Source organism: Bordetella avium (assembly GCF_034424645.1).
In the GTDB taxonomy this organism is placed as follows: domain Bacteria; phylum Pseudomonadota; class Gammaproteobacteria; order Burkholderiales; family Burkholderiaceae_B; genus Bordetella; species Bordetella avium.
Genome location: NZ_CP139969.1, coordinates 968,414 through 1,025,718, shown reverse-complemented (window position 1 = coordinate 1,025,718; position 57,305 = coordinate 968,414). Strand labels below are relative to the sequence as shown.

48 protein-coding genes, 4 tRNA genes and 6 pseudogenes (1 of these 58 cut by a window edge) are annotated in these 57,305 nt (G+C 61.7%); 19 read left to right on the top strand and 39 right to left on the bottom strand.

The genetic code is table 11. The features are described from left to right. Positions 1-81 precede the first annotated feature (81 nt). From U0029_RS04885 to U0029_RS04870, 4 genes are all read left to right on the top strand, one after another. The gene (locus tag U0029_RS04885; protein WP_012418172.1) at positions 82-1,275 is read left to right on the top strand and encodes a DUF2863 family protein; all 1,194 of its coding nucleotides are present in this window, start codon (positions 82-84) and stop codon (positions 1,273-1,275) included. A gap of 7 nt (positions 1,276-1,282) precedes the next feature. Then, positions 1,283-2,359 carry an elongation factor P maturation arginine rhamnosyltransferase EarP gene (gene earP, locus U0029_RS04880; protein ID WP_114852346.1) on the top strand — a complete coding sequence of 359 codons (1,077 nt, stop codon included), beginning with the start codon at positions 1,283-1,285 and terminating at the stop codon, positions 2,357-2,359. Between the two features lie 142 nt (positions 2,360-2,501). Beyond that, positions 2,502-3,059: an elongation factor P gene (gene efp, locus U0029_RS04875; protein ID WP_012418174.1), complete on the top strand. Its 558-nt coding sequence runs from the start codon at positions 2,502-2,504 to the stop codon at positions 3,057-3,059. A gap of 267 nt (positions 3,060-3,326) precedes the next feature. Next, positions 3,327-4,061, top strand: coding sequence for an SDR family oxidoreductase (locus U0029_RS04870; RefSeq protein WP_211308645.1), 735 nt, complete (start codon positions 3,327-3,329; stop codon positions 4,059-4,061). A gap of 84 nt (positions 4,062-4,145) precedes the next feature. Here the strand turns inward: U0029_RS04870 and U0029_RS04865 are convergent. Next, positions 4,146-5,141, bottom strand: a pseudogene (locus U0029_RS04865) (porin). Positions 5,142-5,304: 163 nt separating this feature from the next. After that, positions 5,305-6,471 carry an MFS transporter gene (locus tag U0029_RS04860; RefSeq protein ID WP_114852343.1) on the bottom strand — a complete coding sequence of 389 codons (1,167 nt, stop codon included), beginning with the start codon at positions 6,469-6,471 and terminating at the stop codon, positions 5,305-5,307. A 189-nt stretch (positions 6,472-6,660) separates the two neighbouring features. Between U0029_RS04860 and U0029_RS04855 the strand changes: the two genes are divergently transcribed. Further along, positions 6,661-7,545, top strand: coding sequence for a LysR family transcriptional regulator (locus U0029_RS04855; RefSeq protein WP_114852342.1), 885 nt, complete (start codon positions 6,661-6,663; stop codon positions 7,543-7,545). Between the two features lie 13 nt (positions 7,546-7,558). Here U0029_RS04855 and U0029_RS04850 read toward each other — a convergent pair whose 3' ends face one another. The 13 genes and pseudogenes from U0029_RS04850 to U0029_RS04790 all read right to left on the bottom strand — a co-directional run bounded on the left by U0029_RS04850 (position 7,559) and on the right by U0029_RS04790 (position 16,565). Next, entirely contained in the window at positions 7,559-7,987 is a 429-nt protein-coding gene (locus U0029_RS04850) for a DUF1178 family protein (RefSeq protein WP_114852341.1), read from the bottom strand. 99 nt (positions 7,988-8,086) lie between these two features. Next, on the bottom strand, positions 8,087-8,779 hold the full coding sequence (locus U0029_RS04845; RefSeq protein WP_012418179.1) for a DUF2968 domain-containing protein: 693 nt from the start codon (positions 8,777-8,779) through the stop codon (positions 8,087-8,089). 107 nt (positions 8,780-8,886) lie between these two features. Next, positions 8,887-9,199, bottom strand: a pseudogene (locus U0029_RS04840) (sigma 54-interacting transcriptional regulator); the annotation flags it as partial. 95 nt (positions 9,200-9,294) lie between these two features. Then, a pseudogene (locus U0029_RS04835) lies at positions 9,295-9,603 on the bottom strand (TadG family pilus assembly protein); the annotation flags it as partial. Between the two features lie 80 nt (positions 9,604-9,683). Continuing rightward, entirely contained in the window at positions 9,684-9,986 is a 303-nt protein-coding gene (locus U0029_RS04830; RefSeq protein WP_162790368.1) for a DUF3613 domain-containing protein, read from the bottom strand. Between the two features lie 108 nt (positions 9,987-10,094). Next, a complete protein-coding gene (locus U0029_RS04825; RefSeq protein ID WP_049794161.1) occupies positions 10,095-10,607 on the bottom strand; it encodes a tetratricopeptide repeat protein in 513 nt (170 codons plus the stop codon). A 228-nt stretch (positions 10,608-10,835) separates the two neighbouring features. Next, positions 10,836-11,753 (bottom strand): type II secretion system F family protein, encoded by a 918-nt coding sequence (locus U0029_RS04820; protein WP_012418184.1) that lies wholly within the window; start codon positions 11,751-11,753, stop codon positions 10,836-10,838. Beyond that, positions 11,750-13,117, bottom strand: a pseudogene (locus tag U0029_RS04815) (CpaF family protein). The gene U0029_RS04820 and the pseudogene U0029_RS04815 overlap by 4 nt, the downstream one beginning before the upstream one ends. Positions 13,118-13,130: 13 nt before the next feature. Beyond that, the gene (locus U0029_RS04810) at positions 13,131-14,462 is read right to left on the bottom strand and encodes a pilus assembly protein CpaE (RefSeq protein ID WP_039051718.1); all 1,332 of its coding nucleotides are present in this window, start codon (positions 14,460-14,462) and stop codon (positions 13,131-13,133) included. Continuing rightward, positions 14,459-14,821 (bottom strand): annotated as a pseudogene (locus U0029_RS04805) (type II and III secretion system protein family protein); the annotation flags it as partial. The pseudogene U0029_RS04805 and the gene U0029_RS04810, both read right to left, overlap by 4 nt. Continuing rightward, positions 14,809-15,285: an A24 family peptidase gene (locus U0029_RS04800; protein ID WP_236824163.1), complete on the bottom strand. Its 477-nt coding sequence runs from the start codon at positions 15,283-15,285 to the stop codon at positions 14,809-14,811. The gene U0029_RS04800 and the pseudogene U0029_RS04805, both read right to left, overlap by 13 nt. A 128-nt stretch (positions 15,286-15,413) precedes the next feature. Next, positions 15,414-15,629 carry a Flp family type IVb pilin gene (locus U0029_RS04795; protein ID WP_012418188.1) on the bottom strand — a complete coding sequence of 72 codons (216 nt, stop codon included), beginning with the start codon at positions 15,627-15,629 and terminating at the stop codon, positions 15,414-15,416. A 132-nt stretch (positions 15,630-15,761) separates the two neighbouring features. Next, complete coding sequence (locus U0029_RS04790) at positions 15,762-16,565, bottom strand: MHYT domain-containing protein (RefSeq protein ID WP_114852338.1); 804 nt, start codon at positions 16,563-16,565, stop codon at positions 15,762-15,764. A 449-nt stretch (positions 16,566-17,014) separates the two neighbouring features. On the opposite strand from U0029_RS04790, the pseudogene U0029_RS04785 reads away from it, so the two are divergent. The 3 genes and pseudogenes from U0029_RS04785 to U0029_RS04775 form a co-directional block, all read left to right on the top strand. After that, positions 17,015-17,971: pseudogene (locus U0029_RS04785) on the top strand (ShlB/FhaC/HecB family hemolysin secretion/activation protein); the annotation flags it as partial. 269 nt (positions 17,972-18,240) lie between these two features. Beyond that, positions 18,241-19,461 carry a collagen-like triple helix repeat-containing protein gene (locus tag U0029_RS04780; protein WP_114852337.1) on the top strand — a complete coding sequence of 407 codons (1,221 nt, stop codon included), beginning with the start codon at positions 18,241-18,243 and terminating at the stop codon, positions 19,459-19,461. 42 nt (positions 19,462-19,503) lie between these two features. After that, positions 19,504-20,040, top strand: coding sequence for a MarR family winged helix-turn-helix transcriptional regulator (locus U0029_RS04775; RefSeq protein ID WP_012418191.1), 537 nt, complete (start codon positions 19,504-19,506; stop codon positions 20,038-20,040). 48 nt (positions 20,041-20,088) lie between these two features. Here the strand turns inward: U0029_RS04775 and U0029_RS04770 are convergent, their stop codons facing one another. From U0029_RS04770 to U0029_RS04740, 7 genes are all read right to left on the bottom strand, one after another. Next, on the bottom strand, positions 20,089-21,732 hold the full coding sequence (locus tag U0029_RS04770; protein ID WP_114852336.1) for an ABC transporter ATP-binding protein: 1,644 nt from the start codon (positions 21,730-21,732) through the stop codon (positions 20,089-20,091). Beyond that, entirely contained in the window at positions 21,729-23,168 is a 1,440-nt protein-coding gene (locus U0029_RS04765) for an ABC transporter permease (protein WP_012418193.1), read from the bottom strand. The genes U0029_RS04770 and U0029_RS04765 overlap by 4 nt, the downstream gene beginning before the upstream one ends. Before the next feature lie 5 nt (positions 23,169-23,173). After that, positions 23,174-24,151, bottom strand: coding sequence for an ABC transporter permease (locus U0029_RS04760; protein ID WP_012418194.1), 978 nt, complete (start codon positions 24,149-24,151; stop codon positions 23,174-23,176). After that, complete coding sequence (locus tag U0029_RS04755) at positions 24,144-26,381, bottom strand: ABC transporter substrate-binding protein (RefSeq protein ID WP_114852335.1); 2,238 nt, start codon at positions 26,379-26,381, stop codon at positions 24,144-24,146. The genes U0029_RS04760 and U0029_RS04755 overlap by 8 nt, the downstream gene beginning before the upstream one ends. Positions 26,382-26,457: 76 nt before the next feature. Next, a complete protein-coding gene (locus U0029_RS04750; RefSeq protein WP_012418196.1) occupies positions 26,458-27,006 on the bottom strand; it encodes a thermonuclease family protein in 549 nt (182 codons plus the stop codon). Positions 27,007-27,036: 30 nt separating this feature from the next. Then, positions 27,037-28,035, bottom strand: coding sequence for a magnesium and cobalt transport protein CorA (locus U0029_RS04745; protein WP_012418197.1), 999 nt, complete (start codon positions 28,033-28,035; stop codon positions 27,037-27,039). 55 nt (positions 28,036-28,090) lie between these two features. Continuing rightward, the gene (locus U0029_RS04740) at positions 28,091-30,148 is read right to left on the bottom strand and encodes an ATP-dependent helicase (RefSeq protein ID WP_012418198.1); all 2,058 of its coding nucleotides are present in this window, start codon (positions 30,146-30,148) and stop codon (positions 28,091-28,093) included. A 44-nt stretch (positions 30,149-30,192) separates the two neighbouring features. On the opposite strand from U0029_RS04740, the gene U0029_RS04735 reads away from it, so the two are divergent. Further along, complete coding sequence (locus U0029_RS04735) at positions 30,193-31,101, top strand: DUF72 domain-containing protein (protein ID WP_114852334.1); 909 nt, start codon at positions 30,193-30,195, stop codon at positions 31,099-31,101. On the opposite strand, the gene pdxR is transcribed toward U0029_RS04735, so the two are convergent. Beyond that, complete coding sequence (gene pdxR, locus U0029_RS04730; RefSeq protein WP_367158505.1) at positions 31,076-32,566, bottom strand: MocR-like pyridoxine biosynthesis transcription factor PdxR; 1,491 nt, start codon at positions 32,564-32,566, stop codon at positions 31,076-31,078. The two genes, U0029_RS04735 and pdxR, sit on opposite strands and share 26 nt — an antisense overlap. 138 nt (positions 32,567-32,704) lie before the next feature. Between pdxR and U0029_RS04725 the strand changes: the two genes are divergently transcribed. The 3 genes from U0029_RS04725 (at position 32,705) to U0029_RS04715 (ending at position 36,486) form a co-directional block, all read left to right on the top strand. After that, positions 32,705-33,970 (top strand): 4-aminobutyrate--2-oxoglutarate transaminase, encoded by a 1,266-nt coding sequence (locus tag U0029_RS04725; protein ID WP_012418201.1) that lies wholly within the window; start codon positions 32,705-32,707, stop codon positions 33,968-33,970. A gap of 69 nt (positions 33,971-34,039) precedes the next feature. Beyond that, entirely contained in the window at positions 34,040-35,503 is a 1,464-nt protein-coding gene (locus U0029_RS04720) for an NAD-dependent succinate-semialdehyde dehydrogenase (protein ID WP_114852333.1), read from the top strand. Between the two features lie 116 nt (positions 35,504-35,619). After that, entirely contained in the window at positions 35,620-36,486 is an 867-nt protein-coding gene (locus tag U0029_RS04715) for an inositol monophosphatase family protein (protein ID WP_012418203.1), read from the top strand. On the opposite strand, the gene U0029_RS04710 is transcribed toward U0029_RS04715, so the two are convergent. Next, a complete protein-coding gene (locus U0029_RS04710; RefSeq protein ID WP_114852332.1) occupies positions 36,483-37,301 on the bottom strand; it encodes an NAD-dependent protein deacetylase in 819 nt (272 codons plus the stop codon). The two genes, U0029_RS04715 and U0029_RS04710, sit on opposite strands and share 4 nt — an antisense overlap. Positions 37,302-37,316: 15 nt before the next feature. Next, positions 37,317-38,261, bottom strand: a complete 945-nt coding sequence (epsC, locus tag U0029_RS04705; protein ID WP_012418205.1) for a serine O-acetyltransferase EpsC — start codon at positions 38,259-38,261, stop codon at positions 37,317-37,319. A gap of 449 nt (positions 38,262-38,710) precedes the next feature. Here epsC and U0029_RS04700 point away from each other — a divergent pair, with 449 nt between their 5' ends. The 3 genes from U0029_RS04700 to U0029_RS04690 all read left to right on the top strand — a co-directional run bounded on the left by U0029_RS04700 (position 38,711) and on the right by U0029_RS04690 (position 42,952). Beyond that, on the top strand, positions 38,711-41,095 hold the full coding sequence (locus U0029_RS04700; protein ID WP_114852331.1) for a 3-hydroxyacyl-CoA dehydrogenase/enoyl-CoA hydratase family protein: 2,385 nt from the start codon (positions 38,711-38,713) through the stop codon (positions 41,093-41,095). 9 nt (positions 41,096-41,104) lie between these two features. Continuing rightward, a complete protein-coding gene (locus tag U0029_RS04695; RefSeq protein ID WP_114852330.1) occupies positions 41,105-42,298 on the top strand; it encodes an acetyl-CoA C-acyltransferase in 1,194 nt (397 codons plus the stop codon). A 63-nt stretch (positions 42,299-42,361) separates the two neighbouring features. Further along, positions 42,362-42,952 (top strand): chalcone isomerase family protein, encoded by a 591-nt coding sequence (locus U0029_RS04690; RefSeq protein ID WP_049794163.1) that lies wholly within the window; start codon positions 42,362-42,364, stop codon positions 42,950-42,952. Between the two features lie 100 nt (positions 42,953-43,052). Here U0029_RS04690 and U0029_RS04685 read toward each other — a convergent pair. The 11 genes from U0029_RS04685 to cysS form a co-directional block, all read right to left on the bottom strand. Next, positions 43,053-43,129 (bottom strand) — tRNA-Arg (locus U0029_RS04685). A gap of 45 nt (positions 43,130-43,174) precedes the next feature. Continuing rightward, on the bottom strand, positions 43,175-44,293 hold the full coding sequence (locus U0029_RS04680; RefSeq protein ID WP_114852329.1) for an alkene reductase: 1,119 nt from the start codon (positions 44,291-44,293) through the stop codon (positions 43,175-43,177). A 24-nt stretch (positions 44,294-44,317) separates the two neighbouring features. Continuing rightward, entirely contained in the window at positions 44,318-44,626 is a 309-nt protein-coding gene (locus U0029_RS04675; RefSeq protein WP_012418210.1) for an ArsR/SmtB family transcription factor, read from the bottom strand. A 245-nt stretch (positions 44,627-44,871) separates the two neighbouring features. Next, positions 44,872-44,948 (bottom strand) — tRNA-Arg (locus U0029_RS04670). A 134-nt stretch (positions 44,949-45,082) separates the two neighbouring features. Further along, a tRNA-Arg gene (locus tag U0029_RS04665) sits at positions 45,083-45,159 on the bottom strand. A gap of 250 nt (positions 45,160-45,409) precedes the next feature. Then, positions 45,410-45,502, bottom strand: a tRNA-Ser gene (locus U0029_RS04660). 76 nt (positions 45,503-45,578) lie between these two features. Further along, positions 45,579-46,838 carry an aspartate kinase gene (locus U0029_RS04655; RefSeq protein WP_012418211.1) on the bottom strand — a complete coding sequence of 420 codons (1,260 nt, stop codon included), beginning with the start codon at positions 46,836-46,838 and terminating at the stop codon, positions 45,579-45,581. A 92-nt stretch (positions 46,839-46,930) separates the two neighbouring features. Further along, positions 46,931-47,956, bottom strand: a complete 1,026-nt coding sequence (gene tilS, locus U0029_RS04650) for a tRNA lysidine(34) synthetase TilS (RefSeq protein WP_114852328.1) — start codon at positions 47,954-47,956, stop codon at positions 46,931-46,933. Positions 47,957-47,974: 18 nt separating this feature from the next. Continuing rightward, positions 47,975-48,940, bottom strand: a complete 966-nt coding sequence (locus tag U0029_RS04645; protein ID WP_012418213.1) for an acetyl-CoA carboxylase carboxyltransferase subunit alpha — start codon at positions 48,938-48,940, stop codon at positions 47,975-47,977. 36 nt (positions 48,941-48,976) lie between these two features. Next, positions 48,977-49,621 (bottom strand): DNA-3-methyladenine glycosylase family protein, encoded by a 645-nt coding sequence (locus tag U0029_RS04640; RefSeq protein ID WP_012418214.1) that lies wholly within the window; start codon positions 49,619-49,621, stop codon positions 48,977-48,979. A gap of 13 nt (positions 49,622-49,634) precedes the next feature. Continuing rightward, positions 49,635-51,086 (bottom strand): cysteine--tRNA ligase, encoded by a 1,452-nt coding sequence (cysS, locus tag U0029_RS04635; RefSeq protein ID WP_114852327.1) that lies wholly within the window; start codon positions 51,084-51,086, stop codon positions 49,635-49,637. A 220-nt stretch (positions 51,087-51,306) separates the two neighbouring features. On the opposite strand from cysS, the gene U0029_RS04630 reads away from it, so the two are divergent. Genes U0029_RS04630 through U0029_RS04620 form a run of 3 tightly spaced genes read left to right on the top strand, consistent with a single transcriptional unit; the run spans position 51,307 to position 53,376 of the window. Beyond that, positions 51,307-51,975 (top strand): tetratricopeptide repeat protein, encoded by a 669-nt coding sequence (locus U0029_RS04630; protein ID WP_169507438.1) that lies wholly within the window; start codon positions 51,307-51,309, stop codon positions 51,973-51,975. Further along, complete coding sequence (locus U0029_RS04625; RefSeq protein ID WP_169507439.1) at positions 51,972-52,613, top strand: peptidylprolyl isomerase; 642 nt, start codon at positions 51,972-51,974, stop codon at positions 52,611-52,613. The genes U0029_RS04630 and U0029_RS04625 overlap by 4 nt, the downstream gene beginning before the upstream one ends. Further along, complete coding sequence (locus tag U0029_RS04620; RefSeq protein ID WP_012418218.1) at positions 52,606-53,376, top strand: UDP-2,3-diacylglucosamine diphosphatase; 771 nt, start codon at positions 52,606-52,608, stop codon at positions 53,374-53,376. The genes U0029_RS04625 and U0029_RS04620 overlap by 8 nt, the downstream gene beginning before the upstream one ends. Before the next feature lie 106 nt (positions 53,377-53,482). Here the strand turns inward: U0029_RS04620 and U0029_RS04615 are convergent, their stop codons facing one another. The 3 genes from U0029_RS04615 to U0029_RS04605 form a co-directional block, all read right to left on the bottom strand. Continuing rightward, entirely contained in the window at positions 53,483-54,331 is an 849-nt protein-coding gene (locus U0029_RS04615; protein ID WP_039051714.1) for an undecaprenyl-diphosphate phosphatase, read from the bottom strand. A 27-nt stretch (positions 54,332-54,358) separates the two neighbouring features. Then, complete coding sequence (locus U0029_RS04610; protein ID WP_114852325.1) at positions 54,359-55,945, bottom strand: TerC family protein; 1,587 nt, start codon at positions 55,943-55,945, stop codon at positions 54,359-54,361. 160 nt (positions 55,946-56,105) lie between these two features. Further along, the gene (locus U0029_RS04605; protein WP_012418221.1) at positions 56,106-56,885 is read right to left on the bottom strand and encodes an inositol monophosphatase family protein; all 780 of its coding nucleotides are present in this window, start codon (positions 56,883-56,885) and stop codon (positions 56,106-56,108) included. 145 nt (positions 56,886-57,030) lie between these two features. Between U0029_RS04605 and U0029_RS04600 the strand changes: the two genes are divergently transcribed. Beyond that, positions 57,031-57,305 carry the start of an RNA methyltransferase gene (locus U0029_RS04600; RefSeq protein WP_114852324.1) on the top strand. Its footprint extends 529 nt past the window's final position, so 275 of the gene's 804 nt are visible here — the first part of the coding sequence; it begins with the start codon at positions 57,031-57,033; the stop codon falls past the right edge of the window.

Here is a 57,305-nt window from a genome sequence, read left to right as displayed (position 1 = left end):
CTAAACCGACAACAATTCCACGCTGCATACGCCGAGGGGAGGTAAACTACGCGGTTACGCATCTTTTGACCCTTCAACGTCATGGCCCGTACACGCAGCACCACCGCTTCTCGTTTGCCCCGCGATGCGACCCGCTTGATCAGTCTTGCCCAGGCCCTGCACCGCTCGGGCAGCCGGGTCGAAGATCTGTATTGGGAAGCCCTGCTCGCCGAAGCGATCGGCAAGCTGCTGCGTCCTGGCAGCGATGGTCCGCTCGAGGCGGCACTGGACCATCTGGCCCAGCAAGATATCGGCGCCTACGAAGTGCTCATAGAGCAAGCAGAAACCCTCTCGGAGTCGATGAAGGTCGAGAAAAACGGCCTACGCTACGACGTGCTGCTACTCGTCGCACCGATTGTGGCGTGGACGCGCTATGCCATCCCGACAGGCCCGATTCCCGCCGCTGCGCAAGAAGCGCTGCTGGCGCAATTGCACGGCCATATCCTGGCCGCAGACGCCCGTGTCGCCCTGCTGCCGCATCTGGTCAGCATCGATCAGATGCCGCGCACCTTTGCCGAGACAGCACAATGGATGCAGCGCCTGGCCAACCAGGCTTTGGGAGCCGCGCCGGCCCGCCCTATCATCAACGCCGAAGCCGAGACAGCCAATATGTTGGCCGACACGCGCTATCTGGTTGCTGCCGTGGCCGTGCCCGAACAGAGCGCCCTCTTTCGCTGGCAGGAATCCCCAGAGGACGCCAATCGCGACGCCTGCCTGGCCCGCTGGTCGGAGCAGGCCCTGCCCACACTGGCTGGGCTGCTACCTGGCTGCGGTCTGGAATGCCTGCTGCCGGACGCCTATTACGTTAGCAATCGCGAGGCAGACCGGCGTGTCCGTCCCCTGTCCTTGCGCGCCGCCCTTTCGTGGCTGGAAGGCGCCATCAATATGCCCGCCAGTCAGTTGCGAGCCGTCATCGCGGCCTGCGGTGAAAGCCACACCGAGGAATACCGCATCGGTTTCACGCCCCGCCATAGCAACGACGTGTATTACGGCTGCGTCTGGCCTATTTATGGCCGCGAAGAAGAACAGACTGCCGACGAAGACAATGCTGCGGAATCCGTGATCGCTGCGCTGCTAAAGGAGCTCGGCGTGGCCGAAGTCCGCCGTATTCCCGGCCGCCTGCAGGTGGAGTTCTGCGAAGACTGCGGCGCGCCGTATTTCCCCGATCCGCTGGGCGTGCTGGTCCACGCCGAACTGCCGGAAAACGCCGAGGCCGCTCCGGCCCAATTCCACTGATACGCGCATGCGAGCCGATATTTTCTGCCGTGTCGTCGATAACTTCGGCGATATCGGCGTGTGCTGGCGTCTGGCTCGCCGCCTGAGCCAAGGGCATGGCTGGCAGGTTCGCCTCTGGGTGGACGATCTCCATGCGTTCGCGCGCCTACAGGCCGAGGTTGATCCCGCCCTGGCGCGGCAGCGCGTTCAGCAAATCGACATCGTCGATTGGAACGATCTCACGGAACTGGAGCCAGGCGATGTAGTGATCGAAGCCTTTGCCTGTGATCCGCCCGCCCTTTTTCTGGCCGCGATGCGCAAGCGTCCGCCCGTGTGGATCAACCTGGAATACCTGAGCGCCGAAGCCTGGGTGGAGACCTGTCACGGCCTGCCTTCGCAACGCGCGGATGGCCTGGTGAAGCATTTTTTCTTTCCGGGCTTCACGCCCGCGACAGGCGGTCTGATACGAGAGCCTGGCCTGAGTCAGGAGCGCGATGCCTTACAGGCCAGCCGCCCCGCTCAGGATGCCTTCCTGCGCCGCCTGGGCGTGACGCGCCGCGATGCGGACAGCCGCACACTGACCCTGTTCTGCTATCCGCAAGCCCCCTATCTCGAACTGGCCCAAGCGCTGAGCCGGCAAACCACCCTCTTGATCGTGCCGGAAGGCGTGGCGCCAGGGCTGGCCTCTACCCCTGGCCTGCAGATCGCCCGCATTCCTTTCGTGGCGCAGCCTGACTTCGACCGCCTACTTTGGTGCGCCGACCTCAACTTCGTACGCGGCGAAGACTCCTTTGTGCGTGCGGCCTGGGCCGCGCGTCCGCTGGTTTGGCAGATTTATCCGCAAGAAGAAAATGCCCACCTGGAAAAGCTCAACGCCTGGCTGGCGCGCTATCCGGCGCCACCCGCCGCCCGTGCGCTATTCTCTCTCTGGAATCAGGAGACTGGCAGCGCACGCTGGCCGGATACCTTGCACGCAGCGCTGGAAGGCAGGGCTTGGGAGCAGTGGAAACAAGCCGCTCGCGACTGGGACGCGGGCTTCGCTGCACGCCCGGATTTGGGGGACGCACTGGTGGATTTCTGCGCGGACTTGGCTAAGACGCGATAGAATAGAGAGTTTTCTATACGTATGCTGGTGCGCACTGCGCCAGCGTAACTGACCTTTTTTGACAGCCTCCCGGGGCGCGCACGAGAACAACTCCGCGCGCACGCACGGCGAGCGCGTACTTTACCCCCCGGAGTTTTAATCGATGAAAACCGCTCAGGAATTGCGAGTCGGCAACGTGGTGATGGTTGGCAAGGACCCGCTCGTGGTCCAAAAGACCGAATACAACAAGTCCGGCCGTAACGCCGCCGTGGTCAAGCTGAAGTTCAAGAACCTGCTTACCGGTTCGGCCAGCGAGTCCGTCTACAAGGCTGACGAAAAATTCGACATCGTTATGCTCGAGCGCAAGGAGTGCACCTACTCCTACTTCGGCGACCCGATGTATGTCTTCATGGATGCCGACTACAACCAGTATGAAATCGAGGCCGATAGCATGGGCGATGCCCTGAACTACCTCGAAGAAGCCATGCCGGTCGAAGTGGTGTTCTATGACGGCCGCGCCATCTCGGTCGAACTGCCGACTATCCTGGTCCGCGAAATCACCTACACCGAGCCGGCTGTGCGTGGCGACACCTCGGGCAAGGTGCTCAAGCCTGCCAAGATCAACACCGGCTACGAACTGCAAGTGCCGCTGTTCTGCGCCATCGGCGACAAGATCGAAATCGATACGCGTACCAACGAGTACCGTAGCCGCGTCAACTAAGCTGCAAAGCCGGTTGCCCAAAAGCCCGCCGATAGCTCGGCGGGCTTTTTTTATGTTGCGCTGCCCCCACGGCATGGACACAAGCACACCGGCCTTGCCGTCCTGCTTCAGGCAGCGGCTGCACGTGGAGATTGCCTTCTTCCATGTAAATCCCTAAGTTGTACATCCGGGAGAGAAAAATCCACGCTTTTCATGGCGGTATCGCCCTGAGATCGGCTCTCATCGGCAACAAGCCATCTGTGAAAGTTCTTTATTGAGGGAGCTGTCATGAGCACTATCCGCAAGCCATTGATTGTCATTACGGGCGCGAGCTCCGGCATAGGCCTGGCCACGGCCCGTTTGTTTTCATCATGGGGCCATCCCCTGCTGTTACTGGCCCGACGGCTCGAGAAGATGCAGGCGCTGAGCCTGCCCAATGCCTGCGTGTTGTCTGTGGATGTGACCGATCGCGCCGCCTTGGTCGCTGCGGTACAGGAAGGCGAAAAACGCTTTGGCCCGGCCGACGCCATCGTTAACAACGCGGGCGTCATGCTACTGGGCGAGATCACGAACCAGGACCCGGAGCAGTGGGACCGCATGCTGGATGTGAATGTCAAAGGGGTGCTCAACGGCGCGCATGCCGTGGCCAAGGGCATGACCGAGCGCAGGCGCGGCAGCATCATCAATATCAGCTCAGTGGCGGGCCGCAAGACCTTCCCCAACCACGTCGCCTATGTCGGCAGCAAGTTCGCCGTTCATGGTCTGTCGGAGAACCTGCGTGAGGAACTGTCCGTACATAATGTGCGTGTGACGACGATTGCGCCGGGCGCGGTAGAAACCGAGCTGCTGGGACACACCACCGACGAAAACATCAAGACCAGTTATGAGGCCTGGAAGCGGGAAATAGGCGGCAAGGTGCTGTCTGCCGAGGACGTGGCCAACGCGGTCTATTATGCCTATTCGCAGCCGGAGGGGGTGTGCATACGCGAGATCGTCCTTGCCGCCACGCGCCAGCAAGCCTAGCCATCGCCCCGTAAAAAGCGATCGATTCGCAGCCAAACGGCGGCCAAACCGCAACCACCGCCTTGCCGCGTTTGCTGCGCTTAACTAAAAGCGATGCCGCATGCCCAGCGCGATGACTCGGCGCGACAAGATGCCGCCACTGCGCTGGATGGCATAGACATAGAGATTGCTACGTTTGGATAGGTCATATTGATACCCTAACGCGACGCTCTTGAGCTCAATGCCCACGGATCGCTGCACCGCGAGCCGCAGTATGCCATTCGAGGTCATGCGGTAATGCGCGCCGGCGATGAAGGCCGAGGAGCGGCGGCGATCCTTGGCAGGCCCCCGATTAGGGTTGACCAGCAAGCCGTAGTTCACACTCCACCCGAAATTGTCGGTCGCATAGGCCACGCCGGTCTGCCAGTTACGGGTGCGGCGGCGGTCCTGCCCTTCAGGGATCAGGCCATCGAGGGTCAACCCGGCTGTCCATTCGTTTTTGGCGTATTGCAGACCCGCCGTGAAAACACGGTCATTGGGATTCTTCAGTGGCCTGCCCATGCTGTCGGTTTAGGTGGTGTCGCCGTCCCCGACACGAAAACTGTAGCCCGCCGCCGCCTTGAAGCCCGCCAGCGCCGGCGAGTAGTAGATGACCGACTGATTCATCCGGGCGGCGCGGCCGGTGTCGCCATGCCCGGTCGGTATGATGCTGTCACCTGCGCCGCCCCATCCGCCGTCGAAGCCTTCATCGAAGCTGCCCCACTGACTGCCCAACACCGGCTGGCGGCCAAGACGCAACTCTCCCGGTGGCCCGGAAAACGACAGCCAGGACACGCTATTGAATAGACGCCCATCGATCAGGCTTTTGCCATTGCCCGCGTTAAAGACGTCTTGCAGCCTGAAGGCGGCCATCCAGCCGCCCCCCAGGCCTTCGCTGCCAGATAGCGTGATGCGGGAGGCGGACTGGCCGCCGCTGCGCGTCGTGAGACGGCTGTTGTCAGCACCCTGAAGATAGCTGAAGCCCATATCAACCAGGCCGCTCAACGTCAATGTGCTGTCTTGCGGACCCGGCGCCGCAAACGCCAGACATGGGGTCAACATCATGGCCTCCACCAGCAATCCATATTGGCTCGCTCGCATGCTTGTGTCCGTTTTGGAATTTTGGGAGACTCAGTTTGCGCAGCAAACGGGACCATCAGACTTCAGAACTCCCAGTATCAGAAATGATGAGATAGCTGAGAAACCCTCGATTGCAACGACGGCATCAGATGCGCGCCGCGGGAAAAGCGTGATGACGCCCCGCCCAGATCCTCATCCAGGCCAGGATCAACAACAGCAGCAGCGCGGGCGAAAACGCAGCCACGCCCAGGCGCTCAAGCAACAGGCCTCCCGCCAACCCGCCGCCCGCAATCGCCACATTCCAGGCCGTGACCAGCATGGATTGGGCAACATCCGCCGCATCGCCCGCCGCTTGAGCCAAAGCAGTCTGAAACAAAGTTGCCGCGCCGCCGAAGGCCAGCCCCCATACCGCCACGGCCAGGTAAATCAGGGCCGGCGCTCCCCCCGCCACCCCCAGCATCAGCGCAGCCAATCCGAATAAGGCCGTGCTGGCCAGCGTAAGGCCGCGAAGATGTCGGTCGATCCGCGCACCGATGATCCAGATGCTGAGCAGCGAGGCCAGTCCAAACACCAGCAAAACCAGGCCTGCGCGCCCGGCCATGCCCTGCGAAACCAAAAACGGCGCGATATAGGTGTAGAGGATGTTATGCGCAAGCACAAAAGCCAGGACGACGAACAACACCGAACGCACGCCAGGCAGACACAGCACGGCTCCCAAGGGCAGGCGGCGGCCGGCCCCCTGCCCGGGAAAGTCAGGAAGCTGCACGCGTATCCACAACATGAGCATGAGGGCCAGCACGCTCATTGCCCCAAAGCAGATACGCCAGTCCACCCATTGCCCCAACAGGGTTCCGGCCGGAACGCCGAGCGACAAGGCCAGCGGCGCCCCTAGCATCGCGATAGCGATGGCTCGCCCGCGCTGATGCGGCGATACCATTCGGGCCGCATAACCCGCCAGCAGCGCCCATAGCAAACCGGCGCTGACACCCGCAAGCAGACGCGCCACCATGATGGTCATATAGCTGACAAACAGCGTAGTGACCGTGTTGGCGACCACAAAGCCGCCAATGGCTGCCAGCAACAAGGGACGACGCCGTATCCCTTGCGTCACGGCAGTCAGCGGGATAGCCGCCACGAGGGAACCCATGGCGTAAATGGTGACCGTCTGGCCGACCCACGCTTCGGAGACGGCCAGGTCTCGCGCCATTTGCGGCAACAAACCTGCCGGCAAGGCCTCGGTAAGAATGGTGAGGAAAGCGGCCATCGCCAAAGCCAGCAAAGCACCAATAGGAAGGCGTTCTGGACGCATCATTGCCCCTCCCTCACCTGAAAAAAACCCTCGCGGATTCTGATCGCAATACCCCGCAAAAAAAACAGCAACCCTCATAACGCCCCCGCCATGTCTCGAAAGTGCCGTCACAATAGGGCTCGCAGCATTAAAGAAAAAGCAGGGTACAGTTCCTTTAACTACGGACTACATAGTCCTGAATAAGGTCGCGACATGGATAGTCTCAGCGGGTTTGTGGTGTTTGTGCAGGTTGCCGAAACGCGCAGCTTTGTCACTGCTGCGCGCCTGCTCGGCATCTCGGCCTCGGCCGTCGGCAAAAGCGTGGCGCGGCTAGAAGAAAAGCTCGGGGTACGTCTGTTTCATCGCAGCACGCGCAGCATCACACTGACCGCCGAAGGCGTGCTATTTTTGGAACGCTGCCGCCGCATTCTCAGCGAAATCGAAGCCGCAGAAACCGAGCTGTCTCAGGCCAGTGCCCTGCCTCGCGGCCGCCTGCGCGTCAGCCTGCCGCTGGTCAGCTCCCTGGTGCTGCCCGTGCTGGGCGACTTCATGCGCCAATATCCAGACATTGAACTGGATCTGGACTTCACCGACAGAAGCGTCGATGTGATCGAAGAGGGATTTGACGCAGTCGTCAGAGCCGGAGCGCCCAAGGACTCGCGTTTGTCGGCACGCAAGCTAGGCACCTTCCGTTTTCTGGTCGTGGCCTCGCCCGAGTACCTGGCAAGGCGAGGCACGCCTGCCACGCCGCAAGACCTCTTGCAGCACAGTTGTCTGCACTACCGTATCCCAAACACCGGCAAGCTGGAGACCTGGGCATTGCGGCTCACCGCTAATGCGCCCGCGCTCACCCTCCCGACTTCGATGATCTGCAACAACATCGAGACCCGGTTGTGCTTCGCCCTGCAGGGCCTGGGCATCGCCTATCTACCCGACTTCGCCGTCCGCCAGCCGCTGACGAATGGCGATTTGCGCATTATCCTGGCCGACCATGTGGAGCGCAGCGGCGTTTTCAACGTGTTATGGCCAGCCAACAAACATCCATCACCCAAGCTGCGAGCCCTGATCGATTTCCTGTCCACCCGGGTATTCCCGTAAAGACGCCGCCTAGCTATTGCAGGCTGTCGTCATCCAGAAAGCTGGGCAGTGGCAAGACATGGATGCCGTCGTCGGCCAGCTCGGCGCGTTCCTCAGGGGTGGCGGTGCCACGGATGGGCCGTACAGCCGCCTCGCCCTCATGGATACGACGTGCTTCGACAGCGAAGGCCGGCCCGACATTTTCCGTCTGGCTCACCCATTTACGCATCTGACGCAGCGCCTCGGCCTGCAGGGCCTGAGGAGAAGTCTGCGCAGACGGCTGATGCAGATGCGCCACGTTCAGCCGCGGAGCGGACAGACGCTTGACGATGCTGCGGGATGCGCATACGGGACAGGACAGCAGGCCACGATTGTGTTGGGCATCGTAATCGTCATGAGACGAAAACCAACCTTCGAACAAATGACCATGCTCGCACTCGAGATCAAATACTTTCAGCGCCATCGCGGACAACAGATACCGAATCCGGCCGATAAAAAATAAGGGAAAAGTCCCGCCAGAAATGGCGGGTGGTAAACCGGCGCCAAGGCCGGACTTGACTGGCTATCTGCGGCGCGCATTATTCACGCGCATCTGTTCAGCCTGCAAGGCATCGATCTGGCGTTGCAAAGCGCGCAACTGCTCTCGCAGGTCTTGGTTTTGCTCGCCGAGCACCTGGGCTTCCTGGCGTGACTGAGCCTGACGCGCTGCGACCGCTTCTTCCTGTGCCTGGCGCAGTGCCTGATCCGCCTGCAAAGCCGCCAACTCAGCACTGCGGGCTGCAAGCTGCTGCTCCGCCTGGGCATACTGCGCCTGCAACTGAATACGCCGTATTTCGATCTCGGCCAGCTCAGCGGAGCGCGCAACGAAGGAACGATAGGCGGTTTCGGCCTGGCTGGCAGAGTTTGTCTTGATCACGCGCCAGAAGTCTTTTTGCTGGAACAGCGCGACAAAATAGCTTTGATCCTCGGGGCGAAACAGCAGGCTGGCGCCATAGCTGCCGTTATAAGCGGTGCGCAACTCCGATACCTGCCGAGCCTGAATCAGATTCTGCAACTCGGTAGCGGTGGAATTGGCGCACGGCGCAACCGGCGCGGCCTGCGCGGCCGCCGGCGGGGTAACGGGCTCGGCGCCCTTGCTCTCGATCTGCTGCACGACCGGGCGCTCGGGTTGAACGGTGGCGCAGGCAGCCAAGGAGGAAAGCATCGGAGCGGCCGTCGCCCAGTGCAAGCTCTTCCCCAGGATATCGATATTCATTCCTTCCCCTATGCGGTGAGTCCCGAACTATAGCAATTAATGAACGGTATTCGCATCGGCGTTCTTACGTAGAACGCCCATCGAATAGGCTTTTTTTAAATCTACACATCGGCCACACCGTGCTGGCGTGACAGCGCACGGAACAGCGCACGCTTTTCTGCGGCTCCGCGCGCTTCCAGATTAGGAATACGCAGCTCGATGACCGCAAGCCGGTAATAGAGGTCAGCGCGAAACTCACCATTGGCTACCAATACACGCAGGTCTTTGTTCGTCGCGGCCACTAGGCGGAAACTGACCGGGATTTCGCTGGAAGACCCCAGGCGCGTCACCGTGCTTTGTTCCAGCACACGCAGTAGTTTGCGCCTGCTGATAAAGCAGCAAATCTCCAATTTCATCAAGAAACAACGTCCCGCCATGCGCACCCAGAACGCGGCGACAGGATCAGCCGCCCACGCTGCGACCGCCTCGGCGCTTAGGCTGCGCGACGTACTGAAGGGAAGCAAGGATGACACGGGCAATGTCAATATCACCTGGACGGCGTTGATGCGCTCTCCCGAGGTGGCTGCGCGGATATCGCGGGGAGACAGCGCAACGTTGGCGGGGTCCCAGCGGTAACACTGCACCGACGGTGTGTTCAAGGCGGTATGGTAGGCACTCAGGTTTTGCTTCACATTGGCCTTGGCTGTCAGATCGGCGAAGGCGCAGGAAGCCGCGCTGCCGTCAATGACCTTAACCGCCGTCAGCGCAACCAGATCGGCCGTCTTCTGCAACTCGCGTTTGACGTAGTAAAAATAACCGAACTGCGCACCGCCAAGCAGTACCATGCCGATCAAGATAATGAGCGCGGCTGGCACCAGAATGGAGCCCCGTTGACGCAAAGCCTGCGCGCGCGTTCATATCATGCCTATTGGGCCATGCCGCCGCTGTCGCCGCTCGCTGAACGGGTGTCAAACCACGGGGGCAAGGGGTGATCGAAGCTCTTGAGATAAGGGCGCCAGGCTGCCGTGACCAGCGGCCCCTGCAAGGGCAGACCGGACCCCACCCGACGCCCGTCATCAGCCTGCGCAGCCAACAAAGCCCGTGTCACGTCGCCTGGCCCCTGCCCGACAAAAGGCGGCGCCGCTTCGGGAGGTGCTGCCTCAACCTGACGCAGCACAGCGGTTGCGGCCGGCGCCGATGTCTCGGCCCTTTCGGCTTTCACGGCCATTGCAGCCGTCAGCGGCCCTTGGTTTTGCGCCTGAGCGCGGCGCACAGCATGAGGGCGGGCAACAAGCAGTATTTCAGCGATAGAGACATGTGGTTAGCTCCGAAAGCCTTACTGCACAAGCCGAGGATTGGTCAGCCCCTCCAGCATCGGGCGTTGTAGCGTAGGAAGCGGGCCTGCGGGACTCGCCCTGACAAGGGGTCGGCCGGCGTCAGCCATCGCCGCAGGCTCTTGGCTGGACAGCGGCCGACGGATTTCCGCCGCCAGACGATAAACGCGGTCCCGCGCCTGAGGGCTCAACTGACCGCGCGTCATGATTTCCTGGGCGCTGTGATCTTCACCTTGCAATACCAGCAACAAAGCCAGATTACCGAGAATGCGGGCATTGCCAGGATCAAGTTCTGCTGCCTGCCCCAGCAGCAGGCGGGCGCCCTGCAGATCTCCCGTCCGCAACAAGGCATACCCCAGATCACCCAGATACTGCGCGTCGGTGGGACGCAGACGTACCGCACGCGCCAGGGCATCTACTGCGCCCTCGTAGTCCGACCGCCCCGCCGCCAACAGCGACTCGCCCAGCTTTCCCTGGCCGAGTTTCAAGCCCGCGGAACTAGCGGCCTGCGTCACGGCGGCCGCCCGCTGTCGGGCCCCTACGGACCCTTCTGGCCTGCGCGATGGTGCCGTCGCGCGCCGCCAGAGCCCAGTCGACAACGGCGCGATGACGGCCATGAAAGCCTATACGCCGAAACACGGCCATGCTGACGATGAGACAGCCCAGCATCATTGCCACCACGGCCCCGATAAAAAAGCCAACGCGCCTGCGGATCATTCAGCATGCTTTCCATGAGCACATCCTCATACGCCACGCGCCATGCGAAACAACAGATAGGTGCCGACCACCTGCAACATCGCACCGCCGATCAACATCTTGAAACCCAGCGGATCACGCCACATGCCCATGAAGAGATCGTTGTTGAACACAATAATGAACAAACCCAGCCCGATAGGAAGCAACGACAGTATCCAAACCGACATGCGCACTTCCGCCGACAGCGCAATCAGCTCTTCACGGGCCAGCTCCAGATCACGCATGAAGGCCGCCATACGTTCGAGAACCAGATCGCTGCGGCCGCCAAAGCGCAGCGCGAGCGAAATCACGGAGGAGACCAAATACAGTTCCTGCAGACCGTACTGACGCGAAACCTTGAGCAAGGCGCTGTCCAGATCCTTGCCCGAACGCATCAAGGCTTCAGCACGCTGAAGCACCTCGAGCAAAGGATCATCAATACTCGTCATGGCTCCTTGAAACGCCGCATTGACGCTATTGCCGATCGTAATCAGCCGCACCACGCCATCGATAAAATCGGGCAGTTGCTTAATCATGCGCTGACGCCGCTCGCCGGCCTGACGCCAAATCCGGAACAGGCCCAACACGAACAGAAGCAGAAAACCGGCAAGTGCGGAAGCCGGACCTGCCAGTATCCAAGCCAGGAAGCCTGCCAGAATGGGCGGCAAAAAAAGGATGGCGTAAAGCTTGCTATCAGAGCGCTCCCCGGCCAGCAACCGCGTGCGAGTCCACGCGCTGACGCCCATGCGGATAGGACGCAGCAAGGCCCGCTCCTGACTCCCCGCTTCTGCCCGATTCAGGCGCGAAGATAGAAAGGCTGAGGAGGCGTTGCGCCGATCTCCCGCGCTGGCCCTGCGCAACATCAGATAGGCGGCCGCCACCAACAGAATCGCCGCGGTAAGAAGCGCCAATGCCGCCATGATCATCGTCTTCTACTCCAAAAACTCCCGCTTCCGGAGTCCGGCGCGCCGTCGTTTTCCGAAGCGAGCGCCGAGCGCATTTCCGCCCAGGCGCGCGCAAGCTTGGGGGTGTGGGGGTTGATCCCCAGGCTGACCCAGTTGTCTTTGTCTTCACCATCAAGTGTCAGGTATGACTCGTAGCGATAAAGCTCCTGGGTGGCGATAACCTTGTCCCCGACTCCCGTGATTTCAGTCACGGAAATGATGCGCCGCTTGCCATTGGGCAGCCGGCCGATCTGGATGATGAAATCCAGCGCACTGGCGATCTGCCGCCCCAGACTGTCCTCACTGCCCTGAAAGCCGGCAAACCCGGCCAGCCTCTCGATGCGATACAAACATTCGCGTGGCGAGTTGGCGTGTATGGTCGCCATAGAACCCTCGTGGCCGGTATTCATGGCCTGCAACATGTCCATCACCTCGGCGCCACGGACCTCTCCGACCATGACGCGATCGGGCCTCATGCGCAGGCTGTTCCTGATAAGCTCGCGAATCGTGACGCCCCCTGCACCGTCACTCCTCCTGGCGTGATTCAAGACGCACGACATGCGGGGGGTTGAGCGAGAGTTCGGCAGTGTCTTCCACCGTCACCGCGCGCTCGCTCTCGGGGATGGAAAAGGCCAGTGCATTCAAGAGCGAGGTCTTGCCGGAGCTAGTGCCCCCCGAGACGAGCACATTACAGCGATGCTTGACAGCGAGGTTGAGCAAGCGATGGTTCTCTTCATTGAAGGTGCCGAGCACCAGCAGATCCGCTGGCCGTAGCGGGTCCTGGCGAAACTTGCGTATCGACACCATGGGACCATCGACGGCCAAGGGCTCGATCACCACGTTCAGGCGTCCACCGTTGAGCAGGCGCGCATCGACCATGGGGCAGGACTCGTCCAGACGCCGACCTAGCGGCGCGAGAATCCGCCGCACAGTGCGCAGCACATGTTGGTTGTCGGCAAAACGCAGCGCCTCGCGCGCAAGCACGCCCCGACGCGATACGAAACATTGTTATAGCCGTTGATCAGCACATCCTCGACCGCCGGATCTGACAACAAATCTTCGAGCGGACCCAGACCGTCCAGCTTTTTGGTCAGCGAAGAACTGATGTGCGCAAGCTCAGCCTCATTGATGGCCACGCTGCGGCTGCGTGCGAAACCTGCAATCTCGATTTCGACGAACGCCTGGATAGCCGTGCGGCTCCAGCGACCGAACTCTGCGCCCAACTCTTCTATACGCGACAACAGGTGTTCGTACACCTGGTTCTTGACGTCCTGAAAGCGTTGCGAGCTGGAAAAATCATCCGCTTCGCCTCCACTGCCGAACTCCATTGATGCCGACATAATCATGGCCGATACTCCTTCAGGGCAGTATCATGCGCTTGTGAACGCCGGGTAACCAAGCCGCCAGCCAGCTGTTTCTTCCGGGGCCGGACGCGGTGCGCTCAGCCAGCACTCTATCGACCAGACCTTGCACCCCCCTGACGTAGATATCGCGGTCAGCCTGCTGATATAGCAGCCGTCCCTGGTTGGTGCAAAGCATCAAGGGCAATGTGCGGTCGGGCAATGTCCCGCCCAACACCACGCCGAAACGTTCCGCGATCTGCTCCGATGTCATGCCATAGCGCTCGTCATAGCGGTTGACGATCAGCTTGAGACGGTCTCGCTGCACATGCTGCTGCGCCAGCTCTTGCAGAATGTTCGCCAGGGACACCAGGGCGCTGACGCTTTGGTCGGTGACCAACCAGACCTCCTGCGAACTGCGGGCCAGCTTGGCGACAAAATCCGGATTGGAAAAACCGCCCGCATCGGTGACCAGCAAACCATAGTGCTGCCGCAGGCGCTCAAACAGCGACAGAGAGTCGGCAGGCGACAGGCTTCGCACCTGCGTCGTATCTCGCGGAAGCGCCATGGCGCTGATGCCGGCCGCAGTATGGGCCATCGCGGAACTGAGCAAGGTGCCGTCAAGCCGTGGCAGATTGCGCGTCGCTTCCGCAAAGTCAAAATCGCTATTGATGTTGAGATAGAGCAGACAATCACCGATAGGCCAACCCAGGTCCAGCACACAGACCCGTTCATTCAGCGGCAGTTGAGCCGCCAGGACTTCACTCTTGGCTGCGCCCTTGCCGCCCTGCCGCGCCTGAGCCAAATGAGCCAGGTGCTGCTGCGCCAGACCGGCGACGTGAACCGCTAAGGTGCTGGTGCCCACCCCGGGCCGGGCGCCAAGCAGCAAAATGCTGCGCTGCGGACCCTCCCCCCCGGTTTGCCGCCTGTCGGTGATCAGGCGTTGCACAACGGCACGAATCTCATCCGGCGAGACGGACGGGTCCACAAAGTCGCTGACACCCGCCCGTAAAGCGGCGATCGCGCCATCGGGTTGAGACAGATAGCCCACGGCCACACGCGGCAGCGACGGCGCCACCCGCATTAGCACGCGCGCCATATCCGCCGCCAGCAGCAACTTACCCGGCTCCGCCTGGCCTCCGGTAAAGTCGAGGAAAACCACTTGTGGATTGATCTCGGCCAAGCGCTGCGCCAGCACATCCAGCGAAGGCAGCTCCTGAGTGAGCAGCCCCAGATCTCCAACGGCCTGCCCTAGTTGCTGCGCCACGTCGTAGTCGCTGGAACAAAAAAGAAAGCAGGTCGCCTTATCCAGGCCACCCCATTCCCAGGCGTGAGTTTTCATATCGTTCACTGTGAAAAACCCGGCATCTGCTCGCCAGCCATCGGGCCGAGCAGGTGATAGCCCCAGGCATTGAAGCCAGAGTCGGTCATTTCCTGCCGCGCGCCGGGCAGCGGCAAAGTGACGCCGCGCGCAATGGGTTGACGCAACCGGGGAGGCACGACAATGACAAGCTCGTTATCCTCTTGCGAGTACTGCACACTGCGGAAAAAAGAACCGATGATGGGCAAATCACCTAGCAAAGGAATCTTGTTGACGCTTGCTTTAGTCTGTCTCGACACCAGCCCGCTGATCATGAAACTCTCGCCATCCCCCAGTTCGACCATGGTGTCCGCTTTGCGCTTGCGCAATACAGGAATCACTGTGACGCTCTGGTTGGCGTTGACATAACTGCCAGACTGAGCGCCAGCAGGCCCAGATAGCCAGCGTATGGAACGCCGCGCCGGACTGTGCGTGGCTCGCGCACAAGCGCCTCGCACAGCGCATGTATCCCGCAGGGAACGCTCGCGAGCATCAGCACCATCAACCATGGCATAAACCCCAGCCAAAGGCCCAGAACGGCCAGATACTTGACGTCGCCTGCGCCCATGAGACGCAAGCGCCAGAATACGATGAACAGCAAGCCGATGACAAAGGGCAAGCCAGCGTCCAGCCAGCCGCTCGGGCCGCTTGCCGGCCAGGCACCGCTTATGCTGTGCCAGGCCAGCCAGGCCAACTGCGCCAGAGCGGCGAACGAGAGCAGCCAATTCGGCACGCGCCGCCAGCGAAAGTCGTACACGACAACCGTAGCGTTGAAGGCGAGCAAAACCATCCACCACACATTCTCCTTCAACAAGGCGAGACTCCCGGCGTTGATCAACGGCATCCAGGCGAGCGATGTCCAGTGCCCCTAGGCCCAGACAGCAATGAAAACGCGCGGGCTCTCATTGCCGCCAGCAAACGCAAGCTATTCAAGCAAAGTCATTAACCGCCGCTCCCGTTAGCCGGTGGGGTGGAGCTGGCTGGCGTACCAACGTTGATCAAGGCGTTGTTGATCCGCGTGAACAGACCATTGAGACCACCGCCCAAGGCGGTCAGCCCGGCAATGATCACCACAGCGATCAGTCCGGCGATTAGCCCATACTCAATGGCGGTCGCGCCGTCTTCGTCGCGCCAGAAAGCAGAAAGTTGCGCAAACATAGACACCTCCCAATACAGAAAAGCAGGTACTACTGGTTGAAAGAACGCCTCGGAATCCGGGCGCTGCCATTGCCCGTACGGAACATCCGAACCCGGTCAATCCCTTTGCCTCAGAACAACCCTGCCTGCGGCTCAAGCGGCAGGTCCTGCTGACCGCGTACCGGCCAAGAAGCCGTCCATTCGCGCAGCCATACTCAACTGGTACTTCTTGTAGCTGCGATGCATCTGCCAACGCATCGCGAGGAGTATCAATAAGGCGCCGCAGAAGGCCACATAGGACAGGAGCGCACCTCCCACCTGCCCGACCTCTGGAAAAGCCGTGGTACACACCACGACTCCCACAGCCACGCCGGTGTAATGCATGCCGCAGATTGCGACAGCCATCACCGCGGAAGCCGCCCCACGCTGCCATTCGCGCTGCACATTGAACGCCAGCCAGATGGCCACCGTGGCCGCGAGAATAGCGATGAAAATCGAGAGCGCGACCAGCGAGTTATTCCAGCGGAACACGGCGGGCATGCGTATCGCGCTCATGCCGATGTAATGCATGGCCGCCACGGCCATGCCGACAATCCCCCCCCCCGCCACCAGACAGCGGGCCAAAGAGAAAGGCCGGCCGCCGACATAGAAAAAAGCGGCCGCCGAAAAACAGATGGCCACCAGGGCGCTCAATAAGGTGGGCCACAGGCTATAAGTCACTTCAAAAGGCAGGTTCTGCGCCTGCATGCCGATGAAGTGCATTCCCCAGAGGCCTATGCCTCCCATCGCCAGCGCACCGAGCAAGACAAAACCCTGCCAGTTGTCTCCATACTGAACGCTCAAACGGATTCTTGCCGCAGCGCTCAGGGCGACATACGCGCCTAGAAAAGCAATGACAAAAGAAAGGGCCACCAGACCCGGTTGCAAGGACAGCGGAACCACGTCTCCGAGACTCATCTCCGCTCCCTGTTCAGTTCACTGGAGCACTCGCTGGATGCCATGCATCGCCGTGCATCCTGACAATCACCTCTGATTCAGAGGCGACCCGAACATTACTGGACTTGTTGTTTTCAAATTTTCATCCAGTGTTGATGATTGAGCTTTTGTTTGCATCCGGGTTTTCCCTTCGCAAGCAACATTACGACACTCGAAACGAACGAAGAACCTTTTTTATTTAAAAATAATTTTGATTTTGCGAGGAAAATTTCGAACAACGAAACAAAGCAGCAGCTAACTCGCCGCCATGAATGGCGACTCTTTATATGGGTTATCTTGGATTGCGGCAGCTTCCACTCAGGGGCAGCATGACTCTTAGTCTGAGCAGAAGTGCTTTGAAATAATGCCGGATTGATTTCGCATTTGGCGCTTTTCCACCTGAACTGCCGAGAGTGTGAGCCAACAAGATGAAGCTACGCCTGACCGCCAGCGTTCCCCGCAATACCGACGACGTCAGATATGTGGCCGGAGACATTCGCATCCCAGTGGGAAATGACGGCTGGTCCGTGAAGGTGGATGGCTACCATTACGAAGCCAGGCCCCACGACGAAGCCATCCAACGTCTGGGCTTCAAGCGCAAGATCAGGACCGACCGCATCGGCCTAGGAATGAGTTACCCCTTTTTGCTCAACAATCGCCGCTCCATCAGCGGTACGCTAGGCCTGTATGCCAGCAATGGCAAAGACCGCTATAGCCAAAGCGGCGCCGACAATTGGCTCCGTGAGGATTCCCGTATACGCGCAGCCACGGCCGAAGTCCGCTATCTCGACGTTCTGCAGGAGCGGTCCACCGATCTCAGCCTGGGGGTGTCCAAGGGTTTGGACCGTGTGGGCGCGCGTGCCAAGATCACTAGCAACTACGGTTACCAGGCCACCCCTGCAACCGAACTGGATTTCACGCGCTGGAACCTGAGTTTGCGCCAGGCCTTCACCCTGCCTAAGCAATTTGGCCTGGTCTTGAGCGGCGCGGGTCAGTGCAGCAGCGCGATACTGCACGCTTCAGAACAGGTTGCATTCGGCAGTTGGCGCTTTGGCATGGGATACCCGCAAGGAGAAATCCGCGGGGACAAAGACCTGGAACTATCGGCTGAGATCAACCGCCGCTTCAGCATCGGCTACCAATACCTTGCAGCACTGCAACCTTATGCGCTGCTTGATTACGCGCGCACTTGGTACAACAACCCGGCCCTGAAACCGCTCAATCCCAGACATCTGTCGTCCCTGGCCTTCGGCTTGAGGATGACAGAAGACAAATACTATTTGTTTGATTTCAATGTCGCCAAGTCTGCCAGCGCCCCTGGCGTCAATGGCGACAACCGCGGCCTGCGCTTCAATGCGAACTATTCGATTTTCTACGACCCGCTCTGAGCGTCATCCGGCGTTACGTAACGTGCCACGTAACATCCGGCAATTTTCGTGGAAATACAACATTCGCAAGCGCGCCGAATTCGTAAAAATCAGGTCGAAATTCTTGCGAGATAAACACCAAAAGCATCAAGCCATTGATTTAAATGAATTTTTTTCCTAAGCCAGAATTGATTTCATATCAAGACCGACCTTCATAAACGTGGCATGAATCCTGCGTCTGTGAAAGCATAAGGCGACATACAGCCTGACTTTCGATCCGCGAGGAGAACATGATGCAAGCACAGACGGATACCCTGCGCGGCACTGCCCGCTTTAGGCTGTCCCTGATAAGTGTGGTGGCTGCACTGAGCGCCTGCGGCGGCGGCCGTTCCGCGAGCGCTGGCGCCATCGGTGGCAGCGATGGCGCAGGCAAGCCATCCACCAATCCACCGGTCACGACCCCAGTCACGACCGGTCTGCTGCAAACCACGTTGGGCGGTACCGGCCAAGCCGTCGACAACGCCCTGCCTTTGAATGCCTCCGCCGCGCTGGGAGGTCTGGGAAACGCCCTGGACCCCGCGACTCAACCCATCGTCAACACGGTAGAAAATCTCACGCAAACCGTGGGCAGCAACACAGGTCTGGGCGCGCCCGTGGCGGGCCTCCTGAATTCCTCCGGTTCGGCAGTCAAGCAACTCGGTGACAACATCGCCAAGACGAGGCGAACTCGCAGCCTGGGCGATGGCGTGGGCGGTCTGGCCCGTGGGCTCGGCGACACCCTCAGCAGCGCCAGCGGTTCGCCGCTTGCCGACCCAGGAAACCCGGCCCCATTGACGGCCGTAGCCAAGAATGCGCCCGCTGCGGTGGGAGCCCTTACGCCCCCCCTGGGCAGCGGTCCCCTGCGCCCGCTCGCTGAGGCCGTAGGCGAGTTGCAGAACGCGCTGCTGCCCAAGGCCAAGATCCCCCTTCTCGAGCCCGCGCTGAACAACACGGGCCGAGCCGTTGATAAGCTGATGCCCCTGGGCCAGCAGGCCGCATTGAGCGCGGCGGGGGCGGGCCTAGACCCGACCGTCGCGCCCATCGTCACGGCTCTGAGCGATGTCACGCAAAAAGCCGGTGATGCAAGCCCGCTGGGCGCGTCGATTTCCGGCCTGCTCAATAACGTAGGCGCGGACGCAGGAACGACAAATCAAGCCGGGCTAGACAGTGCATTGCAAGGTATCGGCCGCGCGGTCTCTGATTCGGGAGGCGGACTGCACGCCCCCCCGACAACCGCGCCCCTTTGGGCGCCGTCCTCAAAGACCTCACGGGCGCCGTGGCCTCGCTGGACAGCGGAGCGGCGGACAGCGGCCGCCTGCTCGCTCCCATCACGGCTGCACTGCGAGGTGGCGCAGACGCAAACAACGGCGGATTGCCGGGTGGCGGTCTACTCGGCGGCATGCCGGCCGGCGGCACTAGCGCCGGCACGGGGGCGGCAAACGGCAACAACCCCGGACTGCTCGGCGGCCTAAGTCCCAAAAAGTAAGACCGACCAACCATCAGGGAGCGACACTATGTTCGAAGCAGATCATCCCCTCAGCGAAGCGCGCGGTATTCCGCATGACGGGGAGGCCGCTATGGAAGCAAGAGACGTCGTCGATATCGCTGCGATTCTGAGTCAACAACTCGCCGTCTATACCGCCGCCCACCAGACTATGGTTGCCGAACGTCTTGGTCTGTCGGCCACGGAACTCAAGGCCCTGGAGCTGGTGCAGGAATTGGACGCCTTACCCACCGGCCAGCTTGCCCTGTTGCTGGGCATCAGCTGGGGCGGCACGACGGCCTTGGTCAACCGCCTGGAAAGCTCAGGGTTTGTACGGCGGGAACGGCATCCGCTGGACCGGCGCGTGATCATCGTCAGCCCGGTAGCGGAGCATTGTGAAACGCTTAAGCAGGCACGCCAAGCCATGTTGGAAGAGGTGAGACTGCTGAGCCGGCAGTTTGATCCTGAACAGATACACACCGTACACGCCTTTTTGCAACAGTATGTCCGTGGCTTGCGCCATGACATGTGCCTTTGGCTACAGGCTCGAAACAACTCGACCCATTGAACGGGCCCCATCCCACGCAGCGCGCTGCGTGGGATGGCTTGGCGGCGATCAAGCGCCAAACGCCAAGCGAGGCACGGCTTTGAGAAGGCGGCGTGTCAAGGCATGCGCGGGCCGCTGCAACACCTCGGCGGCGTCGCCGACCTCCACGATTTTTCCCTCGGCCATCACCGCGATGCGATCCGCGAGATACTCGACGACGCCGAAGTTGTGGGTGATGAACAGGTAGGCAATACCGAGATCGCGCTGCAACTCCTGGAACAGGTCGAGAATCTGTGCCTGAACCGAGACATCCAGCGCGGAGGTCGGCTCATCGCAGATCAGAACTTTGGGCTCCACGGCCAGCGCGCGCGCAATAGCGATGCGCTGACGCTGCCCGCCGGAGAATTCGTGCGGATAGCGTCGCGACGTGTCGGCGGGCAGCCCAACCCGGCACAACAAGTCTTCAGCACGCGCACGACGCGCCTCGGCGGGCATCTGCGGATGCAACGATGCCACGCCCTCATCGAGGATATCGCCGATACGCATGCGCGGGTCCAGCGAGGCATAGGGGTCTTGAAAGACAATCTGGATATCCCGACGCAAGGCCTGCATGGAACGCCGGCCGGCCGTCAGCAGATTCTGACCATTGAGCAAGGCGCTGCCGCTCACGCTTGCCCGCTCGACCAGGCGCAGCAAAGCCTTACCGGTCGTCGTCTTCCCGCAGCCCGATTCGCCCAACAGCGCCAGTGTCTCCCCCGCACGCAATTCGAAACTCACGCCATTGACGGCCTTGCTCCAGGACTTCTGCAAGAAGCCGCTGCGCACCGGGTAATGCACGCAAAGATCCTTGACTTCAAGCACGACCTCAGCAGCGCGCCTCGGCGCCACGGCAGCCGGCGCGCTCTTCGCAGACAGAGGGCGTCCGCGTTTTTCGAAGGTGGGAACCGCGTCGAACAGCTCTCGCGCATAGGCATGGCGCGGCGCAGAAAAAAAGCTGCAGGCGTCTGCAGACTCGACGATTTCGCCGCCCCGCATCAAAGCAACGTGATGTGCAGTCTGACGCACGATAGCAAGATCGTGCGTGATCAACAGCACCGCCATGCCCATTTCACGCTGGATGTCGGCCAACAGTTCCAGCACCTGCGCCTGCACCGTGACATCGAGCGCCGTCGTGGGTTCATCCGCAATCAGCAGCAGGGGCTCTGCCGCCAGTGCAATTGCGATCATGACGCGCTGCTTCTGGCCACCTGAAAACTGGAAGGGATAGTCATCGACACGCCGCTCCGCCTCGGGGATGCCCACCCGGGCCAGCCACTCGATAGCGCGACGGCGGGCCATCGCACCACGCAAGCGGGTGTGCGCCGTGAGCGTCTCGATGATCTGCTCACCCACACGCATGACCGGATTCAGACTGGTCGAGGGCTCCTGGAAGATGATGCCAATCCTCCCGCCTCTGACGCCGCGCATCTGGCGCTCGGTCAGGGTGTTGAGATCCTGGTCGCCAAGGTTGACCTGACCACCGACAATGCGGCCAGCGTCGGGCAAGAGGCGCAAGAGCGCCAGCGCCGTCATGCTCTTGCCACTGCCCGATTCTCCCACCAGGGCGAAGGTCTGGCCCCGCTCTATGGCAAAGCTCAGGCGCTTGACTACATGGGCCAGACGGTCATCGGCCTCGATGGCGACATCCAGATCCTGTACGTTAAGCAGCGTCATTGGGCGCCTCCGGTCGCTCGGTTCAAACGGGGCCGGAATCGCCGGCTGCGCGGATCAAAAGCATCACGCACGCCATCGGCGAACAGATTGGCCGCCAATACGAGGGTGAGCAGAAAAACAAAGGCCGAGAGAAGGTTCCACCAGATCATGGGCTCACGCGACATCTCGAAACGCGCACCGTTGATCATGGAGCCAAAGGAATTCATGCTGGGATCAACGCCGATGCCGAGATAGGAGAGCACCGCCTCATAGAGCACCAGACCAGAAAACTCCAGCACGGCGGTAATCAGCACGATATGCATGACATTGGGCAGCAGATGGCGCAGCATGATGCGCCAATGCGATACGCCAAATGCACGCGCCGCCTGGACGTATTCCAGCTCGCGCAGCTTGAGCGTTTCGGCGCGCAGCAGGCGGCACAGCCCCGACCATCCGGTGAGCCCGAGAATCATGCACAAAATGAAAAGTCGGGCGTCGGCCCGCGCCGCCGAGGTATCGAAATAGCTGGCGTGATTCTCGATGTAAACCTGCATCATCAATGCGCAGGCAGCCACCAGCAGCACCCCAGGAATGGAGGTCAGCGTGGTGTAGAGGTATTGAATGGCGTCATCGACCCGCCCCCTGAAATAGCCGGCCGCAATACCAAAGGCGATGGCGGGCGGCAACATCGCCAGCGTCGTGAGCGTACCGATCACCAGACCGGTTCGTACGCTCTTGAGCGCCTGCCACAGCACATCATTGCCGGTCTGGTCTGTGCCCAGAACGTGATAGCCCGTGGCCAGCCCACCCAGACTGCCGACAAGCAGGCAAAGCAGCAGAAAAGTCAGCCACATGGCGCGCCAGGGAACGCTGGTGCGACCTCGCAGCAGATTGACCAGGCCCAAGCGGCGGGCAAGCAAGGCCGCCAGAATGACACCCGCCAGCAAGGCGCCAGCCAGACCGGCCCCAGCGCCCTTCAACAGCCGGCTGCGCGCATCGGGCCAGGTATCGGTAGCCGGATTTTGCAAATGCCGGCCGCCATGCTGCAACCGTGGGAAATCACGGTTTACCGTACCATCGGGACCGACCATGCTCTCCTTGGTGAACTGGTACGAGGCCAGTGGCGCGGAATAGGTTTTCTCAGGTTTGCCCAAGAGGGTGGGCGCCAGCAAGGTATCAAGCAGCGAGGTGACGGCCGGGGCGTAGATGACGGGCGCGTCGGGCGCGGCATTCGGCGCGGGAGGCAGACGCGTTTGATAATGAATCGAATCCAGCAAACCCACCGCGACAAAGCAGGCCAGCACCACGGCCGAACACATGGCCGGCGTATCGCCTGCCACACGCCGCCAGGTCGCGCGCAAATTGGGGCTGCGCCACACGCGCCAGAGATAGGCCAGCCCCGCGACGGCGATCAGATAGAGAGCAATGTCTGTCCAGAGAAATACAAACCTAGGCATGGCGGTCACTCGAAACGCACGCGGGGATCGGCCAGCGTGTAGGAAATGTCAGCGAGAATCAGGCCCACGATATAGAGCAGCGAGCCCAGGAAAACCATGGCCCGCACGATGGAAAAATCCTGCGAACTGATGGCGTCTATGGTGTAGCTGCCCAGACCCGGAATGCCGAAAAAAGACTCGGCGATCAGACTGCCCATAAACAGCAGGGGAATCGCAGCCACCGTGCTGGTCAGAATGGGTAGCAGCGCATTGCGCAAGACATGGCGGAACAGCACCAGTGTCTCGCTCAGGCCTTTGGCGCGGGCGGTGCGCACGTAATCCTTGCCGATTTCCTCAAGAAAGATGCTGCGGAAGAATCGCGCCTCCGGCCCCAGCCGAGACACCACCGCCACCAGCACTGGCAGGGCCAGAAACTTGATGGCTTCCAGCCCGGCTTCGTAGCCCGAATAAGGCACGAGACGCAGCATCTTGGCAAACAACCACTGCCCGGCAATGATGTAAAACAAACTGGAAATAGACAGCAGCAACACACAGAAAACCACGCCCCAGAAATCCAGCCGAGTGGCGCGGAAGAACACCAGCACTAGCGAAAACACGATACTGGCGAACAGGCCCAGAAAAAAAGACGGCAGGGCCAGCGCGAGGCTGGGCCACATGCGTGTTTTAATTTCGCGCCCGATATCGCGGCCCGCATCCGACGAGCCGAAATCGAGCTTTAGCAAAGGCACCGAACGGTGATAGAACACCGTGTCGGTGAAGCGGCTCGCGCCCGACTGGCTGTTGTTGATGAAGAGCGGTTTGTCGTAACCGCGCTCAGCCTTCCACTTTTCGATGGCATCCTGGCTGCTGCGCTGGCTGCCGATGGCCAATCGCGCCATGTCATCGGGCGTATTGACCGCAAAGAACAGGATGAAGGTAAAAAGGTTGACACCGATGAGGATCAACACGCCATACAACAGACGACGCAGCACATAGCTAGTCATGGTTACGCTCCACGGAGCCAAAAGCGGTCTGACGTTCACGCCGCCGCAGCACGAGATAAGAGGGAATGACGGCCAGCACGATCAACAGCAGCACGATCCCCAGCGGCCACCAGCGCGGCGGATTCCATTCATTGGTTTTACGCACCCGCAGATCGGGATCGATCTTCATGTACTGCAGCGTATTGCGAACCATCTGGGTCGGTTTGGCATTGCCCACCCATTGCTGATAGGCGCCGCCCGACATCGGGAAATAGCCGAACATCCAAACGGCATCACGGCGGACCAGATCGACCATGCGGTCGATGACGGCTTCTTTCTCGGGGCCGTCATCGAGAAACTTCATTTGCTCGAATAGCCGATCAAACTCCGGGTTTTGGTAATTGGCGGCGTTTTCCCCGCCCCCCTTGGCCTTGGCATTAGGCCCATAGAGCAGGAAGAGGAAATTCTCGGCGTCGGGATAATCGGCATTCCAGCCCCACAAAAACATCTGAGCCGCGCCACGCCGCATCTTGTCCTGGAAGCGGTTGTAATCGGTTGAGCGCACATCCATCTGGATCCCGATCTTGGCCAGTTGCCGCCGCATCCAGTCAAATTGCGGATTGGCCCCTGCCCCACTCATGGCATCGTAGTGCAACACCAAGGGCTCGCCGGTCTTGGCGTCACGCCCGTCGGGATAGCCTGCCTCGGCGAGTAACTGCCGGGCATAGTCCAGTGACTTGCGCACAGGCTTGCCATCGACCAGATCGTAGACCACGGGATTGTTGCCCTCGGGCAGGGGGTGGTAGCCCAGCACGCCAGGCGGTACAGGGCCATAGGCCACCGCCCCCTGTCCGTTCTGGAAAATGTTGATGAACTCTTCCCAGTCAAAGGCAATGCTGATGGCCTGGCGCAGCTTGCGGTTGCGCTCGGCCTGCTCGGGGGTGTCGCCGGCCCCGACGACAGGGTCCAGCCAGTTGAAACCCATATACCAGTTGGAGGTTTCGACCGTGGTGGGAAGCTGTATGCCGTGATCTCGGTAAAGCTCGGCTTTTTGGGGAGAATCACCTGCCGCGACCAGCATGGATACGCCGTATTCGCCGCGCTCGACCTGGGGAACGTCGTAATAGCCTTGAAGAAACTTGCCATTCAGAGGCAAGGCCTCTTTTTCGACGCTGAACACCACGCGATCGATGAAGGGTGTGGGCTTGCCGCAATCCGCCAACAGACCCTCGGCCTTGTCTGAAGGTTCGCCTTCACAGGGATAGGGGTCGCCGTGATAGTTGGGGTTACGCTCCAGCACATGCCGCCAGTTGGGGCGCGATTCGGCGAGCATATAGGGCCCGGTGCCCACCGGCCAGGTGTTAAAGGAAAGGTCGTGGGCCGCCATGCCAGGCTGGCTGTAGAAGCGATCCGCCTCCCAGGGAATGGGAGCGGTGAATGTCATGGCCAGCCAATATTTGAACTGCGGATACTTGCCCTTGACGCGGATACGCAGCTTGTTCGGACCCAGAGCCTGAACACCGTCAAAGCCGTCGGGCTCGCGCAGATCCAGCCAGGGCAGATCCCGCACCCCGGCCGGCAAACCCTTGCGCAACGCTTGATCGCGTTCGCGCAGCTTTTCGCCATACGCTTTCATGCCGACGATGTAATCGGCCATAACGGAATAAATGGGCGACACCACCCTAGGGCTGGCCAATCGGCGTATGCCATAGACGTAGTCGTCGGCGGTCAGCGCCCGGCTGCCTGTCTGCGGAAAATCAGGGATGGCGAACTTGTCATCGAGCTCACCCGGCGCCAATGGATAGTAGGCGTCGCTGCCATCGGGCTTGCGCGCAAAGGCAGGATGCGGTTGATAGCGGATGTCCGGGCGCAATTCGATGTCGTAAATGCTTTCGGCGACTTGATCGCCGGGGGCGTCCTCGGGCAGCACCTTGCCCTGCGCATCGAGATAGACCGGCGGCGAAATAGCGCTGGCGGCGCGCGGAATCAACTCATAAGGCCGCTTCAGGTAGTGATAGCCATAAAGCGGCTCATAAATGTTGTAGGTATAGGGCGTTTCGTCGGTGGAGTAGGAACTGGCAGGGTCGAGATACTTTGGCGACCGTTTCACGAAAGCGGTATAGAGCGTGTTTTCCTTGAGCGCGCCTGAAACATAGGGGCTATTGATGGGCGTTTCGCGGGAACAGCCCGCCAAGGCCATCACTATCGCAAGCAGTCCCCAGAGCCCCATCCCCCGTGGCAAGCGTTTCATTGGAATTCCCCCTCGATTGAGCGCAGGAGCATAGCAAAGGCCTGACATAGGTAATACAGCATTCCGGCTTCTTTCCTTATTCGCAGTGGCGTGCTTTCCAGCAATCATGACGCCATTTCCAGGGTGCGATCGCACCGACTTCCGCCCAGAGTCCGCGCCGCATCTGACGCGCCGACCGTTGCAGCCTGGCCATCCGGCGATCGTCGAGGCCGTCGCCAGTGCGCAAGGCCCAGGCATGGCCCGAAATGACCTGCTGACGGTTGACCTGACGGCCGTCCGGTAAAACCAGCACGCACAGATCACGCCCATAATGGTCGAGCCGACGACACTGCGCGGCAAGGGTTTTACCTGCCACAAGACGGACGAGCTGCCGGCGCGCCGCCTCGGCATACGGCTGCCCTGGCCGCTGCGTCCCATGAGCACGCTCGGGGGCATCGATACCCAGCAGCCGGATACGCCGGTGCACGGAGCCCGACCTCAATATCAGACTGTCTCCATCCATGACGTAGGCGACCTGCCCCCGCAAGATATAGCCCTGCTCGGGCGCCCCGCCCGCCGGCGCTATCAAGCAAAGCGCCGCCGCCCAGCCTAAGCGACGTGACGAATGGCTAAAGACTTCTTGCAAGACGGACGCGCTCCTTGGTGTGACGGCCGCTCAAAGCCAGCCGGACTTACGGAAACGCCAATAGAGAATGCCGCAGACAATGGCGATCACGGACAAGGTGATCGGATAGCCCAAATGAGCCTTGAGTTCCGGCATGTATTCGAAATTCATGCCATAGATGCCCGCAATGGCGGTAGGCACGGCCAGAATGGCCGCCCACGAAGCCAGTTTTCGGGTCGTGTCGTTTTGCTGGGCCTGGCCTATCATCAGACTGGCCTCGAAGGCAAAAGCCAGCGCTTCGCGCAAGGCATTGATGAGCTCGTCAACGCGCACGACGCGGTCGGCCACTTCGGCAAAATATGGCCTGGCCTGGGCATCGATGGCCGACATATCGACTCGCGCCATACGGCGGCAGATCTCCGCCATGGGCGCAATGGCCGTGTGTATGCGCAACAAGTCACGGCGCTGGCGGTAGAGCTTGCGGATATCGGAATCTTTGGCCCCCCGAATGAGCAGTTTTTGTTCGGCATGCTCGACCACGCTTTCGAGCTGGCCAACCGCCGCCACATAACGATCGACCAGCAGATCCAGCAATTCTGAAGCCACATAATCGCTGCCGCGCTTGAGCAAATCGGGTGCGGACTCCAGGCGCTCGCGCAGCGTGCTGTGCGTCAGGACCGAGCCGCGACGGACGGTCACCAGAAAGCCGTTGCCGATCAGATATTGGGTTTCACCGAAAATCGGCCGTCCGTTATCGATATCGACCGTCATGGCGACGACGAGGACCGCATTGCCATAATCAATGATCTTGGGGCGCCGATGCGGCTCAAGCATTTCCTCGCGCGCCTTGGCGCTGGCGCCCAGCGCATCGATCACTTCGCCCAGACATTCGGCGCTGGGATTGCGCAAGCCCAGCCAAAGCATGCCGTTATGGCCGCCAACATAATTGCCCAACTCATTGACCGGCACGTCGCGCGCGCGCCGGCCATCGACATAGGCTACGGACGCCACGATCTGGCTGACCGGCGGCTCGGCGGTATCCTGCGCCATCGTTCCCCCCTCGGATTGACTCGGCCGGAGGGCCCGGCCATCCGGGAATGATAGCTCAGGAGAAAAGCTTGCGAAGCCGCTGGCCGACGTCGATGGAAGGGACGCCGGCCGCCCCCGGCGCGGCACGGCCCAAGGGCGATGCAGGAAGCTTGGGCAGGTGTTCAAAGAGCGGCATCATGGCCTCGGGCAAAAAACGCGTGCGCGACGCATACACATGCCGGTCGCCCATGCCGCTTTGCTGATGCACATAAAAACGTTGCGGCACGACAATCTGCAAGCGCTCGCGCGCACGCGTCATGGCCACATAAAGCAAACGCCGCTCTTCTTCGATTTCTTCGGCGTTGCCGGTTGCCATATCAGAGGGAATACAACCGTCGACCGCATTCAGAATATAGACCGACTTCCATTCCTGACCCTTGGCGGAATGAATGGTAGAAAGAATCATGTAGTCTTCATCGAGCAGGGGCTTGCCCGACTCGTCGCTGGTGGCCGAGGGAGGGTCGAGGGTCAACTCGGTCAGAAAACGTTCGCGCGTGGGATAGCCGCTAGCCAGCCGGGCAAGCTGATCGAGATCGGCGCGACGCACCGGCGCATCGTCATAGCGCTGCTCGAGCAAGGGCGCATACCAGTTCAGCGCCAGATCGATGTCGGCCGGCCAGCCCGCCTGTTCGCTTCGCAGGGCGGAAAACATCTGAGCCAAGCCCTCCCATTGCGGGCCCGTTCTGAAATTCGCCAGGCAGACCTGCGGGTCGGCCGCCTCGGCCATGAGGTCCATCAGTTTGCCTGCCGTGACCGGCCCGATGCCGCCAAGCAGTTGCACCACGCGAAAACCCGCCATGCGGGAACGCGGATTCTCCGCCCAGCGCAATACCGATAGCAGGTCTTTCACATGGGCGGCCTCGAGAAAACGCAGGCCGCCGAACTTCACGAAAGGGATGTTGCGGCGCGTCAGTTCGAGTTCGAGCGCGGCGCTATGGCTGGCGGTACGGAACAAGGCGGCCTGGGACTTCAAGCTTTCACCCTCTTCACGCCGGGCCAAGACCTGATCGGCCACCCAGCGCGCCTGCCCGACCTCGTCGCTCACGTTGACAAGCTCGGGCTTTTGCGTGGCGGCTCGGTCGGTCCAGAGGGCCTTGGCATAGCGTTCCGTGGCCTGGGCAATCATGGCATTGGAGGCATCCAGAACGGGCTGCGTGCTGCGGTAATTGCGCTCCAGGGTGATGACATGGGCGCCGAACTGCGCGGGAAAATCCAGAATATTGCGCACCGTGGCGGCGCGAAAGGCATAGATGGATTGAGCGTCATCGCCCACCACGGTCAGGCCCTGACCGCCAGGCTTCATGGCCAACAGAATGCTGGCTTGCAGACGATTGGTGTCCTGATACTCGTCAACCAGCACGTAGTCAAAACGCGCCGAGACATCGCGGGCGATGCCGGGATCGGACATCATTTCAGCCCAATATAAAAGCAGATCGTCGTAATCGAGGATGTGCTGTTCCTGCTTGGCCTGCATATAAGCCTGAAACAGACGCTTGAGCTCAGCCTCCCATTGGGCGCACCAGGGGAAAAACCGCGTCAGCACCTCGCCCAGCGGCTCCTGGCTGTTAATCACGCGCGAGTAGATGGACAAACAAGTGCCCTTGAGCGGAAATCGGTTCTGGGTGGCGGTCAAGGCCAACTCATGGCGCAACAGCCCCATCAGGTCTTCGGCGTCGCCGCGGTCGTGGACGGTGAAGCTTTCGGACAAGCCGATGCGGGTGGCGCAATCGCGCAGCAAACGCGCTCCGACACTATGGAAGGTGCCCGCCCAAGGCAAGGACGGCGCGGCGGCGCCTAGCTGCATGACCCGGCGCAGCACGCCGCCAGCACGGCGGTCCATTTCTTGTGCGGCCCGGCGCGAGAAGGTGAGCAGCAGCACGCGCTGCGGATCTGCCCCGTGGCGGATCAATTGCGCCACGCGATGCGCCAGCACGCTGGTCTTGCCAGAGCCCGCGCCGGCGATGACGAGCAAGGCGGGCGCATCCGGCTGACCGATGCCGAACGTGGCGGCCTCGCGTTGCTGGGGATTGAGTTCATCGAGCGGGTCATCAGCGCCGGAAGTCGGAATCGTCATAGAGATACACTGTATATATATACAGACTATACCGCTTTCCTTTCATGGCCATCCTGACAGGCACCGCCTCCTGGACCGACCCAACCCTATTGGCTTGCGGGCGTTTCTATCCGCCTGAGGCCCGCGATGCCGCCTCACGCCTGCGTTTTTATGCTTCACGATTTCCCTTGGTCGAGGCCGACTCGCCCTATTACGGCCTTGCGGCGCCGGCCACGACGCAGGCCTGGGCGGCGCGCACCCCCGAGGGCTTCCTGTTCAATATCAAGGTCTTCCGGCTTTTCACGGGGCATCAGACACCGTTGCGCACCCTACCTGCCGATCTGCTGGACGAGCTGGGCTGGGACAGGCGTGACCCCCGCCCCTGCTTCGATCATCAGATCCCGGCGGACTGGCGCGATGAATTGTGGCGGCGCTATCTGCTGGCGCTGGAGTCGCTGCGCGCGGTGGGTAAGCTAGGCCTGGTGCATTGCCAATTTCCTCCCTGGGTCGGCAATGACGCTCGCGGCGCAGCACGGCTGGATGATTGCGCCCGCCGGCTTGCGGAAATGGATGCCTCGATAGAGTTCCGCCACGCAAGCTGGTGGCTCGGCAGGGCAGGCACCGCAACCCTGGATCGCCTGCGCGAGCGCGCTCTGGTGCATACCGTCGTTGACGCGCCAGCCAATAGCGTACCCGCCGTCTGGGCCAACACGCGAGACGATATTGCGCTGGTGCGCCTGCATGGCCGGAATGCGCAGACCTGGAACCGTGGCGGGCCTGCCTCGTCATCCCGTTTCCAGTACGAATACAACGAGGCGGAACTGGCCGAGCTGGCCCGGCGCATCCAGCAGCTGCAAACTCGCCAGACCCATGTGATCCTGAACACCAACTATCAGGACCAGGGCATGAAAAACGCAAGGAATCTGCGGCACGCCCTGCAGACGGGTGTCAAGCGCGGCGCGCCACCTCCGTGAGGCTATCGAGCAGAATCTCGAATTTGCGCGCAATCTGGCTTTCGGGCACGCAAGCATAGCCCAGCAAAAGGCCCCGCCGTGCGGGCTCGGAACCGGCGTAATAGCGCGACAGCGGCCGCGTGAGCACACCGCGGGCCCGGGCCACATCAACGACCGCGTTGTCGTCCAGATCCTGAGGCAGATTCAGGATCAGATGTAGGCCCGCCTCGCTAGAGTCGCGAAGCAGCCACTGCGCACCCAAGCGACGCTCGATGAGATTGACCAAAATGGCGCGGCGGCGCGCATACAGCATGCGCATGCGGCGGATGTGGGCGGCATAGTGCCCCTCAGCAATAAAGGTGGCCAATGCCGCATGCGTCATGAGATGCCCCTCCCGGTACAGCTCCGCATGCCCGGCCTGAAAAGCCGCCGCCAGGTTTTTGGGCAGAACCAGATAGCCCACGCGCAGCCCCGGGTACAGCGTTTTGCTGAAGGTGCCCAGGTAAATCACGGGCGCGTCCGGCTCCAGCCCCTGGAGCGAAGAAATGGGGCGCCCCGAGAAGCGGAACTCGCTGTCATAGTCGTCTTCGATGATCCAGCTGCCCCAGCGCCGCGCCAGCGCCAGCAACTGGCGCCGGCGGGCCAGCGACATGACCGTGCCCAGCGGATATTGATGCGAGGGCGTGACGAAAATAAATCGCGGCGGCTCGTCGATTTCGGCGGTGGCCGGCAGCAACATGCCTTCTTCGTCGACCGGTTGCGGCGCGATACGCACGCCATTGGCGCTAAGGACGGTGCGCGCCCCCCAATAGCCCGGATTTTCTATCCAGGCGACATCGCCCGCACTGCCCAACATGCGGGTCGCCAGATCGATTGCCTGGTGCGAGCCTTCGGTGATGATGATTTGCTCGGCATCGCAATCCACCGAACGCGTCAGCGCCAGATGCTCGGCCAGCGCTTCGCGCAAGGCCGGCAGGCCGCCGCCGTAGGCGTAGGTCAGCAACTCAGGCGGAGGTTTGCGCCACAGGGCGCTGAAAATACGCCCGAATTTGCGGTGCGGAAACTCCGTGACATCGGGCACGCCAGGCATGAAAGCCCCCCATTGATAGGGCGATGCCGAGGCGCGATCGACGATGCGCGCGCCGCGCTCGGACAACACGGGACCTGCTGGCGCATGGGCCTGATGACGCCGCGAGCGTCCGGTGGCCAGATAGGCATCCGGCACACTTGCCGTTACAAAAGTGCCGTTACCCTGGCGGCTGCGGGTATAGCCTTCGGCCTGCAATTGCGCGTATACATGAACAACTGTGTTGCGCGCCACACTCAGCTCGGCCGCCAGATCCCGGCTAGCGGGCAAACGGGTGTCGCCCGGCAAAGTGCCATCCAGGATGGCTTCCCGGATCGCCCGGTATAAACGCTGATTCATGGGACCCTCTGCAGAGTCACTCAGACGCAGCAGTAGCAGGTCACCGACGATGGACCTCAATTGGTTCTACCTGATTTGCAAAAGTGGTTCCTACCAATGGGGCCATCTTAGCATTAAAGTATCGGCGAAACGCCGCTGGACTTTCTGGCAGGCTGGTCTTCGCCGCGTTGCGGCGGCATATTGCGAACTGAGGCTTTGATGAAAAACCGTGATCTGAATACCCGTCGCGCCCTGGCCACCCCGCGTGGCGTAGGCGTCATGTGCGATTTCTACGCTGTGCGCGCTGAAAACGCCACGCTGTGGGACGCCGAAGGCAAGGAGTACATCGACTTCGCCGGCGGTATCGCCGTGCTGAATACCGGCCACCGTCACCCCAAGGTCATGGCTGCCGTGGCCGCCCAACTGGGCAACTTCACCCACACCGCCTATCAGATCGTGCCTTACGAGGGCTATGTCGCCCTGGCTGAGCGCATCAACAGCCTGGCCCCGATCAGCGGCCTGAAAAAGAGCGCCTTTTTCACGACCGGCGTCGAAGCCGTCGAAAACGCCGTCAAAATCGCCCGCGCCGCGACCGGCCGCTCGGGCGTGATCGCCTTCTCCGGCTCCTTCCACGGCCGCACGCAACTGGGCATGGCCCTGACCGGCAAGGTCGCGCCTTACAAGCTGGCGTTCGGCGCGATGCCGGCCGACATCTACCACGTCCCCTTCCCCAATAGCACGCAGGACATCTCGGTCGCTGACTCGCTCAAGTCGCTGGATCTGCTGTTCAAGGTCGATATCGATCCGAAGCGCGTGGCCGCCATCATCATCGAACCTGTGCAGGGCGAGGGCGGTTTCAACGTCACGCCGCCCGAGCTGATGGTCGCGCTGCGCAAGCTGTGCGATGAGCACGGCATCCTGCTGATCGCCGACGAAGTGCAAACCGGCTTCGCCCGCACCGGCAAGCTGTTTGCAATGGAACACCATTCGGTTCAGGCCGACCTGATCACGATGGCCAAGAGCCTGGGCGGCGGCATGCCGATCTCCGGCGTGGTGGGCCGCGCTGACGTGATGGACGGCCCGGCGCCGGGCGGCCTGGGCGGCACCTATGCCGGCAACCCGCTGGCCGTGGCCGCTTCGCTGGCCGTGCTGGATGTGATCGCCGAAGAAAAGCTCTGCGATCGTTCGACCGAACTCGGCCAGCGCCTGAAAGACCGCCTGAACAGCCTGCGCGACCGCGCTCCGGCCATCGCCGACGTGCGCGGTCTGGGCTCGATGGTCGCTGTCGAACTGAACGATGCCGCCACCGGCAAGCCGGATGCCGAAGCCGTCAAGCGCGTGCAACAGAAGGCGCTGGAAAAAGGCCTGCTGCTGCTGAGCTGCGGCGTCTATGGCAACGTGCTGCGCTTCCTGTACCCGCTCACGATTCCCGATGCGCAGTTTGACCGCGCGCTGGACATCCTGGCCGAAGTCCTGACCGCCTAAGCGTCAGCTCATCGATGCAAATCGCGGGATGGCTGTCGCCATCCCGCCTCTGTCTTTAACGAGAAAACCATGTCCTTGACCCAGTCCCTGAGCCGCCCCGACCTGCTGCGCGACGCCTGCTTCGTCGACGGCAAATGGGTGCCGGCCACCGGCGCGAGCATCCCGGTAGACAATCCTTCCAGCGGCAAAACCATTGTTGCGGTACCCAAACTGGGCCGCAAGGAAGCCGAAGCCGCCATCGCCAGCGCCGAAAAAGCGCTGCCGGCCTGGTCTGCCAAGACCGGCAAGGAACGCGCCGCCATTTTGCTGAAATGGGCCAACCTGATGATGCAGCATCAACAGGATCTGGCCATCATCATGACCTCAGAGCAGGGCAAACCTTTGCCCGAGGCCGCCGGCGAAATCGCCTACGCCGCCTCCTTTCTGGAGTGGTTCGGCGAAGAAGCCAAGCGCATCGATGGCGATGTGCTGCAAAGCCCCAAGGCCGGCCAACGCATTCTGGTGCTGAAGCAGCCGATCGGCGTGACCGCCGCCATTACGCCGTGGAACTTCCCGGCCGCCATGATCACCCGCAAGGTGGGTCCGGCGCTGGCCGCAGGTTGCACGATGGTGGTCAAGCCCGCCCAGCAAACGCCGCTGACCGCACTGGCCCTGGCCGTGCTGGCCGAAGAAGCGGGTGTGCCGGCGGGTGTGTTCCATGTGATCACCGGCAGCTCGCGTGAAATCGGCGCCGCGCTGTGCGAAAGCGATGTCGTGCGCAAGCTGAGTTTCACGGGTTCGACCGAAGTGGGCCGCACCCTGATGGAGCAATGCGCCCCGACCATCAAAAAGCTGTCGCTCGAATTGGGCGGCAACGCACCCTTCATCGTGTTCGACGACGCCGATCTCGATCGCGCCGTAGACGGCATTCTGGCCTCGAAGTATCGCAATGCCGGCCAGACCTGCGTATGCGCCAACCGCATCTATGTGCAGGCCGGTGTTTACGAAGAAGTCGCCAAGCGGCTGACCGCCAAGGTTGAAGCCATGAAGGTAGGCGACGGTTTCGAGAAAGGCGTGACCCAGGGTCCGCTGATCGACGACGCCGCCGTGGCCAAGGTCAAGGAACACATCGCCGATGCCGTCAGCAAAGGCGCCAAAATAGCCGCCGGCGGCAAGACCCATGCGCTGGGCGGCAATTTCTTCGAACCGACCATCGTGCGCGATGTGACGCAAGACATGCTGTTCGCCTCCGAAGAAACCTTCGGCCCGGTCGCGCCGCTGTTCAAGTTTGAAACCGAAGCGGAAGTGCTGCAGTACGCCAATGACACGATTTTCGGTCTGGCGGCCTACTTCTTCACGCGCGACTACGCCCGCGTCTGGCGCGTGTCCGAAGCGCTGGAATATGGCATCGTCGGCATCAACACCGGCCTGATCTCCAATGAGGTCGGTCCCTTCGGCGGCGTCAAGCAATCCGGTCTGGGCCGTGAAGGTTCCAAATACGGCATCGAAGACTATCTCGAACTGAAGTACCTCTGCGTAGACCTGGGCGCCTAACCCCGCCCGACGTTTCGCCCTGAAACCGGCGCCCGGCCATCGGGTGGCCGGTTTCATCGCTTTCAAGGGATAGCCATGATAGATTGTCAGGCCACTCCCTACCCGTTCGGATTGCCATGAGCCGCACGCTGACCCGCGACGACCTGCGTCGCATTACGGCCATCCTCGCCGAAGCTGCCCAGGTGGAGATTCTGCCGCGCTTTCGCAACCTGCCCGTTCAGGCCGTGCGAGGCAAAAGCACGCCACGCGACCTCGTCACCGATGCCGATGAAGGCGCCGAACGCCTGATCAGCGCGCGCTTGGCCAAATTATTTCCTGGCGCGGTGTTGATCGGCGAGGAGGCTTCGACACGCAACCCGGCCCTGCTGAACATGCTGGTCGACGCCGATCTGGCCTTCCTGATCGACCCCATCGATGGCACCCGCAACTATGTCGCCGGCCTGCCTTTGTTCGGCATGATGATCGCAGCCTGCCACAAGGGCGATGTCATGGCGGGCATCATCTACGACCCCATCAATCGCGACTCCGCCATGGCGCTGCGCGGCGAAGGGGCCTGGTTCGAGCACGAGAACGGCACCCAGGAAGCCCTCAAGGTCGCGCAACCCGCAGCGCCGGAAGACATGGACGGCATCATCGCCACCGGCTCACTGCCCGAACCGCTGCGCCAGCAGGTCAACGGCAATTTGGCGCAATTGGCCAGCACGGCCTATTTGCGCTGCGCGGCGCACGAGTACCGCATGGCGGCTTCAGGCCATGTGCATCTGCTGTTTTACAACAAGCTCATGCCCTGGGACCATGCCGCCGGCTGGCTGCTGCATCGCGAAGCAGGCGGCTACTCCGCCCATTTCGACGGCAGCCCCTACAAACCCACCCATCGCAGCGGCGGGCTGCTTTACGCGCCGGATGCGGGAAGCTGGCGCGCCGCACACCGCCTGTTATTCGGACAGGAACAGCCGCTATCTGAATCGCCTGAAGCAGGCTAAAGCGCAGCCAGCACCTGATCACAGGGCTGGCTGATTTTCAATGTCAGCAAGTCATCGGCTCGTGTGCGCCCCAAATTGATGGCGGCCACGGGTTTGCCCTCACGCACGGCCGCCTGCACGTAACGAAAGCCCGAATGCACCATCAGGGATGAGCCCACCACCAGCATCGCGTGGGCGCGCGCCAGCGCGGCATAGGCCTGTGTGGTGCGCTCGCTGGGCACGAGCTCGCCGAAAAAGACGACATCGGGTTTGACGATGCCGCCGCAGCGCGGGCAGGCGGGCACCTCGAACAGACTGAAATCCAGGCCGTCCAGATCGGCATCGCCGTCTGGCGCGTCGTCGGCGTCGAGAAACATCCAGGCCGGGTTCATGGCCTCCAGTTTTTCCTGCCAGGCTTTGCGCGGGCCGCGCCAATCGCAATGGGTGCAGATGACCTCGTCCAGGCGGCCGTGCAGATCAATGACGGCGCGGCTGCCGGCCGCCTGATGCAGGCCGTCTACATTCTGCGTGACCAGCAACTCGATGCGGCCCTCGGCCTCCAGGCGCGCCAATGCCGCGTGAGCGGCATTCGGCCACACCTGTCCGAAACGGCGCCAGCCTATCATGCCACGCGCCCAATAGCGGGCGCGGGCCAAGTCTGTCGCCATGAAGGTCTGGTAATCGATCGGGGGTTTGCGCTTCCAGTGGCCTTCGCCATCGCGATAATCGGGAATACCCGAAGGTGTGCTGCACCCGGCGCCCGTCAAAACAAACAGGCGCGAGTGGCACTCGATGAAGGCGCGCAAGGCACCGATCTGCCCCGGCAACGTGTCCATCGTGCTGCGGCCGGCCTAGCCGCCCAGACCGCAATTGGGCATGTCGTTCACCAGGCTGGCCTGGGTGACATTGCTATGGGGCGGCACGGCCCGCGTCAGCCAGACATTACCGCCTATCGTGGAGCCCTTGCCGATGACGATGCGCCCCAGAATGGTGGCGCCGGCATAGATCACCACATCGTCTTCGATGATGGGATGGCGGGGCAGCCCCTTCTTGAGCTCGCCGTTCTCGCCCGGCGGGAAGCGCTTGGCGCCCAGTGTCACCATTTGGTAGAGCCTGACGCGATCGCCGATGATGGCGGTTTCGCCGATCACGACACCGGTGCCGTGATCAATGAAAAAGCTGCGTCCGATGGTCGCGCCCGGATGGATATCGATGCCGGTATCGGCATGGGCGATTTCAGCGACGATGCGAGCCAGCATCGGCGCGCCCAGACGATAGAGCGAGTTGGCCAAACGGTGATGAATCATCGCCGACACGCCCGGATAACACAGCAACACCTCGTCCACACTGCGCGCGGCCGGATCCCCCTGATAAGCTGCCGTCACGTCCAGATCCAGCGCTTCGCGCACGGCGGGCAGGCTGGCGCCGAACTCGCGCACGATCGCAACGGCGCGCGCCATGATCTGCTCATGCGGTTGAGGATCGTCGCGGCCCAGGTGCTCCAGCTCCAGACAGACCTGATGCAGCAGCGCGTCGAGCGCCGCGCCGATGGTGTGCCCGACGTAGAAGTCCTCGCCCTCTTCACGCAGGTCCAAGGGACCCAGACGCATCGGGAACAAGGCGCCGCAAAGCAGCTTGACGATCTCGCGCAGGCTTTCCTGCGACGGAAACTCGCGCCCCCCCGACACGACCTCTCGCAAACGGCCACGCGGGCCACGCCAGGCGAGCCTTGCCGCCCTCAGGCCCGACACGATTCCGTCCAGGTTCCAGTGCGCTTGCGGAAGACCGTTGTTCATGACCGGGCACCCCGACGAATTTCGACTTGTAAAGACACCATACTCAACCTCTGCATCCGATGGCCGCCAGGCCATCTTTGGGTAATGATGATTACTGTAACCCTTCCATGCCGGCCGCGCCGCGCCTCCCGATACGGCGACGGGGTTATGGCGCCTGACACAGCCCCGCTCTGCTGCGCGCCCCGCACGCTCAGGCCGGTGTGTGTATCGTCGTTTCACGCCATATTTGCATCGGCGGCGCCATCGGCCTGCAATACCTGGCCAGCAAGGACACCACGGCCGATCTGAGCTATACCTATCTTTATGTGCGAGACGCCTATCGACCCGACCTCGGGCGACGTGCGGACGAAGGACCGGATGGCAGGCGACTACCGCAGCAAAGCAAATATCATCGGTCTACAGGTTTCCACCCGCTTCTGAGCCCCGGGACACAACATCAGGAGGTTTTCGTGACTACGTTTACCGTCAAACATGCCGCCGTTCTAGGCGCCGGCGTGATGGGCGCGCAGATCGCGGCGCATCTGGCCAATGCCGGCATCGCTGTGACGCTGTACGACCTGACCGCCAAGGAGGGGCCGCGCAACGGCATCGTGGAGCGCGCCCTCGCCGGCCTGCGCAAACTGGAGCCCGCGCCCCTGGCCCGGCCCGACCGGCTGGCACTGATTACCCCCGCCAACTACGACGATGACCTGCCTCGGCTGGCGCACTGCGATCTGATCATCGAGGCCATCGCGGAACGTCTGGACTGGAAAACCGATCTGTATCACCGCATCGCCCCGCACGTGGCTCACGACGCCATCCTGGCCTCGAACACCTCGGGGCTGTCGATCAACACGCTGTCCGACACCCTGCCCGCCGACCTGCGGCCGCGCTTTTGCGGCGTGCATTTTTTCAATCCGCCACGCTATATGCGGCTGGTCGAACTCATCGCCACCGAGCAGACCCGGCCCGCAGTGCTGGATCACCTGGAGACCTGGCTGACCTCGCGGCTAGGCAAGGGGGTGATCCGCGCGCGGGATACGCCCAACTTCATAGGCAACCGCGTCGGCGTATTCGCTATCCTGGCGGCGCTGCATCACACCGCACGCCTGGGTCTGGCTTTCGATGATGTCGACGCCCTGACCGGGCCGCGTATCGGCCGCCCCAAGAGCGCCACCTACCGCACGGCCGACGTGGTCGGGCTGGACACGCTCGCCCACGTCGTCGGCACGATGCGCGACCAGTTGCCGCAGGACCCCTGGCATGCTTATTTCGTGCTGCCAGATTGGATGCAGGCGCTTATCGCACAAGGTGCCCTGGGTCAGAAAAGTGGCGCAGGTGTTTATAAAAAAGCAGGCAAGGACATTCTTGTGCTGGATCCGGCCAGCGCGCAGTACCGTCTCGCCGCCGGCCGCGTCACGCCCGAAGTGGACGCCATCCTGAAAGAGCGCGACCCGGCGCGGCGCTTTGCCGCCTTGCGGGCCCATGCCTCGCCGCAGGCGCAATTTCTCTGGAGCCTGCTGCGCGACACCTGGCACTACAGCGCCGTGCAACTGGCGGCCATCGCCGACAATGCCCGCGATATCGATCTGGCCATGCGCTGGGGCTTTGGCTGGGCGCTGGGCCCCTTCGAAACCTGGCAAGCCGCCGGATGGCAGACGCTGGCCGGGGCGATCGCCGAAGACATCGAGGCCGGCCGCGCCATGAGCGACACGCCCTTGCCCGCCTGGGTGTTCGAGCGCGAGGGCGTACACAGCGACACAGGCTCTTATTCGGCCTGCGCCAACACGCTGCGCCCCCGCTCCCGCCTGCCCGTCTACCAACGCCAAATCTTCCCGGAACGTCTGGTCGGAGAATCCCCCCCTCCAAGCGGTGTCACGCTCTGGGAAAGCGAAGGCGTACGGCTCTGGCAGCTCCCTGCACAAGACGCCGGCCTGGCGATTCTGTCACTGACCTCCAAGATGCATACGCTGGGCAGTGAAGTGCTGCACGGCATCCAGGAAGCCGTCGCGCGCGCCGAACGCTCAGCCGATGGCCTGGTGTTCTGGCACGAGGCGCCTTTCGCGGTAGGCGCCAATCTGGAACAGGTCTATCAAGCCTGCCAGGCGGATCAATTCGACATGCTGGAAGGCATGGTCGAGACCTTCCAACGCACCGCGCTTTGCCTGCAGCAGGCAGGCATTCCGGTCGTGGCTGCCGTTCAAGGCATGGCATTGGGCGGCGGCTGCGAGTTCCTGATGCGCGCCAGCCACCGCGTGCTGGCGCTGGAAAGCTATATCGGTTTGGTCGAGGCTGGCGTCGGCTTGATTCCCGCCGGAGGCGGCAGCGCCTTCCTGGCTGGCCGCGCTGCCGACCTGGCCCAGACCACGGCCACGCCTGGCGAGGTTTTCGCCTACCTGCAACCGGTGTTCCAGAACATCGCCACTGCCCAGGTCAGTAAAAGCGCGCTGCAGGCCCAGGCGATGGCTTACGCCCAGGCGCAGGACGTCGTGGCCTTCCATCCTGACGAACTGCTCTGGATCGCCTTACGCGTCGCACGCGCCGCGGCCGATGCCGGGCACCGTCCGCGTCCGCTGCGTCAATCCATCGCCGTGGCCGGCCGCAGCGGCGTAGCCAATTTCGAAATGGCGCTGCTCAATATGCGTGCAGGAGGCATGATTAGCGCACACGATTACCGCGTGGCGCGCAGTGCGGCGGTTGCGCTCTGCGGCGGCGAAGTCGATGCCGGCACGCTCGTCGATGAAGAATGGCTACTTGCCGTGGAGCGCCGTGAGTTCATGGCGCTGCTGCGTACGCCCGAAACCCAGGCCCGCATCCGTCACACTCTGGATACCGGCAAGCCGCTGCGCAACTGAGGACATACTATGAGCCACACCGATGCCTATATCGTTGCCGCCACCCGTCTGCCCGTAGGCAAACGCGGCGGCATGTATGCCACCACCCGCCCGGATGACCTGCTGGCGGCGGCCTTGCGCGGCGCCTTGGCCCAGGTGCCATCGCTGGACCCGGCACTGATCGAGGATGTGATCGCCGGCTGCGCCATGCCCGAGGCGGAACAGGGCATGAACGTTGCCCGCATGTCGCTGCTGCTGGCCGGCCTGCCGCAATCCGTCTGCGGCGTGACGGTCAACCGCTTTTGCGCCTCCGGCCTGCAGGCCGTGGCCGACGCGGCGGCCCGCATCCGCCTGGGAGAAGCCGACATCATGATAGGCGCAGGCACTGAATCCATGAGCGCCATGCCCCAGATCATGGGCAACAAGGTGGCCATCAATCCGGCCATCTTCGCGCAAGAAGAAACCTTGGGCATGGCCTATGGCATGGGACTGACTGGCGAGCGAGTCGCCGAGCGCTGGGGCATCTCCCGCGAGGATCAGGATGCTTTCGCCCTGGCCTCCCATCAGAAAGCTTGCGCGGCGATTGATGCCGGCCACTTCCGCGCCGAAATCACGCCCTACCAGATCGTCAACTACCTGCCTGGCGAGCGCAGCGGGGTCGTGAGGCAAGCGCAGCGCCTCGCGGATACCGACGAGGGGCCACGCCGCGACACCTCGCTTCAGGCGCTGGCGCGTCTAAAGCCGGTGTTTGCCGCAAAGGGCAGCGTCACCGCAGGCAACAGCTCACAAATGTCGGATGGCGCAGGCGCCATCATCCTGGTGTCCGAACGCATGCTCAAACGCTTTCAATTACAAGCACTGGCCCGTTTCGTCAGTTTTTCCGTGGCGGGCGTGCCTCCCGAGATCATGGGGATAGGGCCTATTGCCGCCCTGCCCAAAGCACTGGCGCGCGCCGGTATTCAACAGGATGATTTGAGCTGGATAGAACTGAACGAAGCGTTCGCCGCTCAATCGCTGGCCGTGATCCGAGAGCTCAAGCTAGACCCCGATCGCGTCAATCCCCTAGGCGGCGCGATTGCGCTGGGCCATCCGCTGGGCGCCACCGGCGCGCTGCGCGTCGCGACCCTGATTCATGGCCTGCGCCGTACTGGCGCACGCTATGGACTGGTCACCCTGTGCATCGGCACAGGCATGGGCGCGGCAGGAATTTTCGAAGCGCTTTGATTCACCTGCGCAGAGGAGCCGCCTGGCCCCTGCTCGCCTCTCCCTAGATATCAGGACTGTGTCGTGTTCTACCGCCCGTCTCTCATACAGCGCTGCCTGTGCGCTGCCACGCTCGCTCTCAGCTTTCAGGCCTCCGCGCAAAGCGGCATCGTGCTCGATGGCATAGCAATCCCGAAGCAGGTCATTCAAGGCGAGCAAAGCCTGCCGCTCATCGGCGCCGGCCTTTGCTCTGAGTTCATCTTCAACATTTATCTGGCTGCGCTTTACGCCAGGCCGATCAGCCACGAAGCCCAGGCCTTGATCGCCGGACCCGGCCCGCGCCGCCTGCATCTGCAATTTCTGCGTGACATCAGCGCCAGCACACTGGAACAGGCAGTGCGACAGGGGCTGGAAGCCAACCATAGCGCCGCCGACGTCAAGTCACTGAAACCCGCCATCGATACGCTGTCTGCCTTGCTTCATCGCATCGGCCAACTGAGTAATGGCGACATCATCGATCTGGCGATGGAGCCTGGCGCAGTCACTATTTTCTATAACGGCCAAAGCCAGGGCCGCATCGACGACACCAATCTGGCTGCCGCGCTACTGCGCATCTGGCTGGGCGACAACCCCGCGCAAGCTTCACTCAAAGAGGCCTTGCTGGGTCAGAACTGAGCCGCACCATCAAGTCCGGCACATCGCGAGCCAGACCAGCCAGCCACCATGGCGGCCCGGCAAAAAAAACCTGCAAGCAATGCTTGCAGGTTTTCAAATATGGCGCGCCCGGCAGGATTCGAACCCACGACCCCTTGGTTCGTAGCCAAGTACTCTATCCAACTGAGCTACGGGCGCTAAAGAGGCGAGATTATAGCGTGTTTTCCGAGATTGTCCAGCGGCTCAATCGGCCAGTGCCGGATAGTCGGTATAGCCGTGCTCGCCACCGCCGTAGAACGTGTTTTTATCCGGCGTGTTCAAGGGCGCGCCAGCGCGCAAACGCTCGACTAGATCCGGATTGGCAATAAAGGGGCGGCCAAAGGCCACCAGATCGGCTGCGCCACTGTCTAGCACAGCCTGCGCGCTCTGGCCGTCATAGCCATTGTTCACCATCCAGGCGCCGCGTCCGCCCGCATCACGATAGGCCGACTTGAGCTGCGCATAATCGAAAGGCTTCGGGCCTTGCGAATAGGCGCGCGCGCCGCCTGTTTGGCCTTCGATGATATGCACATAAGCCAGGCCATACTGCGCCAGGCGGGTGACGACGTAATCGAACAGCGGCTGCGGATTGTCATCGTGGCTGTCGTTGGCCGCCGTCACCGGCGACAAACGGATACCCACACGCCCCCCACCGATTTCAGCCACGATGGCGTCCACCACCTCGAACAGAAAACGGGCGCGGTTCTCGATGCTGCCGCCATAGGCGTCCTCGCGGCGATTGGAACCGGACCGCAAAAACTGATCGATCAAATAGCCATTAGCGGCATGGATTTCCACGCCATCGAAACCCGCTTGCGTCACGGCGGTGCGCGCCGCCCGGCGGTAATCATCCACGATGCCAGGCAATTCGCTCGCCTCTAGCGCACGGGGCACCGAGGTCTCGACGAAAGCCCCCTTGCCATCAGCATCGAGGAGATAGGTCTTGGTTTGAGCGCGGATCGCCGAAGGCGCCACAGGCGATTTCCCACCCGGCTGCAAGCTGTCATGCGAAACCCTGCCCACGTGCCAAAGCTGCACGACAATCTTGCCCCCCTTGGCATGCACGGCGTCGGTCACGCGGCGCCAACCGGCCACTTGCTCGGGCGCGTACAAGCCAGGCACATCGGCATAGCCCTGCCCTTGATGCGAAACCGGCGTGGCCTCGGTAATGAGCAGGCCTGCGCTGGCGCGCTGCGCATAATAGGTGGCGGTAATGGGTTGCGGCACCGAATTGGGCGAACGATTGCGCGTAAGCGGCGCCATCACGATGCGATTGGCAAGTTGCAAATCACCGACAGTGATGGGCTGGAACAACTTGGACATGAATGACCTCTCGGGATGTACGGGCTAGGAATTGAACAGCTCAATTTTCAATATCTGCATAAACTCGGCGATGACCGCCTCGTTACGCTGATAAAACACCCATTGACCTACGCGCTTGCTCTGCACGAGCCCTGCACGCTGCAAGATCGCCAAATGGGTGGAAACCGTGGATTGCGATAATCCGCAACGCTCGAACTGGCCCGCGCACACGCCGATATCCAATGAATGCTCCTGCCCGCCAAAATGCCTTTGCGGCTCCTTGAGCCAAAGCAGGATATTCCGTCGCACCGGGTGGGCCAGTGCCTTGAGGATGTCTTCGGTGTTGATGCTCATACGAGGTCTCGGATCATGACGCCCATCTTATATCGAAAAATCTTGATATGCAGATATTTCGATATACGCTCGGGGTTATTGGTACTGGAGGTAATGCACGCCTGGGGTTTTCAACGCGGAGGGCTATCAGGGGCGATATCAGGGGCGAACTTCACTGCGTCGAAACAGAGGAAAACGCCCGCGCATCAGCCCGGCAACCAGGAAAATAAAAAGCCTGCAAGCAGATGCTTGCAGGCTTTCAAGTATGGCGCGCCCGGCAGGATTCGAACCCACGACCCCTTGGTTCGTAGCCAAGTACTCTATCCAACTGAGCTACGGGCGCAGAAGAAAGATTATAGCGCGTTTTTTCTTTTTGTCCAACAAAAAAGCGGCGCTCCAGTGAGGAAATATGCCGCGCCGGAACTGCGCATCCGGCAAAAAACAAAGGCCTGCCTGAGCAGACCTTTGCTGTCAATCTGGCGCGCCCGGCAGGATTCGAACCCACGACCCCTTGGTTCGTAGCCAAGTACTCTATCCAACTGAGCTACGGGCGCTAAAGAGGCGTGTTTATAACATGAATTTACTAAAGAGCGCAACAAGCATTGGGCCGGCGGCCCGGCCTATTGACTGCAACGCAGCCTGACGCCAGGCCGGCGGGCGATGATAGCCCCGCCCACAGCCGCTACGCCCTGTGACGCAACACAGCAGCGCAAGACCTACGATCCGTCAGCGCCATGGCCATGCAAGACGCGCGATCTGAAAAGAAAAAACCCGTGACAGAAGTCACGGGTTTTTCAGCGATCTTGGCGGAGACGGTGGGATTCGAACCCACGATGCAGTTTTTAGCCACATACTCCCTTAGCAGGGGAGCCCCTTCAGCCTCTCGGGCACGTCTCCGAAGAATCCAAGATTCTACACGAATTTTTTATACTTTTTTCAGATCAGAACAAAAATTTCGGACCAACCTTTGGCATCAGGCCGCCGGCGCTTGATCCAGGCCGAAAGCCTTGTGCAGCGCACGCACCGCCAGTTCCATGTATTTGTCGTCGATGATCACCGAGGTCTTGATTTCGCTGGTGCTGATCATCTGGATGTTGATGCCTTCTTGCGAAAGCGTCTGGAACATCAGGCTGGCCACGCCCACGTGCGAACGCATGCCGATGCCGACGATGGACACCTTGGCGACCTTCTCGTCGGTGACCAGTTCACGCGCGCCCACAGCGGGGATGACTTCGTTCTTGAGCAGCTCAACCGTACGCAGGAACTCATTGCGGTTCACGGTGAAGGAGAAGTCGGTGGTGCCGGCGACCGATTGGTTTTGCACGATCATATCGACATCGATATTGGCGGCGGCGACCGGGCCCAAGATCGAATAAGCGATACCGGGTTTGTCGGGCACGGCCAACAGAGTGATCTTGGCTTCGTCGCGGCTGAAGGCGATGCCGGAGACAACGGCGGCTTCCATTTTTTCGTCTTCCTCAAAAGTAATCAGCGTGCCCGAAACCATTTCTTCTTCGAGCGGGATAAGCGGGTCGGTCAGCGAGGACAGAACGCGGGTGGGCACACGGTATTTGCCGGCGAACTCCACCGAGCGGATCTGCAACACCTTGGAGCCCAGCGAGGCCATTTCGAGCATTTCCTCGAACGACACCACGGGCATGCGGCGGGCTTCAGGCACGACACGCGGATCGGTGGTGTACACGCCATCGACATCGGTGTAGATGAGGCATTCGTCGGCCTTGAGCGCGGCAGCGACGGCCACGGCCGAGGTGTCGGAGCCACCGCGACCCAGCGTCGTGATGTGGCCTTCCGGATCAACGCCTTGAAAGCCGGTCACGACAACCACACGCCCTGCGTCCAGATCGGCGCGGATGCGCACGTCATCAATGGAGCTGATGCGGGCTTTGGTGTGGGACGAATCGGTAACGATCGGGACCTGCCATCCGGCATAGCTGCGGGCAGCCACGCCTTCGGCCTGCAGAGCAAGGGCCAGCAGACCGCTGGATGCCTGCTCGCCGGTCGCGGCGATCATATCGAGCTCGCGGCCATTGGGCTGCGGCGTAATTTCGCGGGCAAGGCCCAGCAGGCGATTGGTTTCGCCCGACATGGCCGAGGGCACCACCACGACCTGGTGGCCTGCGGCATGCCACTTTGCGACGCGGCGCGCCACATTCTTGATGCGCTCGACCGAGCCCATCGACGTACCGCCATACTTGTGAACGATCAGGGACATCTCGTACTCTGGCTTGGGGGCCCGCCAGGGCGGGCAAAGTGCATGATTCTAGCGCATGGTAAAAATTTGCGCAGACCGATATACCGCAGGCCTCAAGCGCTGGTTTTTCTCGCCCCGGCTGGGGCCAGCCACACCCGGCCGCGATGACAACGGATCTCGTGCCCCTCATGCGCCACGCGCAACTGGCGGTCATGACCCAAAGCGTGCAATTGCCGCAACTGCCGCATCAAATCGCGCAGCCGCGCCTCGCTGGGCATGCGCAGACCCTGCGCACCCAGCCAATAGCGCAACACCTGCGCCTGCCGGGGCGGCGACAACTCGCGCCAAGGCGCGAGCGCAAAGCCGGCCTCATCCGGCTCCAGACGCGCATAATCCTCCCGGGCCACCTCGCGCAGAATTTCCACCGCCTCGCCCATCTGCCGCGCATGGCGGCTGACGATGGCTTGCCAGCCTGGCCAGCGTGCATTCAACAGGGGGGCAAGCGTGGCGCGCACGGCCGCCCGGGTATAGCGGGGATCGACATTGCTTGGATCTTGAACCGCCTGCCAGCCCGTCAGCGCGGCGAACGCCTGTGCGGCCTGAACAATAGCGGCCCGATCGAGATCTAGCCAGGGCCGCAGATAAAGCAGGCCGTCACGCGGACTTTCTTCGCGCATGGCGGCCATGCCTTCGACCCCGGCGCCGCGCAATAAGCGCAACAGCACGGTTTCTGCCTGATCATCACGATGATGGGCCAGTAATACATGCCCGGCCCCCGCCTCGCGGGCCATCGCGGCTAGCGCGGCATAACGCGCTGTGCGTGCAGCGGCTTCGATACCGCTGCCATCTGCGGGCACCTTCACGTGTGCAATACGCACGGGCAGCTCCAGCAAGCCGCCCAGCGCCTGGGCGCGTTGCGCCCACTCGTCGGCTTGAGCCTGTAAACCATGGTGCACATGCAATGCCAGAAGCGGGCGCTGAGGGGCGAGCAGCCTGGCCGCGACCGCCAGCATCGCGGAGTCGGCTCCTGCGCTCAACGCCAGCGCAACAGGCGCCTGGGGCGGCAGGCGCGCCAGCGTGGCGCGCACAGGCCCGAGCAGCGCCGGGCCAAGCACTTGAGCGTAAAGATCGGGAGACATGACGCCGCCCGCGCGGACTCAGCCGCGAACTTCCTGGAAACGGCCGTAGGCGAGCACGCGTTCGAGACGTTGCTCGACGAGCTGTTCCGGCGTGAGGTCCTGGAGCTGACGCAGAGAGTCTCCCAGAGCACGACGCAGCAAACGCGCCATGACCCGCGGATCGCGGTGCGCGCCGCCGATCGGCTCGTTGACAACCCGGTCGATCAGACCCAGGTCTTTCAGGCGCGGCGCAGTAATGGCCAGCGCTTCCGCGGCTTCGGGAGCCTTGTCGGCGCTACGCCACAGAATCGAGGCGCAACCCTCGGGAGAAATCACCGAATAGGTGGAGTACTGCAACATCAGCACAGCGTTGCCCACGGCAATCGCCAAAGCGCCGCCCGAGCCCCCTTCGCCGATGATGGTCACGATGACCGGCACCTTGAGCTCAGCCATGACATAGAGATTGTGGCCAATGGCTTCCGACTGGCCGCGCTCTTCGGCGCCGATGCCAGGGTAAGCACCCGGCGTGTCAACAAAGGTGAAAATGGGCAGCTTGAACTTCTCGGCCAGGCGCATCAGGCGCTGGGCTTTGCGATAGCCCTCGGGACGCGGCATGCCGAAATTGCGGGCGGCGCGCTCCTTGGTGTCTCGGCCTTTTTGATGACCGATCACCATGCAGGACTGGCCATTGAAACGGGCCAGCCCGCCCACGATGGATTGGTCGTCGGCATACATGCGGTCACCGTGCAGCTCGTGGAAATCGGTGAAGATTTCGCGCACATAGTCCAGCGTGTAAGGACGTTGCGGATGGCGGGCCACCAAGGCGGTCTGCCAGGGCGTCAGCTTGCCGTAGATTTCCTTGGCCAGCGTCTGGCTCTTTTGCTGCAGGCGGCCGATCTCATCGGAGATGTCAACGGCGGAATCGGCCTGCACATAGCGCAGCTGCTCGATCTTGTTTTCAAGTTCGGCGAGCGGTTGTTCGAATTCCAGAAATGTATTGCGCATGTAGTGTGGTTCCGTAGATGGGCGCGGAAGTCGGGCTTAGTACTGGACCGGAGTCGGTTCCAGACTGCGCCACAAATACCAGGTCGCCACGGTACGCCAGGGCTGCCACGCCAAAGAGACCTCACGGGCCTCAAAGCGGGAAACGGGCTCGCCGCTGAAATAGTGTAACGAGATTGCCTTGAGCAACCCAGGATCATCCAGCGGCAGTACATCCGGGCGCTGGAGATTGAAAATCAAAAACATCTCCGCCGTCCAGCGGCCGATACCACGAATGGCAACCAGCTCTGAAATAACGGCTTCGTCGTCCATCGTCGCCCAACGCTCAGGATGGACTTTGCGCTGACCGAAGTGGTCCGCGAGATCCTGAACGTATTCCGCCTTGCGCTGCGACAAACCCGCAGCGCGCAAACCCTGCACACCAGCACGCAACACGGTCGCCGGCGTGGGGCGCTTGCCCGCGACATCAAGCAAACGCGTCCACAGGCCATCGGCCGCCGTGGTGGAGATCTGCTGCCCTACAATGGCGCGCGCCAGGGTCACGAAAGGCGATCCGCGCGACATCAGCCAGGTGTGGCTGTGCTGCGGGATGATCTTCTTGAGAATACGGTCGCGGCGCATCAGATGCGCAACGGCCTCTTCCCAATAGTCGGGCTTGACGGATTCGAGATCAGAACTGGACATGAACGATGCTATATCAGGCTCGGCGCCATTGGGTCATGCCGCCGGGCTTGTCATCCAGTTCGATGCCGGCCGCGCGCAGTTCGGCGCGGATGGCGTCGGCACGCGCAAAATCGCGGCTAAGCTTAGCCTGCCCACGCTCGGCGATCAACGCCTCGATGCGGGCCGCATCCATTTGCGACGCGCCCTGCTGCATGCCGGCCGAAGAATACCGGGTAGACGATTGAAAATAAACCGCCGGATCTTGTTGCAAAAGACCCAGCACGGCACCTAGTGCCTTGAGCTGACCGGCGGCACGGCTGTCGCGCTCGCGGTTGACCTGACCCGCCAGCTCAAACAACGCGGCCACCGCGCCAGAACTATTGAAATCATCATTCATGGCTGCCTTGAATGCCTGCGCCTGCGCCTCGTTCCAGTCTATGCCTGCAACGTCCGGCGTCACATTGGCCAGCGCCTGATACAGACGATCCAGGGCATTCTGCGCATCGACCAGATTGTCGGGCGTGTAATTCTGTGGGCTGCGGTAATGGTTGCGCACGATGAAAAAGCGCAGCATTTCCGCTTCGCGCGGATTGACTTGGTAATCGGCCTCACCATCCTGCGCCTCGCCCTGGGCGATCGTCTGGCGGATGGTGCGGAAATTACCCAGCGACTTGGACATCTTCTCGGCATCGACCATCAGGGGGCCGCAGTGCATCCAGATATTGGCCAAGGTGCCGCCGAAAGCGCCTTCGGTCTGGGCGATTTCGTTCTCATGGTGGGGAAACTTCAGATCCGGACCGCCACCGTGAATATCCAGAGGCAGGCCCAGCAGGCTCTTGCTCATGGCGGAGCACTCAATATGCCAACCCGGCCGGCCGAAACCATAGGGGGAATCCCATTTGGTTTCGGGGGGTTCTTCTTCTTTGGCAGACTTCCAAAGCACGAAATCGAGCGGATCGCGCTTGGACGAGCCGACCGCCACGCGCTCGCCGGCGCGCAGATCGTCGAGCGACTTGCCCGATAATTTTCCATAACCCTGAAAGCCGCGGACGGCGTAGTTCACATCGCCATCGTCAGCCTGATAGGCCAAGCCGTTTTTCTCGAGACGGCCAATGATGTCGATCATTTCGCCGACATAGGCAGTGGCTCGCGGCTCATGGTCAGGGCGCTCCACCGCCAGCGCGCGCTCGTCGGCATGCATGGCAGCAATGAAGTAATCGGTCACCTCGTGCATGCGCCGCCCCGTCTGGATGGCGCGGCGGATGATCTTGTCATCGATATCGGTAATATTACGCACGTAGTTGACGGCGTAGCCGCTGGCTCGCAGCCAGCGCTGGACCACATCGAAGGCCACCAGCATGCGGGCATGACCCAAGTGACAGTAATCGTAGACTGTCATGCCGCACACATAGATGCGCACCTCGCCGGCATGTACCGGTTTGAAGGTCTCTTTGGTACGCGACAATGTGTTGTAGATGTGCAGCATGGCGCTCGTCGTTGGCTATCTTGGCGTCTTAGGAAGGGTGTCTGGCCGGCCTCAACATGCTGGGCCGCACCGCCCGGCATGCCCTCTGAGAGCGCTGCCGCAAGGCCATTGCCTCAACCGGGGCTAAAATGGCGGTCTTAAAGTATAGCAAGCGGCCTGTCACCGTGCTTTTCGGCAGGCCCCTCAACTAACGGACACCCTAGTGAAGAACACGCCGCTCATGCGCTATCTCATACTGGCTCTGGCCCTGTGCGCCGCAGCGGCCAGCCCACTGGCCCACGCGCAATCCATCGCTGGCGGCTCGGCATCGAACAGCAACACCGGCCTGACCAAGCTTGAAAATCCGCCGCCCGAAGGCGGCTGGGATGCGCTGGCCAGGCTGCTGGAAGCCGCAAAGCCCGGTGTCGATACCCGCCTGGACCCGACCCCATCCCAGATCACGGACTATATCGAGCGCCAGCTCAACGCCGGCCATAACGAAGAGGCCCTCAAAATGATCGAAGCGCGCATCGCCGCATCGCGCAAGACCCCCGGCACCGATGTGCAATTGATGTTCCAGCATGCGCGTGCGCTGGCGGCGCTCAAGCGCTCTCAGGAGGCCGAGGCCATTTACAGCGAAATGACCACACGTTTCCCGGAGTTGCCCGAACCCTGGAACAACCTGGGCGCCCTGTACGCGGCGCGCGGCGATCTGGACCGGGCTCAGGATGCGCTTAACATGGCGTTGCGGGCCGATCCGAATTACGCAGCGGCCCGCGCCAACCAAGGCGACCTGCAGCTCATGATTGCGTTGCGCACCTACCGGCAGGAAGCCGAGCGCGGCGTGCCTGGCATGCAGCAAAAAACCCAGGAACTGGAAAAACTACTGAAGGATAAATCGCATTCATGACCGCTTTTATCTCCCGCATCAGGCCGCTAGGCCATTGGGCTGGCGCATTTCTGCTCGCTGCCCTGCTGCCCCTGAACTCCGGCGCTCAACCGGCCTCCCCGTCCTCCTCTCTTTCAGAAGGCACTCCATCCATGAGCAATCCTCGCGTCAAGCTTCACACCAATCAAGGTGATCTGGTCATCACTCTGGACGCCGAAAAAGCGCCCAAGACGACCGAGAACTTCCTCACCTACGTGAAAGAAGGCTTCTACAACGGCACCATCTTTCATCGCGTGATCGACGGTTTCATGATTCAGGGCGGCGGCTTCGAACCCGGCCTGAAGCAAAAGCCCACCCATGCCCCGATCGACAATGAAGCCAACAACGGCCTGAAGAACGACAAATACACGGTCGCCATGGCCCGCACCAGCGATCCGCACTCGGCCACCGCCCAGTTCTTCATCAACGTCGCCAACAATGACTTCCTGAACTTCTCCGCACCGACCCCGCAAGGCTGGGGCTATGCCGTGTTCGGCAAGGTGACCGAAGGCACCGACGTGATCGACAAAATCCGTGGCGTAAAGACGGGCAACGAAGGCTTCCACCAGAACGTGCCCAAGGAAGACGTCGTCATCGAAAAGGCCGAAATCCTTGAATAAGCTTGTCCTGCCAGGCACGTTGTGGCTGGCCTCCGACGTGCATCTGGGGCCGGCGACGCCGGCCACTGCCGAGGCCTTCACCGGCTTTCTGCAGGCCGCTGCCGAGGAGGCCGATGCCCTGCTGCTGCCCGGCGACATCTTCGACGCCTGGATCGGCGACGATGTCATCCGCGCGGCGCCGCCCTGGCTCGCGCAGGCACTGCAGGCCATCAAGGCCGTGGCGGCGCGCATCCCGGTTTATCTGGGCCGCGGCAATCGCGACTTTCTGATGGGCCAAGAGCTGGCGGATGCGTTGGGCGCGCAACTGCTGCCGGAACCTGCTTTGGTCGAGACCGATTTCGGCACGCTGCTCATCACGCACGGCGATGAGTACTGTACTGACGATACGGCCTATCAGCAGTTTCGCACCATGGTGCGCGACCCGCGCTGGCAGGCCGAGTTCCTCGCCAAGTCCATTCCCGAACGCTTGCAGATGGCGCAACAGGCCCGTGGCGAAAGCATGGCCGCCAATCAAAGCAAGTCAACCGAGATCATGGACGTCAATGAGGATGCCGTCGCGGCGGTGTTTCGCGACACCGAGGTGGCCCACCTCGTGCACGGCCACACCCATCGTCCTAACCGTCATGTGCTGAACATCGACGGCAGGAAGCGCGAACGCTGGGTCCTGCCCGATTGGGATTGCGATCACGGCGCCTTGCGCGGCGGCTGGCTGGTCATCGACCGCGACGGGCTGCAGTTTTACGATCTCGCCGAGGACGCCTGAGGTATCCCGCGAATCGTAAAGGCTTGCTTCGCTTTCGGGACAGGCAGCCAAGCAACAAGGCCCGGCATTCGCCGGGCCTTGTTGCTTGTGCCGCAGCGCGCAGGCGCTAGAACGCCAGCCAGGCCGCGACCACCACCCCCAAGGCGATGCGATACCAGGCGAAACCGCGATAAGTGTGATTGGCCACAAAACGCAGCACGGCGCGCACCACCAGCAAGGCGCTCAGAAAAGCCGCGACAAAGCCTACCGCGATGGCCCCCAGATCATGGCTGGTCAGCAAATCGATATTGCGGTACATGTCATAGACCGCCGCACCTAGCATGGTCGGCATGGCCAGGAAGAAAGAAAACTCCGTCGCCGTCTTGCGCTGAATGCCGGCAACCATGCCGCCAATAATGGTTGCCCCAGAACGCGACGTGCCCGGAATCATGGCCAGGCATTGCGCCACGCCCACGCCCAGGGCCTGCTTCCAACTGATTTCTTCCAGGCTATGCGCCGTGGCGCGCTCTTCGGTGGCGGTTTCACTGGCGCTGCCATCTGATCTGGGAGCGCGGCGCTCTACCCACAGCATGATCAAGCCGCCCAGCACCAGCGTGACCGCCACGACGCCCGGATGATAGAAGGTCTGCTTGATCGCCTTGATGAAGATAGCGCCGATGATGGCCGCCGGGAAAAAGGCCAGCAGCAGATTACGCGTGAACAGCATCTCCTGGCGCTGACCGCTCAGGGTGCCGCGAATGAGCTGCCACAGACGGGCACGGAAAATCCACATCACGGCAAGAATGGCGCCCAGTTGAATCACCACCTCAAAGACCTTGCCCGATCCGGATTCGAAATTAATCCAGTCGCCGAACAGAATCAGATGGCCCGTGCTGGACACCGGGATGAACTCGGTCAGGCCTTCGATAATGCCCAGGAAGAAAGCCTTAACAAAATAGAGCGTGCTGTCGGTCACAATAGGAATACCTGAGAAAACACTTGTTTAGTCGTGATCGTAGTGGTCGGAATCGGCCAGTGCTTCGTTGGAAGTGCGCTCTACCCTCACTGATGCAATACGCCGCCCTTCGATGCGCAATACCTCGAAACGAAAGCGGAAGTACGGCGTTTCATATTCGCAGCTATCGCCCGGCTTAGGGAGTTGCCCGAAGCGCAGCAGCAAATAGCCGGCCAGGGTGGAGTAATCCCGCGACTCGTCGAGCAAGCCTTCGGTGTCCAGCACCTGCTCGACATGGCGCAAGTCTGCCGCGCCATCGAGCTGCCAGACACCATCGCCCAGGGAAACGATATCAGGGACTTCGTCTTCGTCGGGAAACTCACCCGCGATGGCCTCAAAGACATCGATGGGCGTGACCAGGCCTTCGATGGCGCCGAATTCGTCAGCCACCAGCACAAGCTGGCCGCGCGAGCGCTTGAGCGTGTCCATGAGGCGCAGAATGCCGATGGACTCATGCACGATGATGGGATCGCGCAGGCGGCTGCGGCGTATCGCACCTTCGGCGATAAGGTCGGCCACCATGTCCTTGGCGCGCCCGATGCCGATCACCTCATCAAGAGAGCCCCTGCATACCGGAAAAAAACTGTGCGGCGCCGCCATGATCTGCTGCTGAATGTGCTGCGGATCATCGTCGATATCGACCCAGGACATATCGATGCGCGGCGTCATGATGGACTGGATTGAGCGCTCGGCAAGCGTCAGCACGCCGCTGACCATATTGCGCTCTTCTACCCCGAAAGCAGGCAGAGCCGGCGCATTCGCGTCCGGTTCGCTGACCGGCTCGGCCGTTTGCGGACGTTTGCCGAGCATGCGCAGCACCGCCTCCGCCGTGCGGTCCCGCATGGGGCGGCGCGCATCCAGCTTGAGCAGATTGCGCCGCGCCACCTGGTTGAGCGCCTCGATCAGCACCGAGAAACCGATGGCGGCATAGAGATAGCCCTTAGGCACCTTGAAGCCAAAAGCCTCGGCCAACAAGGAAAAACCTATCATCAGCAAAAAGCCCAAGCACAGCACGACCACCGTCGGATGGGCATTGACGAAACGGGTCAGCGGCTTGGATGCGGCCAGCATGATGCCGATGGCGATGATCACGGCGATCATCATGATGGCCAGATGATCGACCATGCCCACGGCCGTGATGACGGAATCCAGCGAAAACACCGCATCGAGCACCACGATCTGCGTGACCGTGACCCAGAAACTCGGATAGGAGCGCGAGCCGCCGGCAACCTGCTGGCCGCCGCCTTCGATGCGCTCGTGCAATTCCATCGTGCCCTTAAAGAGCAGGAAGAATCCGCCCAACATCAGGATGAGGTCACGCCCGGCAAAAGAGAAAGGCCCGAGTACAAACAGGGGTTTGGTCAGCGTGACCAGCCAGGACATCACTGACAGAAGCGCCAGACGCATCACCAGCGCCAGGCTCAGACCCACGATGCGCGCGCGGTCGCGCTGCGACGGCGGCAGCTTGTCCGCCAGAATGGCGATGAAGATGAGGTTGTCTATCCCGAGGACGATTTCAAGGATGACAAGGGTAAGCAGGCCGACCCACGCGGCGGGGTCCAGCAGCCACTCCATCAGGCACTCCAGAAGTTACAAGTTGGATAATCGTACATGGAAATATCGTGACACGCGGGTAAGCGCCTCTTCCCGACGAGCGGCCCGCCAGCCTACTCGGCCTGACTGACAGCAAGATGAAAAAACCGGCGCAAGGCCGGTTTAGAAGAGGCGGCGCGCGTCAGGCCTTGGGCTGCAAAGCCGTCAGCATATGGGTGAAAATTTTGGGGCTGCCGGCCAGCACATTGCCGGAATCCATCCAGCCTTGCTCACCGTCGAAGTCGGCGACCAAACCGCCGGCCTCGAGCACCAGCAGACTGCCCGCAGCCAGATCCCAGGGCTTGAGTCCCACGCCGCAGAAGCCGTCCAGACGCCCGGTCGCCACATAGGCCAGCTCCAGCACGGTCGAGCCCAGGCGGCGCACCCCGGTGCTGCCTTCGGCCATATGACGGAAACGCGAAGAAGCCTGGTCAGGATCGGCAGGCGTCGGCCAGTGCGCGCCCAGCAGCGCCTCGTGATAGCGGATGCGGCCGGACACGCGCACGCGGCGGTCATTCAGGAAAGTGCCGCCGCCACGGCTGGCCGTGAACAACTCGTTGCGGGCCGGATCGTAAACCACGGCCTGCGTCACCTGGCCGCGCTGGGTCAGGGCGATGGACACCGCGTAATTGGGCAGGCCATGGATGAAATTGGTGGTGCCGTCCAAGGGATCGATGATCCATTGAAACTCTGCCTGATCCGGGCCTTGCAGGCCGTACTCTTCGCCCAGCACGGCGTGATCGGGATAGGCGGTGCGCAGGACTTCGACAATAGCCTCTTCCGCGGCACGGTCCACTTCCGTGACATAATCGCGCGGCCCCTTGCGCGCCACGGTGAGGCGGTCGGGGTCGAGGCTGGCGCGATTGATGATGGTGCCAGCACGGCGAGCCGCCTTGATGGCGGTATTGAGCATCGGGTGCATAAAATTCCGTTCGGTGAAGGCCTGGCCCACATAGGTGCGCAAGCTGAGGGAGTATCGTACTGCCAGCGGGCCAAATACCCCGGCTGTCCCCGGCCTGGCGTGCCCGGAAATCCAGGAAAGCACAAAGCCAAACCTCCCATTTTAAATGACTACAGAATTTTCACGTGCGCGATTCATCATGGTGCAGCCCAGCCACCCCGGCAACGTGGGTTCGGCGGCTCGCGCCATCAAGACCATGGGCTTTGCCGAACTGGTGCTGGTAGACCCGCGTCTGCCCGATATGACCCACCAACCCGAGGCCGTCGCGCTGGCCAGCGGCGCGGCCGATGTGCTGGAAAACGCCCGCACTTGCGCCACGCTGGAAGAGGCGCTGGCCCCGGTCACGCTGGCTTTTGCGCTGACCGCCCGCGTGCGCGACCT

What these genes read in the sequence shown, in the direction of transcription:
- U0029_RS04885 (WP_012418172.1), top strand. Translation starts at nt 82, where the DNA reads ATGGCCCGTACACGCAGCACCACCGCTTCTCGTTTGCCCCGCGATGCG.
- earP (WP_114852346.1), top strand. Translation starts at nt 1,283, where the DNA reads ATGCGAGCCGATATTTTCTGCCGTGTCGTCGATAACTTCGGCGATATC.
- efp (WP_012418174.1), top strand. Translation starts at nt 2,502, where the DNA reads ATGAAAACCGCTCAGGAATTGCGAGTCGGCAACGTGGTGATGGTTGGC.
- U0029_RS04870 (WP_211308645.1), top strand. Translation starts at nt 3,327, where the DNA reads ATGAGCACTATCCGCAAGCCATTGATTGTCATTACGGGCGCGAGCTCC.
- U0029_RS04860 (WP_114852343.1), bottom strand. Translation starts at nt 6,471, where the DNA reads ATGATGCGTCCAGAACGCCTTCCTATTGGTGCTTTGCTGGCTTTGGCG.
- U0029_RS04855 (WP_114852342.1), top strand. Translation starts at nt 6,661, where the DNA reads ATGGATAGTCTCAGCGGGTTTGTGGTGTTTGTGCAGGTTGCCGAAACG.
- U0029_RS04850 (WP_114852341.1), bottom strand. Translation starts at nt 7,987, where the DNA reads ATGGCGCTGAAAGTATTTGATCTCGAGTGCGAGCATGGTCATTTGTTC.
- U0029_RS04845 (WP_012418179.1), bottom strand. Translation starts at nt 8,779, where the DNA reads ATGAATATCGATATCCTGGGGAAGAGCTTGCACTGGGCGACGGCCGCT.
- U0029_RS04830 (WP_162790368.1), bottom strand. Translation starts at nt 9,986, where the DNA reads ATGGCCGTGAAAGCCGAAAGGGCCGAGACATCGGCGCCGGCCGCAACC.
- U0029_RS04820 (WP_012418184.1), bottom strand. Translation starts at nt 11,753, where the DNA reads ATGATCATGGCGGCATTGGCGCTTCTTACCGCGGCGATTCTGTTGGTG.
- U0029_RS04795 (WP_012418188.1), bottom strand. Translation starts at nt 15,629, where the DNA reads ATGTTTGCGCAACTTTCTGCTTTCTGGCGCGACGAAGACGGCGCGACC.
- U0029_RS04790 (WP_114852338.1), bottom strand. Translation starts at nt 16,565, where the DNA reads ATGAGTCTCGGAGACGTGGTTCCGCTGTCCTTGCAACCGGGTCTGGTG.
- U0029_RS04780 (WP_114852337.1), top strand. Translation starts at nt 18,241, where the DNA reads ATGATGCAAGCACAGACGGATACCCTGCGCGGCACTGCCCGCTTTAGG.
- U0029_RS04775 (WP_012418191.1), top strand. Translation starts at nt 19,504, where the DNA reads ATGTTCGAAGCAGATCATCCCCTCAGCGAAGCGCGCGGTATTCCGCAT.
- U0029_RS04770 (WP_114852336.1), bottom strand. Translation starts at nt 21,732, where the DNA reads ATGACGCTGCTTAACGTACAGGATCTGGATGTCGCCATCGAGGCCGAT.
- U0029_RS04765 (WP_012418193.1), bottom strand. Translation starts at nt 23,168, where the DNA reads ATGCCTAGGTTTGTATTTCTCTGGACAGACATTGCTCTCTATCTGATC.
- U0029_RS04760 (WP_012418194.1), bottom strand. Translation starts at nt 24,151, where the DNA reads ATGACTAGCTATGTGCTGCGTCGTCTGTTGTATGGCGTGTTGATCCTC.
- U0029_RS04755 (WP_114852335.1), bottom strand. Translation starts at nt 26,381, where the DNA reads ATGAAACGCTTGCCACGGGGGATGGGGCTCTGGGGACTGCTTGCGATA.
- U0029_RS04745 (WP_012418197.1), bottom strand. Translation starts at nt 28,035, where the DNA reads ATGGCGCAGGATACCGCCGAGCCGCCGGTCAGCCAGATCGTGGCGTCC.
- U0029_RS04740 (WP_012418198.1), bottom strand. Translation starts at nt 30,148, where the DNA reads ATGACGATTCCGACTTCCGGCGCTGATGACCCGCTCGATGAACTCAAT.
- U0029_RS04735 (WP_114852334.1), top strand. Translation starts at nt 30,193, where the DNA reads ATGGCCATCCTGACAGGCACCGCCTCCTGGACCGACCCAACCCTATTG.
- U0029_RS04725 (WP_012418201.1), top strand. Translation starts at nt 32,705, where the DNA reads ATGAAAAACCGTGATCTGAATACCCGTCGCGCCCTGGCCACCCCGCGT.
- U0029_RS04720 (WP_114852333.1), top strand. Translation starts at nt 34,040, where the DNA reads ATGTCCTTGACCCAGTCCCTGAGCCGCCCCGACCTGCTGCGCGACGCC.
- U0029_RS04715 (WP_012418203.1), top strand. Translation starts at nt 35,620, where the DNA reads ATGAGCCGCACGCTGACCCGCGACGACCTGCGTCGCATTACGGCCATC.
- U0029_RS04710 (WP_114852332.1), bottom strand. Translation starts at nt 37,301, where the DNA reads ATGGACACGTTGCCGGGGCAGATCGGTGCCTTGCGCGCCTTCATCGAG.
- epsC (WP_012418205.1), bottom strand. Translation starts at nt 38,261, where the DNA reads ATGAACAACGGTCTTCCGCAAGCGCACTGGAACCTGGACGGAATCGTG.
- U0029_RS04695 (WP_114852330.1), top strand. Translation starts at nt 41,105, where the DNA reads ATGAGCCACACCGATGCCTATATCGTTGCCGCCACCCGTCTGCCCGTA.
- U0029_RS04680 (WP_114852329.1), bottom strand. Translation starts at nt 44,293, where the DNA reads ATGTCCAAGTTGTTCCAGCCCATCACTGTCGGTGATTTGCAACTTGCC.
- U0029_RS04675 (WP_012418210.1), bottom strand. Translation starts at nt 44,626, where the DNA reads ATGAGCATCAACACCGAAGACATCCTCAAGGCACTGGCCCACCCGGTG.
- U0029_RS04655 (WP_012418211.1), bottom strand. Translation starts at nt 46,838, where the DNA reads ATGTCCCTGATCGTTCACAAGTATGGCGGTACGTCGATGGGCTCGGTC.
- tilS (WP_114852328.1), bottom strand. Translation starts at nt 47,956, where the DNA reads ATGTCTCCCGATCTTTACGCTCAAGTGCTTGGCCCGGCGCTGCTCGGG.
- U0029_RS04645 (WP_012418213.1), bottom strand. Translation starts at nt 48,940, where the DNA reads ATGCGCAATACATTTCTGGAATTCGAACAACCGCTCGCCGAACTTGAA.
- U0029_RS04640 (WP_012418214.1), bottom strand. Translation starts at nt 49,621, where the DNA reads ATGTCCAGTTCTGATCTCGAATCCGTCAAGCCCGACTATTGGGAAGAG.
- cysS (WP_114852327.1), bottom strand. Translation starts at nt 51,086, where the DNA reads ATGCTGCACATCTACAACACATTGTCGCGTACCAAAGAGACCTTCAAA.
- U0029_RS04630 (WP_169507438.1), top strand. Translation starts at nt 51,307, where the DNA reads ATGCGCTATCTCATACTGGCTCTGGCCCTGTGCGCCGCAGCGGCCAGC.
- U0029_RS04625 (WP_169507439.1), top strand. Translation starts at nt 51,972, where the DNA reads ATGACCGCTTTTATCTCCCGCATCAGGCCGCTAGGCCATTGGGCTGGC.
- U0029_RS04610 (WP_114852325.1), bottom strand. Translation starts at nt 55,945, where the DNA reads ATGGAGTGGCTGCTGGACCCCGCCGCGTGGGTCGGCCTGCTTACCCTT.
- U0029_RS04605 (WP_012418221.1), bottom strand. Translation starts at nt 56,885, where the DNA reads ATGCACCCGATGCTCAATACCGCCATCAAGGCGGCTCGCCGTGCTGGC.